A 57,488-nucleotide genomic window follows, 5' to 3' on the forward strand; every position below is an offset into this window, starting at 1 on the left:
CACGAACTCAAGGAGCGCATCATGGCCGGTATCGACGACGTCAATCGCCATCCGGTCATCCACACGTGGTCCTACAAACTCGCCGAGGTCGCCTGATATGATTCGAACCAAGAAAACGCTAATCTAGCTGCAGCTCTCCGCTCTACTACGGAAGTAACCGGAAAGCAGATCACCAATCTCCCAGCTTAATATGTAGCGCGCAAAGGGCTTGCTTCAAGACCCGCCTCATCCCGTAGAACGGCCGACCGAAGCCACAACCTACGGGGTCACGAAATGAGTGAATTGTTGTCGACGAGCGGTTCGCGCGCGGCCGAGTTGGCTGCTGCGGAAACGACTGGAGTGGCGATGGCCGACCATGCGGTGGTTATCGCCGGAGGAGGTCCGACCGGGCTGATGTTGGCGGGCGAGTTGGCGTTGGCGGGCGTCGATGTCGCCATTGTCGAACGGCGCGCCAACCAGGACCTCGTAGGCTCGCGCGCAGGCGGTCTGCACTCGCGCGCCATCGAGGTCCTCGATCAGCGCGGTATAGCCGACCGGTTCCTCTCGCAGGGAAAGCTGTTTCAGGTCGTGCACTTCCACATACCGTTGGACATCAGCGACTTTCCTACCCGACACAACTACGTTCTCGGGCTGTGGCAGAACCATATCGAGCGCATCCTGGCCGAGTGGGTCGGCGAGCTGGCGGTGACGATCTATCGCGGACGTGAGGTGACTGATATCGCGCAGGACGACACCGGCGTCGACGTCGCGCTGTCCGACGGTCAGTCGCTCCGGGCGGAGTATCTCGTCGGGTGCGACGGCGGCCGCAGCCTGGTTCGCAAGGCGGCCGGCATCGCGTTCCCCGGGTGGGATGCAACGACGAGCTGGCTGATCGCCGAAGTCGAGACGGCCGAGGAGCCGAAGTGGGGGTTTCACCAGGATGCGCTCGGTAGCCACGGAATCGGCAAGGTGGAGAATGGCGGGTCGGCCCGAATGGTGCTGACCGAGCAGCCGCTGCGACCAGGCAGCGAGCCCACACTGCGCGATGTCAGCGAGGCGCTCGTCGCGGTTTACGGGACCGATTACGGGATCCACAGTCCCACCTGGATCTCCAGGTTCACCGACATGACTCGCCAGGCCGCGGCCTACCGCGACAGACGGGTCCTGCTGGCCGGCGACGCCGCTCACGTGCATCCGCCGGTGGGGGGACAGGGCCTCAACACCGGCGTGCAGGATGCAGTGAATCTGGGATGGAAGCTGGCCCAGGTGGTCAAGCAGGCATCGCCGGAAAGCCTCCTCGATACCTACCATGCCGAGCGCCACCCGGTCGCTGCCCGCGTGCTGCACAACACGATGGCGCAGGTCGCGCTTCGCCGCCCGGACGACCGCACGAAGGCCCTGGGCGAAACCATGTCCGAGCTCCTTGGCATGGACGAGCCGCGCAGACGAATAGCCGCAATGATGTCTGGACATCCACTACGATCTCGGCGAGGGACACAAGCTGCTCGGACGACGCATGCCCGATCTGGATCTGCTCACCGCCAACGGCCCGCTGCGGGTCTTTACCCTGCTGCATGATGCCCGGCCGGTGCTGCTCAATCTCGGTGAGCCCGGCGGCTTCGACATCACGCCATGGGCGGACCGGGTCAAGCTGGTCGACGCCAGATGTGTCGGTACGTGGGAGCTTCCGGTACTTGGCGCGGTCCCCGCGCCCACTGCCGTGTTGATCAGGCCCGACGGATATGTGGCCTGGGTGGGCGACTCAACTCAGTTGGGGCTCGCTGACGCGCTAACCACCTGGTTCGGACCGCCTGGTGCGCGAGGCGGGTTGTGACCGAGCGTCACCATTCGACGACCCGGGTGGGCTATCTCGGGGTCGATGGCATGGCCGAGGAATGGTGATCGACGATCAGCCAACGCTCGCCGTTCTTGACGTAGGTGAAGCTGTAGCGCGCGGGCAGGCTCTTCGTCTCGCCGTCCTTGACATAGGAGAACGTATAGTAGCCGGTATTGACCGCCGCATTCCCGTACACGCGGATCAGCTGATCGCCGAAGGCGACCTTCAGGCCGGGCAGAACCTTGAAGGCGGCCACGAAATAGTCTCGTAGCGCCGCCCGGTCAGAGCGCACGGTCGGCGACAGCGTGCCCCAGAGCACGGCATCGTCCGAATAGAACGGCAACACCTTTTCGGGATCGCCTTCGCCAAGAGCCTGCCCCCATGCCGAAGTCGCCGCTGCCACCTCCGTTTTCGGCTCGACCAAAGCGCTGGAGCCAAACGACGATAGCACTATGCACAGGGCAAGTGCTGCGCTCGCTAAATTTAGAGAAGAACGCATGACATCCTCCCTTGCGAATACCGGACAGACAAGCGCCCGCTTGAGGCGGCCTTTTGCAATGCGAACGGCTACCGTTTGCGCGGATCGTCAGCCGGATTGATGTAATCGATGCCACCTGGGCCGATAAATTGAACTTGAAGTATCCCTTCCTCGCTTCCGGTCCACGCGTAATGCGCGTGTTTTGCGGGGTACACCCATAACGAGCCTGGCTTTAGGAGATCACCCTTCTTTTCGAATTTTTCCCCATGGCTGCTGCCGATGTCACCACTTATGACTGTGACAACTTCGGAATAGGGATGAGTATGCGGAGGCATTTGGAAGTTAGGTGGAAACTTGATGCGTAAGACGACAACCTCACCCGCTTTCGTGGGATCACCGACCAAGGTGGCAATCTGAACGCCCTTCGGAAAGGCTGGATTGTCCTTCCATATGAGCGCATCGGGCATCACCCGAACCGCAGCATTTTGCGCCATTGCCGGAATCGAGAGTGCAATCAAACCGGTCGCCGTTAGCAGCAATTTTTTCATGCGAGTTCCTCCCAAGCTGTAAGCAGCAAGAGACGCAAATCGCAATGCGCGGTCAGTGTAGAAACTGGATTGGGGCTGCGCACCACAATGTTGCGTGCGTCAACACGGGTCAAACTACATCATCAGCGACGGGCAAACCATAAGTCAGAGACGTTGACTTAATAGGTTGCCAAAAAGGTCCGTGTCCGCAGATCCGCGTGGCCATTTCTCTGGGATTGCGGCCATCACATTAATTCCGGCTGCCGCTTCGGTTTGATCCTGATCAAATTCAGCAGCGTTGCGGCCGCGACCATCACCAGGGTACCAGCGAGGCTGAGCGCGATCTGCATCGCAAGCCCATCCGAGATGTTGACCAGCGCCATGTGGCTGGCGAGCGCCAGTAGAACACCGAGGCAATAGATTGCCAGCGAGTTCTCGCCACAGCGGATCGCGCCGCGCATCACCGGCGTCGTCAGCCCTCGCCAATCGCGGGGCACAAGCCATACCGCCAAAATCGCAAGGGCAAAAAAATGCAACAGTCGCAAAGGATCGAGATTCGATTTGTCCAGCGGATAGATCAGCTTTGTCAGCGTCAGCGGGACCAGCGCTTCCAGTGGTTTGATGTTGCAACTCAATGCGACGATCAGGCTGAAAACCAGATAGAGAACGGCAAGCACAAGCGCCGTGCGCGAGGTCACCCACGGCCAGAATCTCCTGCCCTCCGTGATCCACCACGCGCCGAGCACAACCAGCAACTGCCACGCCAGCGGATTGAAGTACCAGTGATTGTTCGGCCATGCCGGGACAGTCCAGCCGAAGACGTGCACCAGCGCATAAAGCAGCAACGAGGTGCCGAGCGCCAGATTCGGCACTCGTAGCAGCAGCCACAGCAGCAGCGCGAACGAAAAGTGATAGACCACGAAGATCGGCAAGACGTCGGTGTTGACGGGACGGTATTGCAGGATCGCCGCATGCGCGAGCGTCGCGCCGGGATGTTCCAACAGAATGCGCGTATTGCTCGCGTCGGCAAACCGGCCGTCGCCTGCGAGGTGAACCATAATGGCGCAAGCGACCGTGAGCAGCAGAAATGCGACATAGATGTCCCAGCTCCGCCACAGTGTACGGCTGATCACGCCGCTCCAGCCCTCGCACCAACGAGCCTTGCCGTAGGCCAGCGCGCAGGTCACACCCGAGACGAACATGAATACTTCCGCGGTATCGCAGAAGCCGTAGTTCCGCAGCGTCAGCCAGCTTCCGATGTTGTTGGGGACATGGTCAAGAAAGATGCACCATAGCGCGATGCCGCGGCAGGCATCGAGGCGCAGGTCGCGGCCAACGCCTTTCAGCTCCGCGGGCTCGCCCACCGATGGCTTCAGAGTGACGGTTCGATCATGCATCCGCTTGCCCCGTCCCGTGTGTAAGCACGCCTTAAGAGGGACTGCATATGACCAGGAAGCATCACCGCCGCACGGCCGGATCGTGACAACGCCAGGGACGCTCATCCCCGATGGGTTGTGACAACATGCCTGTCACGCGAGCGAACGTGTTCGTGGCGCGCTGAGCGTAAACGGTGATTACTCGGCAACCCTATTGCGGCTGCCGGACAGCTCATGTGATCTATTTCTCATCAGCGGGATCAACTTCCTTTGAAAGCACTTGCCTTTATTCGCCGGTGGCATCCGCGCTCAATTTGATTTTGTGAACGTCGCCTACCCCAACGCCATCCTAGCAGTGCGAGCGCTCCGGCTGGGTATGTCGCGCGCACAAGTAGTTGCACAAGAGAATGCAGCTGCTTTTGCAGAATGTCCGAGCTACTCACTGTGCAAGGCGTGACGGTCAGCGGAAGCAGATCGGACCATTGAGCGCCCCATCGGTTCGTGCACCACAGCAATAGTACACGCAGTCGCTTAGTCCGTTGGCGCGTCGATCCGCGTTACGGATCGATGAGCACTCCCGGGTTGAGCATGCCTTGTGGATCGAGTTCTCTTTTTGCTGCCCGAAGCGCGGCCGCGAAAAGACCTGGGCGCTGGCGATCATACCAAGGCCGATGATCACGGCCAACAGCGTGATGATGCGTAATCGTACCACCCGCCTCAATGAGCGCGTCGCTGGCCGCACTCTTGATCGCCTGCCACTGTTCCAGAAGCGCACCGTGGCGGCCGAGTGCGTGGAAAGAAAAGTAGGGCGCGGGCCCGTCAGGATAGACATGAGTGAAGCGGCATGTGACCTCGCCGTTCAGGCCCGTCGCTTCGAGGATCGCACGCTCCGTCGCCGCCTTCACTTTGTCGTGGAAACTTTCGAACCGATCCCAGGTGATAGCGGTCTCAAACGTGTCGTTGATGAGACCGGCCGGTGTCAAAAGCTCGCGCGCATATGGCATACGAATAAATGCGTTCCGCCAGATTCCTGCTGCGCCTTCGAGATGTGCATCGCCGGCTTTTGCGGCTTCCGGCGTCCCTCCATGGTCGGCGCAGCATTCGAGCGCACGTGCCATCCAGGCATCCGGCGAATGGTCGCCGGATTCAAAGCCGAGCACCATAATCGCGACACTGCCATCGGCCGCACCGGTGTTGAACGCTTCTTGCGCATCAAGGATGCGGCAGTTCGATGGATAGAGGCCGGCCTGTGCGATGGCGCGCACTGCGCGCGCCGCACCGAAGAACGAATGGAAACGAACCGATGCGCCGGCACGGAATTTCGGACGTGGCTGCAATCGCATCCAGGCGCGCGAAATCACGCCGAGCGTGCCTTCCGAGCCTATGAACATGCGGTCGGGGCTCGGTCCAGCGCCCGATCCCGGCAATCGACGCGTTTCCAGTATGCCGCGCGGCGTCACGACGCGCAGGCTTTCGACGAAATCGTCTATGTGCGTGTAGAGGCTGGCGAAATGACCGCCCGAACGTGTCGCGATCCATCCGCCGAGGGTTGAATATTCGAAACTCTGCGGAAAATGCCGCAACGTGACGCCGTGCGGCTTAAGCTGGTTCTCCAACGATGGACCATAGGTACCGCCTTCGATCAGTGCGGCGCGCGATATCTGATCTATTTCGACAATCTTACCGAGATTGCGTAGGTCAAGCGTGACGGCCGCCTTGTAGCGAAGCCCATCGACTCGCGGCTCGACGCCGCCGCAGACGCTCGATCCGCCCCCGAAAGGCGTCAGCGAGGCGCTGACACCACCGGCCCAGTCCATCACAGCGGAAATCTCTGCTTCGTTGCGTGGATATGCGACCACGTCGGGCGCGCTATCGTAGTCGCCGAGCATGGCTCGCACGTAGTCTGGATAGGATTTGCCGTAGGTGTGCGCGACCCGGTCGTAGCGTTCGCTCGTACAGAAAGCGGCAAGTGAGGCCGGCGGCGCTACGCGCGGCGCCCGCAGTGTCAGGTCCTCGAGACGCGGCACGGCTTTTGTCTCGAACGTATCGCGCGCGAACTTCGCATGGTAGCGGCCGAGCACAAAAGCCTGCTCCTCGGCAGTCATGCCTTCGTCTTCGCGCCCCCAACCGTAATGTTTTAGCCTTGCACCGCTCATGGCTTCCTCCCTGCTTTTTTTGGCTGTGATTTCCGAGATAACCGCGTAATCCAGCATGCCGCTGCAGTTCTGAGCGTTACCTCAATCTGCGCTAAAGGTGAGACCGGCGCGCTCCTTCAGACGCTTGCGCAACGCCGTCCCCATCAGCGCGCCCGTGGTCATCCGCGACCCAAATTGAACCTGATGGCAATCGTTCCGGCAAGCCTGCGCCGCCCTATACAATTGCGGCATGGCTGCTGTAGCCAGATGAGAATGCAGGGCTGCACGGTTTTGCTCTAAGCCAGTGCGCAGGCCCTCACATCGGCTCAGGCGAGCCTGATGTCCCAGAGGCCCTCTTCGCGGCAGGCGACAAGTTCGCTGCGAAGCAGCTCGCTTACAAGCGTGATCGCAGTCGAGCCGGGATGGTCGATGGGAGAAGCAAGGGTCAGTTCGCGCATCGGCGATGGTTTGGCGATCGCGGCCGTTTCCAGCCGGCCGCTGGCCACTTCGTGGCGCACCGAGGAAGGCGGCAACAGCGTATATCCCAAGCCCTCCTCGACGAGGCTGGTCAGCACCCGGAAGGAATCGGCTTCCAGCTTGACGTCGAGCTTGATTTTCTTCTTCGCCGCCGCCTGCTCGATCAGCGCCCGGAGCCCGTGCGAATGACTGGGCAGCACGAGGCGCTGGCGCAGCAGCCAGCCGATATCGACCTGTTTCCTCTGCGACAGCCCGCTGCCGCGCGGCCCCACCGCAACGATCGGGTCGCGGCCGAGGCTCTGCGCAGTCAGATGCAGGTCGCTCGACGGCCCGTAGATCAGCGCCAGATCCATTTCGCCGCGGTGCAGCCATTCCATCAGATGGCCGCTGTAGCTTTCGACGATGCAGAGCGAAATGCCCGGATATTTGTCGACGGTGCGCCGGGCGAGCCGCGCCGAAATCACGCAGCTCACGGTCGGCACAAGCCCGAGCACCACCCGGCCCGACGGCGGTCCGCCCGACGACTGGATCTCGTCGCGCACCTGGTCGATCTGCCGGACGATGCCGGCGGTTCGCGCGAGCAGAAGGCGGCCGGCGTCGGTCAGCACCATGCCGCGGCCGTTCCGCGTAAAGAGTTCGGCCCGCAATTCATGCTCGAGCAGCTTGATCTGGCGGCTAAGCGCCGGCTGCGCCACCCGCAGCGTGTCGGAAGCTTTGCTGAGGCTGCCGAGCTCCGCCACGCAACTGAAAGTCCTGAGCTGCCTTATATCCATCGCTTGCCATTCTTCGAAGGCAGGTTCATACGCTATAACAATTCAGCATAGGAGACCGGCTGTGGTTTCACAACAGCCCGCCATCCGGCAATTGACATCACCCACCATCCATCGCCAGAAAATCAAATGACCGCACAAGAACAACAAGACGAATTCCACGACATCCGCGACGCCGTCGCAAAACTCTGCGCCCAGTTCCCCGGCGAATACTGGCGCAAGCTCGACCGCCAGATGGCGTATCCGAAGGAGTTCGTCGACGCACTGACGGAGGCCGGCTACCTCTCGGTGCTGATCCCTGAGGAATATGGCGGCTCCGGCCTGAAGCTGTCGGCTGCGGCCGCGATCCTGGAAGAGATCCAGCGCGCAGGCTGCAACGGCGGCGGCTGCCACGCCCAGATGTACACGATGGGTACCGTGCTGCGGCACGGCAGCGACGCCCAGAAAGCGAAATACCTGCCCGGGATCGCCAGCGGCAAATTGCGGCTGCAGGCGTTCGGCGTTACCGAGCCGACCAGCGGCACCGACACCTCCTCGCTGAAGACCGTCGCCAAGCGTGACGGCGACCACTACATCGTCAACGGCCAGAAGATCTGGACCAGCCGCGCCGAACATTCCGACCTGATGATCCTGCTCGCGCGCACCACGCCGAAGGAACACGCGAAGAAGCGCACCGATGGCCTGTCGGTGTTCATCGTCGACATGCGCGAGGTCAAGGGCAAGGGCCTCGAGATCCGCCCGATCCGCACCATGATGAACCACGCCACCACCGAAGTGTTCTTCACGGACATGCGGGTACCGGCCGAAAACCTGATCGGCGACGAAGGCAAGGGCTTTCGTTACATCCTCTCCGGCATGAATGCCGAGCGCATCCTGATCGCTGCCGAATGCATCGGCGACGCCAAATGGTTCATTGCCAAAGCTACCGCCTACGCCAAGGAACGCGCCGTGTTCGGCCGCCCGATCGGCCAAAACCAAGGCATCCAGTTCCCGATCGCAAAGGCCTACGCCGCGATGCGCGCCGCCGAGCTGATGGTGAAGGAAGCTACCCGCAAGTATGAGGCCGGGCTCGATTGCGGCGCGGAGGCCAACATGGCCAAGATGCTGGCGGCGGATGCATCCTGGGAAGCGGCGAATGCCTGTGTGCAGACCCATGGCGGCTTCGGCTTTGCGGAAGAATACGACGTCGAGCGCAAGTTCCGCGAAACGCGGCTCTATCAAGTCGCGCCGATCTCGACCAATCTGATCCTGTCCTACGTCGCCGAGCATGTGCTCGGCCTGCCCCGCTCCTACTGAGAACATCAGATGTTGCCTTTGGAAGGATTAATCGTCGTCTCCGTCGAACAGGCCGTTGCTGCGCCGTTCTGCAGCTCGCGGCTGGCGGATGCCGGCGCGCATGTCGTCAAGGTCGAACGCCCCGAGGGCGACTTTGCTCGCGGCTACGACGCCGCGGCCAAGGGCCAGAGCAGTTATTTCGTCTGGCTCAACCGCGGCAAGAATTCCGTGGTGATCGACCTCGCGACCAGGGAAGGCCGCGCGGCGCTCGAAGAGCTGATCGCGAGCGCCGACGTGCTGCTGCAAAACCTGAAGCCCGGCTCGATGGACAAGCTCGGCTTCTCGCTGGAGCGTCTGCGAAAAGATTATCCGGCGCTGATCTGCTGCACCATTTCGGGCTATGGCGACGAGGGCCCCTATGCCGACCGCAAGGCCTACGATCTCCTGATCCAGGCCGAGAGCGGCCTTGCCTCGATCACCGGCGGTCCCGAAGGCCCGTCCCGCGTTGGCATCTCCGTCGTCGATATCGCGACCGGGGCCACCGCGCACGCCGCCATCCTCGAGGCGCTGATTGCGCGCGGCCGCAGCGGCAAGGGCGCCGACATCCGCATCTCGATGTTCGACGTAATGGCCGACTGGATGGCGGTGCCGCTGATCAATTCGGAAGCCGGCAATCCACCAAAGCGGATGGCGCTGGCCCATCCCTCGATCGCGCCCTATGGCGTGTTCAATTCCAAGGACGGCAAGGGCATCTTGATCTCGATCCAGAGCGAGCGCGAATGGAAGAAGCTCTGCGCCGAGGTGCTGGATCAGCCCGACCTGCCGAACGATCCACGCTTTGCCAACATGGTCGAGCGTGTGCGCAACCGCCAGCTCACCGACAAGACCGTTGCCGATAGCTTTGCGATGATGACGCGCGTCGATCTATTGAAGCGCTTAGCGGGCGCAGATATCGCCTTCGCCGAGGTGAACACCATGGCCGATCTCGCCGTGCATCCGCATCTGCGTCGCATCGAAGTCGATACGCCGAACGGCAAGGTGAGCTACGCTGCGCCCGCCGCGATCTTCGTCGGCGAGGACAGGCACTATGGCGCCGTGCCCGGCATCGGCGACCATGTCGAATTGCCAAAAGCTCCCCGTATCAGGAGCCGCCAGTCATGACCGAAAAACTCGATCTCGATCATCTGCGGCAATGGATCGGCCGCGATACGGAAGATTCGGACATCGTCACCGCGCAACTGGTCAAGGGCCTGCGTGCAACGCTGTTCCAGGACATCGGCCAGCCCAAGACGGGGGACGCCGCGCCGTGGACCACGCATTGGTGCCTGGCGCAGCCGGTGTTTCCGATGTCGCAGCTCGGCCCCGACGGCCACCCGACCCGCGGCGGCTTCCTGCCGCCGGTACCATTGCCGCGCCGGATGTGGGCCGGCGGCGAAATCGAATTCCTCGCGCCCTTGCGTGTCGGCGATGAAGCAAAACGCACCTCGCGCATTGCCGATGTGACGTTGAAAACCGGCTCGACCGGCCCACTGTGCTTCGTCTCCGTCGAGCACACCGTCACGACACCGCGCGGCACCGCGATCCGCGAGCGGCAGGACATCGTCTATCGCGACATGGGCGGCCCAGCGCCTGCGTCACCGCCCAAGACGCCGCCGCCCGTTGCAAAACATCGCGAAAGCCATGTGAGTGATCCCGTGCTGCTGTTTCGCTATTCGGCGCTGACCTTCAACGGCCACCGCATCCACTACGACCGCGACTACGTCACCAAGGTCGAGGGCTATCCGGGCCTGATTTTCCACGGTCCGCTGCAGGCGGCGCTGCTCGTCGAGTTCGCCGCAAAACTTCATGGCGACTCGGCGCCGCAAAAGTTCAGCTATCGCGGCGTACAGCCCCTGTTCGAAGGCGGCGAGTTCTCGATCAACGCCAACGAGACCCACGCCGGCATGGAACTGTGGATCGCGAATGCCGAGGGACAGCCGACCATGAAGGGTACGGCGACGTGGTAAGGACTGCAATGCCCGCGGCGATGATGTGTCGCAGCAGCTATCCGGCGTTAACGTATTTCCGCCAGTTGTGCTCTTCCCGAAAGCCCAGCACCTCGCGCGCCTTCTTGTTCGACAGCGGCGCCTCGTACTCGCCGAGTTCGCGGGTGATCCGGACACTGGGACAATAGCGGCTCAGCACCTCGCGGGTCGGAATGTTGGCGGTGACGGTGTCGTTGACGGCGTTGAAGACCTGGAAGCCGAGCCCGTCCTTCTGGATCGCCAGATGCACGATCTCGCCGAGGTCGCGAGCGTCGATATAGCCCCAGGCATTGCGCTTTCGCGACGGCAGATCGGCCAGGAAGCCGGGAAACATGTCGTATTCATGCGGCTCGATGACGTTCGCGATCCGCAGCGCATAGACGTCGATTCCGTAGCGCATGGCAAAGGCGCGCGCGGTCTTTTCATTGACGACCTTGGAAAGCCCGTACGAGTCCATGGGATCGGTGTCGTAGTCCTCCTCGAGCGGGAAGCTCCTGAAATCCTTCTCGCCTTCGGCAAAACAGACGCCGTAGGTGGTTTCGCTGGAGGCGATCACGATCTTGCGGACGCCGAGTTTCGCCGCGGCTTCGATCACATTATAGGTGCTGATCGTGTTGACGCGGAACGTCTCGTTATCCGGCTCGATCAGCACCCGCGGTATCGCGGCAAAATGCACGACGGCGTCCGGCGCTGCCGGCGGCCTGCCGCCTTCGAAACGGTCGAAGCCGAAATGCGTGGTCATGGCGTTGAAGGCCTGGCCGCTGTGCGTCAGATCGGCGATCAGGGTACTGATGCCGGGATAATCGAATGGCTTGAGATCGACATTGAGAAGGTCGTAGCCCTTGCTCTTCAGATGCGGCAGGACGTGCCTGCCGGCCTTGCCGGTCCCCCCGGTGAATACCACGCGCTTGCCTGTCATTTTCCTTTTCCGTCCGTCGTTGATCGAATGGTGGAGACGTGATCCCCGGCCGCGCTCATTCCGGCGACCGGAAATTCCGGATCCGGTCGAAGGCCACGGCAATGATAATGAACGAGCCGACGAAGGTGCCCTGCCAGAACGCGCTGATGCCCAATAGCCCGAGACTGTTGCGAATTACCTCGATCAGCGCCGAACCGATCAGGGCGCCGAAGGCGGTGCCAATTCCACCGGCGAGATTGGCGCCGCCGATCACCGCGGCGGCGATCACCTGCAGTTCCATGCCCGAGCCAAGATTGGTAGTGACGGCGCCGAGCCAACCGGTTTCGATCACACCGGCAATGCCGGCCGAGAGCGCGGAAATCATGTAGACGGCCACCTTGGTGCGTCGCACCGGCACACCCGTCACGATCGCGGCATGCTCGTTGCCGCCGATCGCGAAGACGTAACGGCCAAACCGGGTGAAGTGCAGCACAAAACCGGTCAGCAGCGTCAGCGCGAGCATGTAGATCACGGGGTTGGCGATCCCGAACAGCAAGGCGCCGCCACCAAGAAACAAGAGCTTGTCGTGATCCGGACCGAACTGGAACACCACGGTGTTGTTGGACGCGACCATCGCGAGGCTCCGCGCGATCGACAGCATGCCCAGCGTGACTACAAACGGCGGGATACCCAGATAAGCGATCAGCACGCCGTTGATCGCGCCGATCAGCAACGCCGTTCCGAGCGAGGCGGCGATGCCGACCTCGATGCTGTAACCGGCATGCATTACGACCGCGAGAATCATGCTGCACAGGCACAGCACCGAGCCGACCGACAGGTCGATGCCGCCGGTGATGATCACGATCGTCATCCCGAGCGCAACGATCGCGACGAAGGTGAAGTTGCGGGCGACGTTGTAGATGTTGTTGGAGGTCGCGAACGAGTTGGTCGCAAACGACAGGAAGATGCAGGCCAGGATGACCGCAACCAGGACCCAGAACGCCTGTCGCGAGGTCAGCCAGGTGAGCAGCGGGAATCTTGCGCGCTTGATGTTGTCGTCGAACTGAATATCCATCCATGAAACTTTCGGTTACCAGCAAGCTCCAGACGTCTCACTATGCGTATTCGATCGCCCCGGTGATCAGTCCCGTCACTTCCTCCGGCGAACTGGCGGCGACATCCTTGTCGGCGACCTTGCGGCCGCGGCGCAATACCACGACGCGATCGGCAATGCTGAACACATCCGGCATGCGATGGCTGATGAATACGATCGCGATGCCGCGATCGCGCAGCCGTCGCATCAGGTTAAGGACCTCGGCGACCTGCCGCACCGAAATGGCCGCGGTCGGTTCGTCCATCAGAACGATCTTGGCGTCGGCGATCCGGGTTCGGGCAATGGCTACCGCCTGTCGCTGTCCGCCGGACATCTGCCTGACCAGATCGCGCGGGCGCGTCTCGGATCGCAGCTCGGCGAAGATCTGTCCGGCCCGGCGATACATCGCGGCATAGTCGAGAATTTTGAACGGGCCGACGCCTTTGCGGATTTCGCGGCCGAGGAAAACGTTGGCGGCTGCGCTGAGATTGTCGCACAGCGCGAGATCCTGATGCACGATCTCGATACCATGTCGGCGGGCTTCGATCGGCCGGTGCATGGACAAATCCTGGCCTTCCATCTGCATCGTCCCATGCGTGGGACGAAAATTTCCGGCCACGATCTTGACGAGGGTGGACTTGCCGGCCCCGTTGTCGCCCATCAGTCCCACGATCCGGCCGGGCTCGAGCGACAGTGAAACGTCGTTGAGGGCATGAATGGCGCCGAAATGCTTCGAAACATTTTTCAGTTCGAGGAGGGCCATTCCGGATTCACCTTGCGCGGAACCGTCGCCGCTGCGCGTCCTGTTCTTGGCCGCTGCGCGTCCTGTTCCTGATTGAATTACACGGGCTGTAGTCAGTCAATGATCTCGGCGGGAATCAACACCGCGTCCTCGCGAAAAAATCATTTCGCATGTGGTGCAACGCACCAAACGAAGCTTCATTGTATTTCTTCGAACATATCCGTTGACTCATCAGGCGTCCGAATTATCCTTATCAATCGCTGATTGTGGCTATCGTAATCGGACTCTGTCGTCACTGCGGATCACATTCGAGGACAAGCTCGGAATAGTGCGGATGCTAGGGACCTGATAGCCGCCCCCTCACATCAAGCGGTTTCCTTGCCCTCGTGAAATCTTGAATCAGACGAGCTTCGGCAAAACGGGCGAATAAACGTCCGCTGCAACACGTGGGAGGGACAAATGAACAAGGCACTATTGGCGCTGGTTGCTGCGGCGATGAGCCTGTCGGCCGGATCGGCCATGGCTCAGAAGAAGCAGCTCGTCATCGTCGTCAAAGGCCTCGACAATCCGTTCTTCGAGGCCATTCATCAGGGCTGCGAGAAGTGGAACAAGGAGAACGCCAGTTCTCCCTATCACTGCTTCTACACGGGACCTGCTTCGACCTCGGACGAGGCGGGCGAGGCCCAGATCGTCCAGGACATGCTTGGCAAATCCGACACCGTGGCGATTGCGATCTCGCCTTCGAACGCGCCGTTGATCGCCAACGCGATCAAGGCCGCCAAGCCCAAGGTGCCCGTCATGACGCTCGACGCCGACCTCAGAAAGGAAGACGCAGCGCTTCGCAAGACCTATCTCGGCACCGACAATTACCTGATGGGCTTTCGGCTCGGCGAATATCTCAAAAAGGCAAAGCCGAACGGCGGCACGGTCTGCCTGATCGAGGGCAATGCCGCTGCCGACAACATTCTGCGTCGCGCCTCCGGAACGCGCGATGCCTTGTCCGGCCAGAAAGGTCTGGACAGACTGAAGGGCGAAGGCGGCTGGACCGAGATCGCAGGTTGCCCGGTCTTCACCAATGACGACGGGCCGAGGGGTGTGCAGGCCATGTCGGACATCCTCACCGCCAATCCGAAACTCGATGCGTTCGTGATCGAGGGCGGATGGCCGCTGTTCGGCGCGCCGCAACCCTATCGTCAGCTCACGGATCAGTATAAGGCGCAGATCGCCAGCAAGTCGCTGGTGATTGTCGCCGCCGATACCATCGGCGAGGAAGTCGCGATCGCCAAGGAAGGTCGCGTCGAAGCGCTGGTCGGTCAGCGGCCATTCGAGATGGGTTACAAGGCGCCTTCGGTCATGATCGATCTGATCGAGGGCAAGAAGGTGGATGACCCGGTATTTACCGGCCTCGACGAATGCACCAGGGAGACCGCGGATACCTGCATTCAGAAATAGCCGCAAATCCCGTGCAGGGATCGAGCGCGGTCACGGGTTCGCAGGAAGGAAAGAGGGAGGCGCGTGACGCCTCCCTCTTTGTTTTCGCGGGCCAGCTTGACTTCGTAAAGCAATCCATCGAGAGGTGGATCGCTTCCGCCTTCGCTCAAGCGCCATGGCGGAACATAAGAAAATCCTGATGGGAGCCGCCGCCCGATGTCGTCCCGCAACCGAGCCAAAGCCGCCAACGCCTCCACCACCGTGAAGGACGCCACCTTCGGCCTGCTCCGCGCGTTCGGCATCAAGCGCGTGTTCGGCAATCCCGGCTCGACTGAACTGCCGTTCCTCAGCGACTGGCCCGACGACATCGATTACGTGCTGGGCCTGCAGGAAGCCTCCGTCGTCGGCATGGCCGACGGTTATGCGCAAGCCACCCGCAACGCCGGCTTCGTCAACCTGCATTCCGGCGCCGGCGTCGGCAATGCGCTCGGCAATATCTATACCGCCCATCGCAACCAGACCCCGCTGGTGATATCAGCGGGCCAGCAGGCGCGCTCGATCCTGCCGCTGCAGGCCTTTCTCTATGCCGAGCGCGCCTCGGAATTTCCGCGGCCTTACGTCAAGTACAGCGTCGAGCCGGCGCGCGCCGAGGATGTGCCGGCGGCAATCGCGCGGGCCTATTACGTCGCGATGCAGCCGCCCTGCGGGCCGACCTTCGTCTCGATCCCGATCGACGACTGGACGCGGCCCACGCAGTCAGTTCAAGCCCGCCAGGTAAGCCGCGAAATCGGGCCCGACGCGGCGGCGATGAAGGCGCTGGTCGCCGCACTTTCGGCGAGCAAACGCCCCGCCCTCGTCGTCGGCTCCGCCGTCGACCGCGCCGAGGCTGTCGAACTGATGGTGCGGGTCGCGGAGAAGACGAAGGCCGCCGTCTGGGTCAGCCCGTTCTCGGCGCGCTGCTCGTTTCCGGAACGGCATCCGCAGTTTTCCGGCTTCCTGCATGCCTCGCCGGGACAGCTATCGGACACGCTGCGCGACCATGACCTCGTGGTGGTGATCGGCGCGCCGGTGTTCACCTTCCATGTCGAGGGCCATGCCTCGATCTTCGACGGCGCGACCACGATCTTCCAGATCACCGACGATCCGGACGCTGCCGCCATCACGCCGTCGGGCGCCAGCATCATCGCGACCATGAAGCCGGCGCTTTCGATGCTGCTGGACCTCTTGCCCGAAACGACGCGCGCCGTGCCTTCGCCCCGCACGCTGCCGCCCGCCCCAGTGGCCGCCGACCCGCTTCCGGTCGAATTCCTGCTGCACTCGCTGTCTGAAGCCATGCCCGCCAATGCGGTGCTGGTGGAGGAAGCCCCCTCGCACCGCCCGGCGATGCAAAAGTTCATGCCGATGCGCGGCCAGGACAGTTTCTACACCATGGCAAGCGGCGGCCTCGGCTACAGCCTGCCCGCCGCCGTCGGCATGGCGCTCGGACGCCCCGGCATCCGCACCGTCTGCCTGATCGGCGACGGCTCGGCGATGTACTCGATCCAGGCGCTGTGGACCGCGGCCCAGCGCAAGCTGCCGCTCACGGTCGTCGTCATCAACAACGCCGGCTATGGCGCGATGCGCTCGTTCAGCCAGGTGATGCAGGTGCGCAATGTGCCTGGGCTGGAATTGCCCGGCATCGATTTCGTCAAGCTCGCCGAAGGCATGGGCTGCCACGCCGTGCGGGTGACGAAGTCATCCGAGCTTGCGGGCGCGCTCAGCTACGGACTTTCGCATGCCGGCACCAGCCTGATCGAGGTGATGGTGGATTCCGCCGTCCCGCTGCTCTACGCGCAGAAGGGTTGAGGCGAGTCTCTCTCCACGTCATTGCGAGGAGCGAAGCGACGAAGCAATCCATTCTTTCTTTGCGCGGTGAGATGGATTGCTTCGCGGAGCCTGTCATCGGGCGCGCATTCGCGCGACCCGTTGGCTCGCAATGACGCGGAGAGACCGAGCTCACGCCCGCGCCGCCGCGATTTCGCCCGCAAGGCGGCCATAGTCGGCCCACACCAGATTCAGGAACAGCGGCGGCTCCTGCTGCGCCTGAAGCATCTGCGCGCAGCGCGCCTTGGCGCCCTCCATCCCCCACCATTTCTGTGCCGACACCGCGAGCTTGCGAAAGTGATTGAGCGTGCTTGAAAATTTTCGGCGGTCGGCGCCGGCAAGGCCGGCGCAATGGTTGAGCCAGTTGAATCCGGCGACGACGGCGCTCGCCAGATCGTTCGTGGTGTCGCCGGTGAATTCGATCACCGTTTCCTCGTGCGGCCGGTGCCGAAGGTAGCCGTCCAGTATCGCCGCTTGCGAATCCGGCTCGGCGAGCAGCTTGAATTCACCCCTCGGCACCATCACGAGATAGCGGGCCGCTTCCAGCCGCGTGTGGTCGCAGACCGTCTGCCTGTCGGCGCCGGCATTCGATGCCGCCCGCTTGCAGGCCGGATAGACCCATTTCCCGCCATCGGCGGCGTCGAGATATTGCCTGCCCTGCTTCTCGATATCCAACAGCAGCGCATGCGGAGCATCCGGCGTCGCCGGCGCCTTTCCGAACGGCCATGCACGCCAGCTCATGAGACCTCATTTGACTCAAAGCCTCGACAATTCACCCGCGAGTTCCGTACGCGGCAATACTTGACGTTGCTCTACGTTCGCACGAGAATTCAGCATGGGGCAACCATGGAGTGAATGCCATGAAAAAACCAAGCCTCGGAAAAGCTGCCCTCGCGGTCTCCGTCTTCACATGCGCGACCATGCTCTCGTTTGACTGGAGCGAACAAAGGGGCGCTTCGCTATCCATCGAGCGCGCGCTGGCACAGATGGTTGATCCATCGACCCCGGCGCCGGGCGTCACCCGGCGGCAGGCGCGGCGGGCCGCGGCCGGTGCTGCCGCCGTGGGCGCCGGTGCTGTCGCAGCCGGAGCGACTGCCGCCTACTACGCCGGCGGCGGCCCTTATGCCTACGGCGGTAACGGTCCCTACGCCTACTACGGCGGCAACGATCCCAACGCCAGTTACGGCGGCGGCAGCGGTCCCAATGCCTATTACGGTGGCCCGGGCATATGGAGTCAGGACTACGCGGCGCGCAATGGCATCATCTGCCAGCCCGGCACAATGGTCCGCCTTGACGACGGCCGCATGCACCGCTGCCAGTAAGCGATTGTCGAGAACGGCGGCCGAGGGGCCGCCGTTGTCGTTCGCATTGAGAAAATTCGTAGCCCGGATGGAGCGCAGCGCAATCCGGGATCAGTTCCATCTGCGGATAGACCTATCCCGGATTTCGCTTCGCTCCATCCGGGCTACGTTCTCACTTCCCGTAGGCTTCCCGCATCTTCGCCTGGATCTTCGCCATGCCTGATATCCAGCGGTCGTAATTCTCGGTCTTCTTGCGCATGTAGCCGAGCACCTGCGGGTGCGGCAGGATCACGAAGGTTTCCTCTTCCAGCCCCTTCAGCACGTCCTGCGCCACCTGCTCCGGTGAAAGGTCGCCGTCGCCGGATTGCGGGCCCTTGGGGATCGCGCGCAGCATGTTGGTGTCGACGCCCTGCGGGCACAGGATAGAAACCCTGATGTTGTCCGCCTTGTGCGAGATCGCCAGATTCTCGGCAAAGCCGACGGCGGCATGCTTGGTGGTCGAATAGGCCGGGCTGCCGACCTGCGACAGCAGGCCTGCCGCCGAAATCGTATTGAGGAAATAACCGCCGCCGCGCGCCTTCATGCGCGGGATCAGGTGCCGCGCCGCATAGACATGGGCCATGACATGAACGGCCCAGCTTCGCTGCCACGGTTCGTCGGAGTTTCCGCCGGCATTCACCGATAGTGGATCGAAACCGCCGCCGATGCCAGCATTGGAGCAGAACAGCGCAATCGGGCCGAATTGATGCTCGGTCTCCTCGATGACGTGATGGATGTCCTTCTCCTTTCCGACATCGCATTTGAAGGCCGCGCCACCGATCGGAGTGGCGACGGCTCGCGCGCCGTCGGGATCGATATCGGCGACAACGACTTTGGCGGCGCCTTCGCGGTGAAAGGCCTCGCACATCGCCTTCCCGATACCGTTGGCGCCACCGGTGACAACCACGACTTTGCCGGTCACCTGCATGGCCGTTCCCCCGTTTTCTAAAAGCTTACGTCAGGATCATCATATCGAGAATAGCGGTATAGTGGCACGCGGCGCCGAGCAAGACGAAGCCATGCCAGATCGCATTCTGGAAACGCAGCCGCTGCCAGGCGTGGAAGATCACGCCAAGGCTATAGAGCACGCCGCCGGCTACGACGAAGCCCAGCGCCAGCGGCGGCACCGCTTTTACCACCGCGTCGTAAATCATGACGCCGCTCCAGCCCAACGCCAGATAGAGTCCCACAGCCAGACGATCATACCGTCCCGGGCGCGCCAGCTTCAGCACGACACCGAGGATCGCGGCGCACCACACCCCAGCCAGCAGCGCGATCGCGAGATAGCTCTCCCTCAGTTGCACGATGAAGGGCGTATAGGTGGCGGCGATCAGCAGATAGATCGCAGAATGATCGAAGCGGCGCAGCACCCATTTGGCGCGCGACACCGGCCAGAGATTATAGATCGCCGACAACGTCAGCATCGCCAGCAGGCCCGCGACATAAATCGATACAACGGCAATTTCGATCGCGCTGGCATAAATCGCTGTCAGCACGATCAGGGCGGTGGCGGCGACAAGCCCCAGGCAGACACCGACGATATGCACGACGCCGTCGGCGATCAGCTCCGCACGATCATAGTTCCAGTGCATGGCGTCGGCCGCCGCATGGATGGATGTCGAGGCGAGTTGTTTCAGTCTGAAGATGGTCATGCAGGTCCACAGAAGCTGGTCAGGGAGCGATTAAGACATGGGTGTTCCGAGGTCAACGAACCGTTCAAAGCCGCCGGCCTGGAGGCCGTCATCATGCGGAAAAGCAGGTGGTCTCGTACTCCACAGCCGTGGCATTTTCGTGCTGCCGGTGACAAGCCGATATCCGTAGAAGCCCGTGGTCAGCCCATCACGAGAGCTTGATTTTGGGTCGGCAATCGCCACTTTTCTGGCATCGCCCACCAATGCGTCTCTTACATCGAGCCTTCCGCGCCCGTATGCCCCCCAGTTTTTCAGACATCGTCGAGGAAGCGCGTTTGTCGGCGCGGGCACTTCTGGATTACGGCGACAGCTTCTTCAATCCCACCGTGCGGCTCGGCGTCACCGGCCTGTCGCGCGCCGGCAAGACCGTGTTCATCACGGCGCTGATCCACGGCCTGACCCGCGGCGGAAGGTTTCCGGTCTTCGAGCCCTATGCCACCGGCCGGATCGCCCGCGCCCGGCTCGAGCCGCAGCCGGATGATGCCGTGCCGCGCTTCGACTATGAGAACCACGTCCGCACGCTGATCGAGGAGCGGCGCTGGCCGAACTCCACCGTCGACATCAGCGAACTGCGCCTGGTCATCGACTACCAGCGGCAGAACGGCGCCGATCGCACGCTCACCATCGACATTGTGGATTACCCCGGCGAATGGCTGCTCGACCTGCCGCTGCTCAGCAAGAGTTATGAGCAATGGTCGGTCGAGAGCCTTGCGTTGTCGTGCGAGGGCCCGCGCGCAAAGCTCGCCGCGCCGTGGCACGAGCACCTGAAGACGCTTCATCCCGAAGGCCGCGAGAACGAACAGGCGGCGCTCGCGGCCGCCAAGCTGTTCACGGATTACCTGCGCGCCTGCCGCGATGAACGTTTTGCGATGAGCCTGCTGCCTCCAGGACGCTTCCTGATGCCGGGCAACCTCGCAGGCTCGCCGGCGCTGACCTTTGCGCCGCTGGAAGTGGCCAGCGACGGCAGCGCGCCCGACGGTTCGCTGTGGGCAATGATGCGGCGGCGCTATGAGGCCTACAAGGACGTCGTGGTGCGCCCGTTCTTCCGCGATCATTTTGCGCGGCTCGACCGGCAGATCGTGCTGGTCGATGCCCTTGCCGCCTTCAACGCCGGCCCCGAGGCGCTGCACGATCTCGAAGCCGCGCTGTCGGGCATTCTCGATTGCTTCCGCATCGGCCGCAGCACGATCCTCAGCAGCCTGTTTCGTCCCCGGATCGACCGCATCCTGTTTGCCGCCACCAAGGCCGATCACCTGCACCGTCAGAGCCATGACCGTCTGGAAGCGGTGCTGCGGCGCGCGGTCGCCAAGGCGGCCGACCGCGCCGAATATGCGGGAGCTGCGATCGACGTGGTCGCGCTGGCCGCGGTGCGCGCCACGCGCGAGGCGATGGTGGCGCGCGGCCGGGACAAACTGCCGTCCATCCTTGGTACGCCCGCGCCCGGCGAGAGCGCCAATGGCGAGGCCTTCGATGGCGAGACCGAAGTCGCGACCTTTCCGGGCGACCTGCCCGCCGATCCCGAGGAGCTGTTCAACGGCGGCTTTCGCGGCCTTTCCAGCACGCCGTCCGAAACGGCCGACTTCCGCTTCCTGCGCTTCCGGCCGCCGCTCCTGGAACGCGCGGCCAACGAAGAGCCCGCGCTGCCTCACATCCGCCTTGACCGCGCCCTCCAGTTCCTGATCGGAGACCGACTGCAATGAGCGAGAAGACGCCCCATCGGCGGCCGGCGACGTTCAAGCTCGGCGATCCCGGCGTGATCGTGATGGATCCGGACGAGACCGGGCGCCCTGCCCGCGGCACGGTGCATGTCACGCCGGAGGCAGATCCCGCCCTGTTGCCCGTTCCGATTGATGCGCCGCTGGTTCCGGTGCGCCGCGGCTTTCGCTGGGGCGCGCTGTTCTGGTCGGCCGTCGGCGGGCTGGTGCTGCTCGGCACAGGGCTTGGCATCGTCAACATGGTCGAGGATCTGTTCGCGCGCAGCCAGACGCTGGGCTATGTCGCGCTGGCATTTGCGGTCGCAGCCGCGCTGGCGCTATCCGTCGTGATCGCGCGCGAAGCGTTCGGGCTGGCGCGGCTGGCGGCGATCGAAAAGCTGCATTTGCGCGCCGCCGAGGTGCTGCGCAGCGACGACCGCGCCGAGAGCCGCGCCGTCGTCAACGAGCTGCTCAGGCTGGCGCATCAGAACCCGCAACTGGCCCGCGCCCGCGCCACGCTGGTGAGCCATGCCGACGACATCATCGACGGCGCTGACATGATCAAGCTGGCCGAGCGCGAATTGATGGCGCCGCTGGATGAAGAGGCGCGGCGTCTGGTCTCGCAAGCCGCCCAGCGCGTCTCGGTCGTGACGGCGGTAAGCCCGCGCGCGCTGATCGACGTGCTGTTCGTGTTCGTCGCCGCGATGCGGCTGATCCGGCAATTGGCGCGGCTCTATGGCGGCCGGCCCGGCACGCTCGGCATGATCAGCCTGCTTCGCCACGTCATCGGCCATCTCGCGATCACCGGCGGCATGGCGGTCGGCGACAGCCTGGTGCAACAAATGCTGGGCCATGGCATCGCCGCAAAACTCTCGCAGCGGCTTGGCGAAGGCGTGCTGAACGGCCTGCTCACGGCAAGGCTGGGCCTTGCCGCGATCGACGTGACGCGCCCATTGCCGTTCACCGCGCTGCCGCGGCCAGCGCTGGCCGATCTCGCCAAGGATTTGCTGCGCAAACGCGATGGAGAGGCGTGAGGTTTCGATCCCGCCAAGCTGGCGAGTTCCAACTCTCTCTCAACGGCGTTCGATAGGAACAATTCATCCTTGCCGATCTTCTCCTCAGCGACCGATGCGGAGAGCTTCGACGATGAAAGGATTGGCACCGCACGACAAGAAGCCGTGACCTCATGGCGCGGGTCCTGATCGGCACGTCCGGCTGGCACTACGATTCCTGGCGTGGCCCGTTCTTCCCCAAGGGCCTGCCCCTCAAAGAGCAGTTGCCCTACTACAGCAGCCAGTTTTCGACGACTGAACTCAACGGCGTGTTTTACAGAACGCCCACGCCGGAAGCGGTCACAAGCTGGCGGGATCAGACCGGGCGCGACTTCATCTTTGCCTGGAAGGCATCCAAATTCATCACCCATTGGAAGCGGCTCTCAGGCAATTCGGTCAACAGCCTCGAACTGCTGGAGGATCGCCTGTCCCTGCTCGGCAGGAAGGCCGGGCCGATCCTGTTTCAACTACCGCCGAACTTTGAGGTAGATGCCGACCGGCTCGCCTCCTTCTTGAAGCTGCTGCCGAAGAAACGGCGCTACAGTTTTGAATTCCGCCATCCAAGCTGGTATGCACCAGAGATATTGCGCCTGCTTCGGGCACAAAACATCTCGCTATGCATATCCGACCATCACGATGCACCCGCCCCGTGGACGCGTACCGCCGACTTCGTCTACGTGCGCGGACACGGACCCACAGGCCGCTACAAAGGCCACTACAGTCAGCGCACCCTCTCGGAATGGGCACGCCGTATCAGGTCATGGAAAAAGCAAGGCTGTGACGTGTTCGTCTATTTCGACAACGACCAGAAAAGCGCAGCACCTGCCGACGCCAGATCCCTGCGTGAAATCGTAGGGGCGGCAAAGGAGCGTTAGCGACGTGCCCACCATCTATCACCGATTGCGCAGCCCAGCAAACCTCGGGTAATTCATATCGCGAGATGCGCAAGCTCGTACAGCCGTCATCCTACAGTCCGTCGTCACCCGCCTTGTGCGCAATTGCGCACTGGGGCGGGTGATCCTGTATTCCAGAGACGTCAATGATTGAACCGATAAGCGCGCGGCGTACTGGTTTTGTGGCAGCGCCCCGCGGGCTACGAAGCGTACGCCTCGAACCTGAAAACCCCCGCCAGCACGCGCCAGCGGAACAGCGGCGAATCCGGTGGCGGGGAAAGCTCGGGCGTCCAGCCGGTGAGTTTTTCCAGCGCGTAGGTATCCATCACAACCCCGCGCCAGATGCGCTCGACCCGCTCCAGCGGCTGCCGCTTTGCCGTGGTGAGATCCCACAGCGGCAGGCGATGGTCGGGTTCGCGCGCGACGTAGAGGCCGGGATGATCCTTGATCGCCTTCATGCCGGGATCGCGGAAGTCCTGGAATCTGCCGCGCTCGTTGATCTGGATGACGGGTACGCGCCCGTTGAAATACCAGCGCAGCATCGCATAGGTGCGATAGTCCGACGTCGCGATCCAGGTCGCGCCGGTCTTCTGCAATTGCTCTTGCGCGCGCGCCACCACCTGCTCATAGCCGGCCTCGCCGCCGACGGGATCGGTCCTGCCGATCAAATTCCAGGGCGCCGCGACGTAATAGAAGAACACGCCGACCACGAACGCGATGCCCGAGATGACAGCCACCCTCGCCCACCAGAATGTCGATTTGACGATCCATTCCGGCCAGCCCTCGCGCGGCAGCATCACGAGATTGATGGCGGTCGCGGCAAAGCCGGCGGGCCACAGGAACATCGGCCAGGTGTCGCCGACACGCAGGGTCAGCGACTTCCAGAGGAAATAGAGGAAAGGCACCAGCACGGCGGTCGACAGCAGGATCGCGACCGGCTCGCGGGCGCGATAGCCGCGCCAGGCCGTCAGCGTCACGCCGGACAGCACCACCGGCAACAGCACGAAGCCGACGAGACCGAACTGCAGGCCGATGAATTCGCCGACGGTGCGGAGCGACAGTTGATGGGTCGCAACCGCACGCACGAACTGGAAGCGGAGCGACGCCCAATCATGCTGCGCGTTCCAGACCAGCACCGGCATAAACACGACCACCGCAATCAGCGCCGCCAGCCATGGCCAGGGACTGAGCAGCCAGCGCCGACGCCAGTCCGGCACCAGCGCAAACGCTGCGACCGCCGGCAGCAGCATGATCGCGGTGAATTTCGACAGCAGCGCCAGCCCTGCGAACAGACCGGCGGCCAGCCACCAGCGCGGATTGCCGCTCTCGTGCAGCCGCACCAACGACCACAGCATCGCGACCGCACAGGGGATCATCGCCGTGTCGGGCGCGACCTTCGCCATCAACAGTCCGTAATACAGCGCCGCTTCCGGCAACAGCACCGCAAAGATGACGGCGCGAACATCATGTGTCACACGCCGGACGATGTCGGCGAGCAGAAGCTGCGTGACCAGCATCGCGACGATGCCGCCGAACCGCACGCCGAGATTGGTGTCGCCGAAGATCGCGGTGCCGAACCGGATCAGCCAGGCGATGCCGGGCGGATGATCGAGAAAGGCGAGCGCGCTCTCCTTCGACCAGGTCCAGTAATAGGCCTCGTCGGTACGCAGATCGAGCACGCCGGCGTAGACCAGCCGCATCGCCGTCATCGCCGCAATCAGCAGCGCAACGGCAAGCCAGGGCGCTGCAAACCATGGCGGCGCGGCGGGACTGGCTTGGCTCTTATGGGGCTTGGCAATCGTCACGGCGCTTTCTCCTCGACTGCGCCGGGAGTGTCAACGCGGCCGTGGCGGAAAAAGGTTTATCGTCGCCCCTGCGAACGCAGGGGCCCATAGCCACCGATGGTGATAAGGGAAATAGCTTTTGGCCGCGGAGAGCTTATTGAAAGGCCACGGCGTATGGGTCCCTGCGTTCGCAGGGACGACGGAGGATGGTATTCACCGCTGGAATTAGGCATTAGTATCGCCAATATTGACCCCGTGGATCGCATGCCCGCTCTATCCAGAGAACAACTGACGACCTTCGTTCGCGGCATCAGTCTGCGGCAGGTCCGCCTCGTCAGCGGCGTCGTGCTGTTCGCCTATCTGGTCAGCCATTTCCTCAACCATGCGCTCGGCAACATCTCGCTGGAGGCATTGGCGAGCGGCGTCTATCTCCACACCGCATTCTGGCAATTCCTCCCCGTCACGATCCTGTTCTATACCGCGTGCCTGGTGCATACCGCGCTCGGCATCTGGGCGCTCTATGAGCGCAGACAATTCCGCTGGAAGGCGATCGAGCCGCTACAGCTTGCGCTCGGCCTCAGCATACCGATGCTGATCATCGCCCATATCATCGGCGTCCGGCTCGGCCAGACGCTGTTCGGACACGAAAAACTCTATCCGCAGATACTGTTCCTGTACTGGATCTGGGCGCCGTGGCGGATACCGATGATGCTCGCGGTGATGACGATCGCCTGGGTCCATGGCTGCATCGGGCTGTATCTCTGGCTGCGGATGCGCTCGTTCTATAAACGCGCCGCGCCGTTCCTGCTCGCCGCGGCCGTGCTGGTTCCGACGCTCTCCATGCTGGGCTTCTACCAGAGCGGGCGCATGGTCATCGACAGTGACAGCGAGGAATGGCGCGCGGAGACCCAGTCGACGCGCCAGATCGGCACCCGCGCCGAAGCACAAGCGCTCGACCGCATCACGGACTATTTCCTGTTCGGTTATTTCGGCCTGATCGGCATCGCGCTGCTGGCCCGGGGCGCCCGCGCCATCAACGAGCGCCGCCGCGGCATGATCAATCTCTCCTACGGCAACGGCCGTACCGTGCGCGTCCCCAAGGGCCTCAGCGTGCTCGAAGCGAGCCTGCGCAACAACGTGCCGCACGCCAGCGTCTGCGGCGGCCGCGCGCGCTGTTCGACCTGCCGCATCCGCATCATCGGCGACTACAGCGACCTGCCCAAGCCCTCGCAGCGCGAGGCGTTCGTGCTTGGCCGGGTCGGCACATCAGACCCTTCGATCCGCCTGGCCTGCCAGTTGCGGCCGCCGTCGGATCTCTCGTTCTTCCAGCTGTTCCTGCCGCACACCTCCGCGGACGGCCACGAATCGAACCCGACGCGCGTCGGTCAGGAGCGCTATCTCGTCAGCCTGTTCGTGGATATGCGCGGCTCGACCCAATTGGCCGAAAAGCGCCTGCCGTTCGACACGGTGTTCATCGTCAACCGTTTCCTCGGCGCGGTATCGCAGGCGGTGATCGAGAGCGGCGGCCGACCGAACCAGTTCATCGGCGACGGCATGCTGGCGCTGTTCGGGCTCGCCTGCAGCCGACAGGAGGCGTGCCGCCAGGCGTTGAGGGCCGCAGCCCTGATCGCCGTCAATGTCGACGAGCTGAACAAGTTTCTCGAACACGATCTGCGCGAACCGATCCGCTTCGGCATCGGCATCAATGGCGGCGAAGTCATCGTCGGCGACATCGGCTATCGCGACCACATGGTGTTCACCGCGCTCGGCGATCCCGTCAATGTCGCGGCGCGACTGCAGGATATGACCAAGATTCTTGCATGCGAGGTTGTCGTCTCGGACGAGGTTCGTGCAACGGCAGGACTGGCAGGAGATGCGCTGCCGGAGCAGCAAGTGACGATCCGCGGACGCAACGAGCCGATGATCGTGCGTACTGTGGCGGACGCGCGGATGCTGCCGGCGCTGGTTAACGATGAACAAAGCGCGGCAGCCTGAAATCGCTTCGGTGATAGCGGTTCGAAGCCTGTGTGATGCTTTTCACATCTGAATAATCGTTCAGAAAATTCTCGGCGAACGAGGCGCAGATTGCTCGAACCCGCTCTGTGAGGGACGCGACAGATTGGCGATGGGTAAGACGGAAACTGAAACCCGCGCCAAGACAAAAACGTCGAACGCGCACACTCAAGGAGAACGACCATGTTTCGCAAAGTGTCTCTCGCTGCTGTTGCCGCTGCTTCGCTGAGCGTGATGGCGCTGGCGCCCACCTCCGCTTCGGCGGGCGGGTTCTGGCCGCATCACCATCATCATCACCACTGGGGTCATGGCCATCACTGGGGTCATGGCCATGGCTTCAGGGTCGGCTTCATCGGTGGCGGCTACAACGGCTGCTATGTAACCCGCCGCGTGCTGACGCCGTATGGCTTCCGCTGGCGGACGGTGAACGTCTGCTACTGATCGAGGTGCAGACGCTCGGTCTCGAAAGCCCCGGTCGCGCACGCGGCCGGGGTTTTCCGTTCGCAAGACGCCATGCCGGAGGCCCGCCCCCACCTCCCTGCAAGCGGAGGAATGACGTCAACCCGCAGCCGATCGAACCATTTGCCCAATTTCGGAATCGCCGCCGCCCGGCCGCCTCAAATGAGCGCGAAACCGGCAAAACGGCGAAAATCGGTGGCGAATGGGCGGTTTTTTGCCGAAACGGGCATTCCGTTTGCGCTACCCAGCCTGCCCCAACCCGCGTATCCTCTTGTCTCGGGCATGCCGGTTAGTGCGGGGACCGGCGGCTCGATTACTTTTTTTGATTCCGCGGAGACGACGTGAATGGCTAAAGGTACGGTGAAGTGGTTCAATCCAACGAAGGGTTACGGGTTCATCCAGCCCTCGAGCGGCGGCAAGGACGTGTTCGTTCATATTTCGGCAGTTGAGAAAGCTGGTCTTTCGACGCTCAATGAAGGGCAGACCGTCGAGTACGAAGAAATCGCCAACCGCGGCAAGACTTCGGCCGAGAACCTCAAGGTTTAGCGCTAACGCGTAATCGGCAACGGCACGCTCTCGGACTAAAAATCCGGGAGTAAGGCTTAAAAAACTTCTCAAAAACTGTGAGCGTTCGGCGGAGCGGGCACCGCTTCTGCACGCACGATAGCTAAATCATGCGCGAGAACCGGCCGCTCAATCTTCCGTGACCCATTTCTGAACCGTCATCACGTCCGGTGGCTGCAGGTAGCCACGCGGCCAGAGATCGACGACCCATTCGACCTTGGTGGCGCGATCGACCAGCACCGCGGTGTTGTGCGGCGTCTGCAACACCAGCGTATTGCCGCGATAACGCGGATCGCCGATCGCGTGATGCTTCAGCAGGCCCCATTCCTGCAGCACCAGCAACAGGCTGGTGGTGTTGCGCGTCGTGTCCCAGCAATCGTAATTGTGCTTGTCGTCGAAGTAGCGGAAATCAGCTTTCGCCACGCGCTTGTTGGTGCCGAGGACCGGCCCCATGCGGCGGTCGAACCACACCACGGCCTTCTGCACCGCGGCGCGTTCGGCCGCGGCCGACGCGCGCCCCGCGGCCATGATCTGGGTCAACGCCTTGCGATCGGCGTCGGTGAAATCGAGGATCTCGCGCCGCCGGCAGACGAAGCCGTAGCAGACGGTCATGGATTTGGCTGACGGTGGATAGATCGAAACCGAACTGTAGAGGTTGGCGACCGCAGCACTCATCTCGACGGCCTTCGCCGCGGAAACGCCAAGCAACGCCGCAAGGAAAGCGCCGAATACGGCCGCCACTCCTGCGCAGATCTGCCTTCCCAGTATGGGCTGTCCGGCGTCTCTCATGATCCCTGCTGTTCCATGCGACGAGCCTGACGATTAGCGCGGCTCCTTCACGCTGCCAACCAGCAAGCCGGCAATCTGTGGATCACGCCGCGGAAATTCCGGCTGCTGTGTTTTCCGTGCGCCAGTTGGTTCCGCTCGCACCCCATTCCAGCCTTGGCGATCCGGCCATCCCCTGGAAAATTGGGAGGATTTTGTGCCCTGTTCTGTCAATCCCGGCCCCGGTAAGCTGGCTGGAGCCAAGAGAATCCTATGCTGATTCCGCAATCGCCCCTTCCGCCCTTCAGCGCGCCCTACGCGCCCGACGATCGTGCCATGGCCACCCGCCTGCTGCAGGCCGCGCGGCTTGAGCCGGTGCAGGAGAAACGCATCGATCGCATGGCGACGCGGCTGATCAAGGCCATCAGGGCCAATGACGATCCACTCGGCGGCGTCGAGGACATGCTGCGGGAGTTCGCGCTGTCGACCAAGGAAGGGCTGGCGCTGATGGTGCTGGCGGAAGCGCTGCTGCGCGTGCCGGACGCCCGCACCGCGGACCAGTTCATCGAGGACAAGCTCGGTCAGGGCGATTTCGTCCACCACGAGACGCGATCAAGCGCCTTCCTCGTCAACGCCTCGGCGTGGGCGCTCGGCATGTCGGCCCGCGTGATCCAGCCCGGGGAGACGCCGCAGGGGACCATCGGACGGCTGACCAAACGGCTGGGCGCACCGGCGGTGCGGGCGGCGACGCGGCAGGCGATGCGGCTGATGGGCAATCATTTCGTACTCGGCGAGACCATCGAAGCCGCGCTGTCGCGCGCGCAGCCGCATTCCTCGCGCCATCAACGTTACTCCTTCGACATGCTCGGCGAAGGCGCGCGCACGGCCGATGATGCCGCGCGCTATTTCAATTCCTATTCAAGCGCGATCGACGCGATCGGCCGCACCGCCGACGATCATCCCCTGCCCGACCGGCCCGGCATCTCGGTCAAGCTCTCGGCACTGCATCCGCGCTTTGAGGCGGTGAGCCACGCACGGGTGATGAGCGAACTGGTCCCGCGCCTGATCGATCTTGCCAGGCAAGCCAAATCCTATGACCTCAATTTCACCGTCGATGCCGAGGAAGCGGATCGGCTGGAACTGTCGCTCGACGTGATAGCGGCAGCGCTCGGCGATCCCTCGCTGGCAGGCTGGGACGGCTTTGGCCTGGCGATCCAGGCCTACCAGAAGCGCGCCTCCGACATGATCGATTACGTCGATCGTCTCGCACGCAGCCTCGATCGCAAAATGATGGTGCGGCTGGTCAAGGGCGCCTACTGGGACACCGAAATCAAGCGCGCGCAGGAACGCGGGCTCGACGGCTACCCCGTGTTTACCCGCAAGGCGATGACGGATTTGAATTACCTTGCCTGCGCGCAGCAATTGCTGGCGCTGCGGCCGCGGCTCTTTCCGCAATTCGCCACCCACAACGCGCTGACGGTCGCGACCATCCTCGAACTGGCAACCGACCAGAGCGGATTCGAATTCCAGCGCCTGCACGGCATGGGCGAGGCGCTCTATGCGAAGCTCAGCGAGGATCGCCCCGACATCGCCCATCGCACCTATGCGCCCGTCGGCAGCCACCGCGACCTGCTGGCCTATCTGGTGCGGCGACTATTGGAGAACGGCGCCAATTCGTCCTTTGTCGCGCTCGCCGCCGACGAGGCGGTGCCAGTGTCGCAATTGCTGCGGCGTCCGACCGACATTATCGGCAGCGCCGAAAACGCCGCGCATCCCAACATCCCGTCGCCCCGCGATCTCTACGGACCCAACCGAAGAAATTCCCGCGGGATTGAATTCGGCGAGCGCGCGGCGCTGGAGCAACTCGTCTCTGCCATCGCAGCCGCACCATTGCCCGCGCCGGGCAGCGTCGCCGACGCAACCGAGAGCGAGGCCAATGCGGCGATACTGGCTGCGCGCGACGGCTTCAAGCACTGGGCCAGGACGCCGGCCGAGACGCGCGCGGCGGCGCTGGAGAAGGCCGCCGATCTGCTGGAGCGGCGCACAGCGCATTTCATTGCGCTGCTGCAGCGCGAAGGCGGCAAGACATTGGACGATTCGATATCGGAAGTCCGCGAGGCCGTCGACTTCTGCCGTTACTATGCTGCACAGGGGCGCGAACTGTTCGGCGAAGGCGAGCCGATGCCGGGGCCAACGGGCGAAAGCAACATGCTGTGCCTGCGCGGCCGCGGCGTTTTCATCGCGATCTCGCCGTGGAATTTTCCGCTGGCGATCTTCCTGGGTCAGGTCACCGCAGCATTGATGGCAGGCAACGCGGTCGTTGCGAAGCCCGCCGAGCAGACGCCGCTGATTGCGGCTGAAGCCGTCAGGCTGTTGCATGAAGCCGGTGTGCCGACGTCAGCGCTGCATCTGGCCGCCGGCGATGGCCGGATCGGCGGCGCGCTGGTGGCGCATCCTGACATCGCCGGCGTTGTTTTCACCGGCTCGACCGAAGTTGCGCGGACGATCAACCGCGCGCTCGCCGCCAAGGATGGACCGATCGTGCCGCTGATCGCCGAGACCGGTGGCATCAATGCGATGATCGTCGATGCCACCGCCCTGCCCGAGCAGGTTTCCGACGACGTCGTGACCTCGGCCTTCCGCTCCGCCGGCCAGCGTTGCTCGGCACTGCGGTTGTTGTTCCTGCAGGACGACGTCGCCGACCGCATGATCGAGATGATAGCTGGTGCGGCGCGCGAACTTGTTATCGGCGATCCCTCCGACCCCGCCACGCATATCGGCCCGGTGATCGATGCCGAGGCCAAGCAGCGGCTGGACGCGCATATCGAACGCATGAAGAAGGAAGCCCGGGTGCACTTTGCGGGTAACACACCACAAGGCAATTATGTCGCGCCACATATCTTCGAACTGTTCGATGCGAGCGAGCTAACGGAAGAGGTGTTCGGCCCGGTGCTGCATGTGGTGCGCTACCGCGTCGACCGGTTCGACCAGGTGCTGCAATCGGTCGAACGCTCCGGCTACGGGCTGACGCTCGGCATCCATTCCCGGATCGACGATACGGTGGAGGACACGATCGACCGGCTCCAGGTCGGCAACATCTATGTTAACCGCAACATGATCGGCGCGGTCGTCGGCGTGCAGCCGTTCGGCGGCCACGGGTTATCCGGCACCGGACCCAAGGCCGGCGGGCCGCATTATCTCGCGCGCTTTGCAACCGAGCAGACGGTGACGATCAATACGGCGGCGGCCGGCGGAAATGCAGCGCTGATGTCTGATGGGGAGTAGTTGCATCACCTTCCAAGATGGGCCAAATGACGTTTGAACCTGATCGCTCATAGCGATAATTCAACAGGAACGACGAATGTCACGGAGCGGCGCCACGATGGAAAAGGGTATTTTCGAAGGCCTCAAGGTTCTGGACTGCGCGAGTTTTATCGCAGCGCCTGCGGCCGCAACCGTGCTGTCGGATTTCGGCGCCGACGTGATCAAGATCGAGCCGCCCGGCTCCGGCGATCCCTACCGCAATCTGCCGAATTTGCCGGGCTACCCGCATAGCGAGCATAATTTCGCGTGGATGCTCGAAGGCCGCAACAAGAAGAGTCTTGCGCTCGATCTCTCGAAGCCCGAGGGCCAGGCCGTGCTGCATCGGCTGGCCGCCCAGGCCGATATCTTCATCACCAACTATCCGCCGCAGGTACGCGAGCGGCTCGGCATCACCCACGAGCATCTAGCGCCCCGCAACGACCGGCTGATCTACGCGTCCTTTACCGGCTACGGCGAAAAGGGTGAGGAAGCCAACAAGCCCGGCTTCGACTCCAACGCCTATTGGGCGCGCTCCGGCCTGATGGACCTGGTCCGCGCGGACGAACACACCACGCCGGCGCGATCGATCGCCGGCATGGGCGATCACCCCTGCGCAATGGCATTTTACGGCGCAATCGTCACCGCACTCTACAAGCGCGAACGCACCGGCAAGGGCTCGCATGTCAGCTCCAACCTGATGGCCAACGGCGTCTGGGCGGCTTCAGTGCTGGCGCAGGCCAAGCTGGTGGGCGCGAAATTCGGCGAACGCCGGCCGCGCGAGCGCGCGCTCAACGCGGTCACCAATCACTACCAGTGCAAGGACGGACGCTGGCTGATCCTCTCCTTGCTCAACGAAGACCGGCAATGGCCGATCCTGGCGCGCTGCCTCGGCCGCGAAGACCTCATCAGCGATTCCCGGTTTGAGACGAAGAAGGACCGCCACGCGCGGTCGGTTGAACTGATCAAGATCTTCGACGAGGTCTTTGCGACCAAGGACCTTTCCGAATGGCGCAAGATCCTCGACGGCAACGGCCTCGTGTTCGGCGTCGTCGGCATTCTCGACGATATTCCAAACGACAAGCAGATGATCGAGAACGAGGTGCTGGTGCCGTTCGAGAACGACACCATGCTGACGATCTCCAGCCCGATCTGGGTGGACGGCAGCAGGAAGGTTCAGCCGCGAAAGCCGCCGGGCATCGGCGAGCACAGCGACGAGATTCTCCGCAACGCGGGCTATGACGAAGCCGCAATCGGCAAGCTGCGCGCGGCTGGCGCGGTGGCGTGAGCAAGCAAGCCATGCCCAGCTACCGATTGCATTACTTTCCAGAGTCGGGAAACAGCTACAAGCTGGCGCTGATGCTCACGTTGTGCGGCGAGCGCTTCGAGCCGGTCTGGACCGATTTCGGCGGCGGCGTGACGCGGACAGCGGAATGGCGGCGCGACGTCAACGAGATGGGCGAAATACCGGTGCTCGAGGTGGACGGCGAACGCCTCACCCAGACCGCGCCGATCCTGCTGAAGCTCGCCCGGCAATTCGGCCGGTTCGGCGGCGAGACCGAGCAAGAGCAGTTCGAACTGCTGCGCTGGCTGTTCTGGGACAACCACAAGCTCACCGGCTACATGGCGACCTATCGCTATTACCGCGCGTTCACGCCGTCACCGGACGAGCACGTGTTGAAGCATTTCCGCAGGCGTCTCGATGATTTCCTTTCGATTCTCGAACAGCACATGCAAAAAAATGCATTCGCCATCGGCGAACGGCCGACGGTGGCTGACATCTCGATGATGGCCTATCTGCATTATCCCGCCGATGAGACCGGGTATGATCTGGCGGCAACTCACCCCGCGATCAACGCCTGGCTTAAACGCATGGCGCAATTGCCGGGCTGGAAATCAGCCTATGATCTATTGCCCGGCAAGCGCCTGACGCACTACGCCAAGTGATGGTTTGTAACGCTAAGGCATGATGAGTTTAGGTCGAAGCAAACGCGCCGGCGCTATTCCCGTCATCTCAGGAATAAGCGCACTTGCGCTTATTCCGAAGGTGCGAGCCTTGCGGTGCACTTGCACCGCTGGGCGAGCCTCGAAGGATGAACGGCCCGTGGCCGTCGCCCTTCGAGGGCCGTGCTGCGCACGGCCACCTCAGGGTGACGGATCACGATGATGCAGCTTGCTTCATCATGCGCTAGCGGCTTTTGACGAAGCACATGCCGATGCGCGAGATCTTGCCGGCGGCCTGACAGGTCAGGCCTTCGGCGCAAGTCCAGTCGCGAAAACTAGCGTCATTGTTAGCGGACGGCTTGCCCTGCGCATAGCAATGCGCGCCCCAGCCGTCGTAATAGTTGGTGCCGGCGAGTTCGGTGCTGCCGCGCAACTGCGGACGGCTGGCGAACCCGCGCGAGTAATCCGGCGACTTGCCGTCGCGCAGGCTTACGAGAATATCGCGACGGCGGATCTGGTCGCCGAAGAAATGCGGCGACGCCGGCACGACGGTAGAATTCGACGGTTTATCCGCCATCCAGTCGACGCCTGGGAAATGAAAACCGCCGATGCCCCGGGTCTGGTGGCAGCCGGAGCAGGTCACGTCGTTGAGCCGCCGTTCGAACCCGGCGAGCGAGCGGATGTTCTGCAGCTTCACGCCACCTGCCACAGCCTTCCTGAGCGCCGCCACGACGTCGGCCTCGCTGAACACGGCACCCTCGCCTTGCACCAGTCCGAATTCGGGCTCCAGGTCCGATGGATCGAATCCTACCGGCGTTGGCGCAATCGCGCCGCTCGCAAGGAATTTTTCCGGGATCAGCACAGTGCCGCGATCGAACGCGACGAGATTGGCGGGATCGAGCAGCCATGCCCTGAACTCGCGCTTGAGGCCATCGTCCGCCAGAAGGCGCGCGCGGTCGATCTGGTTTTCCATCGGCGATTCCGCGAACGCGCGCGCGTCACGATCGTAGCGAAATACCTTCAACAGATAGTCGGTGCGGAAATCTCGAACCGAAGATTTCGGCGCGTGCGCGATCTGCAGATTGGTCTCGATGCGGTCGATATTCTCGTGGGTGATCAGGTCGAGCGGGCCATCCCTTACCGACAGCATTCCTCGGAGCGACGCGGCAAGCCAGCGACCCGCGATCTCAGAACAGTTGATCGCCGCCCCCTCGCCTTTCGCCTTCAGCACGAGGTTCAGCGTCATCGGCAGCCGCGGCGGCGAAGCGTCGTCGCCGGCCGCCTTGTTCGCCCGCGTCAGGCGGTAGATCAGGCGGATCTCGCCGCAGCTCGCTTCCGCGGCGTAAGTGCGGTCCATGCGGTTGACGATGCCGGCCAGCACGAACCGTGTCTCGGCCGAGTAAAGCTGCGTGCGGTCGAACAATTGGAAATCAAAACCCTCGCCGACGCCGATGGTCTCCTTCGGCAGGCTCGCTCGGCGCCGCGCGATGTAGCGCTCGAACTCGCCGTCGATCGCCCGCCGGACCGGCGCCATCGACGGCACGGCGAACAACTCGCTGTTGGCAAGCGGGATGTCAGCCGACCGCTCCGGCAACAGCAAGCGATCGAGGCGAAATTTTCCGGCGTCGAGTTCGCGCAGCGTCGCGAGATCGGTGACGGCTGTGCCGCGCTCCAGCGCCGCATCCTGTGCCGCATGCGCCGGCAAAGCGCCGTACAGCAGAGCAAAAACGATGGCGAGAAATCGTGGCACGCGGCTCATGTCCCACCTAACACCGCGCAAAGAGGTCTATTCAAGGAAAAAGGCGCTTCACGTCGCCGTGAAACGCCTTCCTGTTCGTATGTCATCCCGTCAGCGCGCGACGATCAGGCCCTTGCTGGTCACGACCACCCAGCGACCGTCCTGCTTGCGAATGGCGTCGACGCGGCCAACGCCGGGCACGGGATCGCCGGCATAGACCTCATACATGCCGCGACGACCCTCGATCAGGGCGCTGCCATTGGAGACGTCGCGCAGTACCCAGCCTTCGACGGTCGGCAGCCGGGCAACTTCGGGCTTGGGCGGCGCCGCTGGCACGGGCGCCGGTGCCGGCGCAGCGGCCTGCTGCGGTATGGTGCCCGTCACGTCCCTCTCCTTCGCAGGCGCCGGCGCCGCGGCAGCGGTCGTCACAGACGCCTGGGCGGAGCGGAGCTTGTCCACGGCCTCGCTGAGCTTGGCGAGCTTCGCGGCGGGCTCGGCCTGCGCCTTCTCGACCTTGTCGAGGCGGTCGCTGGTCTTGTTGAACTGCGTCGTACCGGCCTTGGCGGTCTGCTCGAGGCTCGCCTTCAGCGCGACGATGTCGGCATCGATCCGCGCCACGGTGGCTTCGAGCGCGCTATCCTTCGTCGACGCCTGGGTGGCCGAATCTCCGGCCATCAACTTTCCAATCCCTGCGGTTGCCAGCGCGCCGCCCAGCGCGCCCGCCACCGTCGCCAGCGCCACTACGGCGGCCATCGCCCCGATCCGTCGTTTGCCGGACGATCCTTCCGCCGGCGCAGCCTTCGCATCGGCGCCGGCGCGGTCGCCGGGCGACATGATCATCACATTGGCGGGAAAGCGTGGTGCTTCCGGCTTTACGGCGTCGATCCTGGGAGCGTCGGTCTTGAGAGCATCGGCCTTGGGAGCGTCGGTCTTGGGAGCGTCGGTCTTGGGAACTTCAACCTTTGACGCCTCGGCCTTTGGCGCTTCCATCTTGACGGCCTCCACCTTGGGCGCGTCAGGCTTCGGCGAGGTCTGCTCCTGCTCGGGCGCCAGTCTCGCCGCCTCGACCTCAGCCGCGGCCGTTACCGGCTCGCTCGGTGCCGGCACATCGGGAGCTGCGGGCCCGGAGCCAAGGGTTCCGGTTTCACCGCTGGTGGGCTGGGGTTGCTGATCGCTCACGTTGCATTCTCCAGAATTGATTGACCATTTGGTAACTTTTATTGCTTGCCAAATCGTTACCGGCCGCAGCCTTACCGAAATTTTAGGAACTCATCCGGCCGGATTTTTGCCGCCAAAGGCAGGCCATCCGGTCCCAAGCTCCCTATGCTGCCCTGCGGCATCCCTGCCGGTTCCGTTTGCGCCGGTCTGTTTCCCGATTAACATGGACCGACCGACCAGCCAGAAAGGCAGGTGGCCGTCATGACCATCGAGAAATGCATCAACGAGTTTGATGTAGATGACGTCATTTTTGAGGAAGGCTCGACCGGGCGGGAACTGTTCGTGGTGCTCGATGGCCAGGTCGAGATTGCCAAGATGAACGGCGCCAGCAAGACGGTGATCGTCACGCTCGGCAAGGGTGAATTCTTCGGTGAGATGGCCGTCATTGACGGCTCCTCCCGCTCGGCAACGGCCATCGCCGCGGCGCCCAAAACCCGCGTGATGCGGATCAATCACGCCCGCTTCGTCTACCTGGTCAGCCAGCAGCCGGCCTTTGCGCTGATGATCATGGATGCGCTCAGCAAGCGCTTGCGGGCCTCCAACACGGTCGCCTTCAAAGCCGCGGCCGGTTCATGAGCGAGCGCAGACCGAGCCCATTCAAGACGCTGCGCGACAGCGAGGTCTGTACGCTGATCGAGGCGGCCGAGAACGTCTATCAGATACGCTTCAAGAACCGCGGGGCGAACGCCTATCTGGTGCGTGGCAGCTCGCGCACCATCCTGATCGATGTCGGGCTGTCGTCAAACTATCCGCACCTGCTGGCGTCCCTCGACCATATCGGCGTGAAGCCCGACGACATCGACATGGTGGTGCTGAGCCACGAGCATCTCGACCACATCGGCGCTGCCTATCATTTCCACGGCCGCGCCTTTATCGCCGCACATCGCCTGGCCGCCAACAAGATCATGCTGCGCGACGACTTCTCGATGCTACGCAAGATGTTCAACGAGCCGAACGTGCCGATCAATATCGATCTCTGGCTGGAAGAAGGCAATCTGATCGACCTCGGCAATTTCCGCCTCAACGTGATGTACACGCCCGGCCACACCTCGGCCTGTATCACTTTGTTCGATCAGGACAAGGGGCTGTTGTTCGCCTCCGACACGCTGATGCCCGGCGGGGTGATGGGCGGGGTGTTCGGCTCCGGCAGCATCGCCGATTACATCCAGTCACTGGAACGGCTGAAGGGCCTGGACTCGAAGATCCTGCTGTCGGGGCATGGGCGGCTATCCGACACACCGCAAGAGGACGTGCGCATCGCGATCCAGCGTTCGCACGGATTGCTGTCGGACACCGCGCAATTGTTCGACGCGCTCGATGCACGAGCGAACTTCGAGCCGATCATGCAGTCGGTACGCGACCTCAACAAGCTCGACGACTGACCGTCATTGCGAGCGCCAGCGCAGCAATCCATCGTCCCGCACGGTAAGAATGGATTGCTTCGTCGCCATCGCTCCCTTGCACAAACGCTTCGCGTTTGTCGCAGGCAATGACGCGGAGAGAAAAGCCCATCGCCCATTTGACAAATGACATGGCGGCCTGTTCAACGGTTCCCCAACAACACTGCATAAAAAACATCGGGAGAGACAGCACCATGAAGTTCTACGATTCGGTCGGACCGAACCCGCGCATCGTCCGCATGTTTATGGCGGAGAAGGGCATCGAGATGCCGAAGCAGACCGTCGACCTGCGCAAAGGCGAGAATCGCGAGGCCGAGCATCTGAAGCGCAATCCGCATGGGCAGATGCCGACCCTCGAACTCGACGACGGCAACTACCTCTCCGAAATCACCGCGATCTGCGAATATCTCGAAGAGAAGCATCCGAACCCTCCGCTGATCGGAGCGACGCCGGAAGAGCGCGCCGAATGCCGGATGTGGACGCGCCGCGTCGATCTCAACATCTGCGAGCATATGGGGAACGGCTTCCGCTTCGGCGAAGGGCTGAAGTTTTTCGAGAAGCGGATTCCCTGCGCGCCCGAGGCCTCGCCCGGCCTCAAGATGATCGCCGCCAATCGGCTGCAATGGCTCAATGGCCAGATGGCTGACGGCCGCGACTATCTGTGCGGTAAGCGCTTCACGCTGGCGGACATCCTGCTCTATGGCTGGCTCGATTTCGGCGGCCAGGTCGGCCAGCCGCTGGACACCGCCAACGCCAACATCGTCGCCTGGATGGCCCGGGTAGCCGAGCGGCCTTCTGCGAAGGCGTGAACCCATTACTGTCCGGTTGTAGAACCGGCGACGTAATATCGAGAAGTTCAGCTCGCCGGTCGATCAAGAGAAAGGCCGGCGGGCGTTACGCCGCCGACCTTGTCTTGCAACTGCCGGCTCGTGAGTCCGGTTCCGTTGCTTTGCATTACGGTTGCTAGAACTATTTTGATAGGTAGCACCCGGTGCCGGCTGACGCCATTGCGCGCACGTATTGCCGAACTGTACCGAGGTAGGCTCACACCATGGAAACGGATGAGCCTACCATCCTTTGGTTTGGGGTGCTGGTGAGCTAGATCACCACCGGCGTATCCGGCAGTTCATTCGACCCGTCACCGCTCCTCGGAAAATGTGCGGCCAATTCGCGCGACACAGCCTCGACGCCCCTGATCACACCACGCTCGAAATTTCCTGCCCTGAAATCGATCTCCATCTCCTTGCAGATTTTTTCCCAACCTTCTGTGCCGACCTTGGCGTTGATGCCGCGGTCGGCGACGATCTCGACGTCGTGATCGGCGAGCAGAAGGTAGATCAGCACGCCGTTATTGTGCGCGGTGTCCCAGATGCGGAGCTGGGAAAAGACATCCAGTGCCCGTTCCCGCGCCGGCTGGTTATGAAACAGTGGGGCGCCGTCGAGCGCGCCTTCGACCACGAAGCGAAGCTGTCCCGAATGCGTAGTCTCGCCCGCTTTGATGGCGCTCTCGATCCGCGCCAACACGTCCGGCGGGAATGCGACGCGGCGCCGCCAGTGGTGCTGCAGAAGATGTCTGGTAATGCGTCGGATGCTCATGTCTACCAGCTCCCCGAGGCGCCGCCGCCGCCAAAGTTGCCGCCGCCACCGCTGAACCCGCCACTATCGCTACCCCTGGAGCCGCTGCCGCCCGACCAGGACCCGCCGCTGCCGCCCATGACCCATCCGCCATTGTCCCGGTCATATCGGCGCCGCCCCACGCTTGGGCCGGTCGAACCCAAATTCTGGAAGAGGAAGGTGACGACGAAAGCGATAAAGCCCACCAGCATTGCGGCCGCGAGCGATCCCGCGACAAACCAGGCGACAACGCCAACGATGCCGCCGGTCGCCAGCGCGCCGATGAATCTGCCAAGAAAACTGCGCAGCGCCGCCGCGAGGATGATAAGCCCAAAGATGACAAACGGATTGCCCGGGTTGAGGTAATTGAGCAGTTCAGACGTCTCCCAATGCGGCGGTGCCGGTTCCGGCAGCTTCTCGCCCTCGGCGACCTGGACCATTCGGTTGACGCCCGCCGAGACGCCACCGGCGAAATCGCCGGCCTTGAATTTGGGCGTGATGTCTTCGTCGATGATGCGCTTGGTGGTGACGTCGGTGAGCGCGCCCTCGAGGCCGTAACCAACCTCGATCCGCAAGCGGCGATCGTTCTTGGCGATGACGAGCAGCGCGCCGTCGTCGACCTTCTTGCGGCCGATCTTCCAGGCTTCCGCGACCCGGAGCGCGAACTGTTCGATCGCCTCGCCGTCCGTCGTCGGCACGATCAGCACCGCGATCTGGCTGCCCTTGCGCGTCTCCAGATCCTTCAGCGTCTGCGTCTGCGCGGCGATATCGCCGGCTGCGAGCGTCCCAGTCTGGTCGACCACCCGTCCGCTCAAGGCTGGCACCGCGACGAGCGCCAGCGCCGAACAAGCCCAGCACAGCAGCAGCGCAAGAATGCAAGCTCTTGCAGCGTTCATCGCGGATCGTCCGCTCACCCCCGCTACTTCGCGGGCGCCGGCGTCGGGTTGAAATCCACCTTCGGCGCCGTCGAGATCGCCTTCTCGTTCTCGACCGTGAAGGCCGGCTTCTCCTTGTAGCCGAACGCCATCGCCGTCAGGTTGTTCGGGAAGGTGCGGATGCCCACGTTATAGTCCTGCACCGCGTTGATGTAGCGGTTTCGCGCCACGGTGATGCGGTTCTCGGTGCCTTCGAGCTGCGCCATCAGGTCGCGAAACAGCGCGTCCGATTTGAGCTGCGGATAGTTTTCGGTCACGACCAACAGCCGCGACAGCGCGCTCGTGAGCTCGCTCTGGGCAGCCTGGAATTTCTGGAACGCGGCGGGATCGTTCAACACTTCCGGCGTCGCCTGGACGCTGCCTACCTTGGCACGCGCGTTGGTGACCCCGAGCAGCACGTCCTTTTCCTGCTGCGCAAAGCCCTTCACGGAATTGACGAGGTTGGGCACCAGATCGGCGCGGCGCTGATACTGGTTGACCACTTCCGACCAGCCCGACTTGACCTGCTCGTCATTGGTCTGGATCGCGTTGTAGCCGCAATTGGTCAGGCTCAGGCACGACAGCGCCGCCAGCACGGTCCATAATCTGCGCATCGAGCTCTCCCAAAGAGAGCTAAACGCCAACCCGTCGGATTGGTTGCGTCAGGTATGCAAGGCGTAAGCCGTCTCAGGTCTATTTCGCAGCCGACGGCCCTTGCCTATCGTTCGCTGAAATAACAACATGGCCGGATAACAATAGAGGGAGGGCGCATGACCGCGTTCGAGACCATCGTCGTGGAGCGGCCGGAGCCGCGCATCGCGCGGATCGTGATGAACCGGCCGGAGGCGCGCAACGCTCAGAACCTGCAGATGACCTACGACCTCAACGCTGCCTTCGACCAGGCGGTGCAGGACGATGCGGTCAAGGTCATCATCCTTGCCGGCAACGGCCCGCATTTTTCGTCAGGGCATGACCTGCGCCCCGGAGCCAAGAACACCACCGGCGTAGATTTTCCGCCGGTCGGAAATTGGGGCGGGTTCGCCGAACCCAACGCGCACGGCCGCTTTGCGCGCGAGCAGGAAATCTATCTGCAGATCACACGGCGCTGGCGCAATCTGGCAAAGCCTACGATCGCGGAAGTGCACGGAAAATGCATTGCCGGCGGCCTGATGCTGGCCTGGGCCTGCGACCTCATCGTCGCAAGCCATGATGCGGAGTTCCGTGATCCCGTCGTCACCATGGGCGTCTGCGGCGTCGAATGGTTCGTGCATCCCTGGGAGCTCGGTCCGCGCAAGGCCAAGGAATTGCTGTTCACAGCAGACGTCTGGAGCGCGGAGGAAGCGCATCGGCTCGGCATGGTCAATCGCGTGGTGCCGCGCGACGAACTATCCTCGTTCGTGATGAAGCTCGCTGAAAGGATCGCTGCAAAACCTTCGTTCGCGCTGAAGCTGACAAAGGAAGCCGTCAATCGCTCGGTCGACGTGATGGGACAACCCGCGGCGATCGAGCAGGCGTTCGCGCTGCATCAGCTCTGCCACGCGCATAACCTGCAGGAATTCGGAATGATCGTGGATCCCGCAGGATTGCACCCCTCCGTCCAGAAGCCGGCACAGGCAAAATAGAACAAGCAAAGAAAATCAGATGGACCTCACCCTAAGTGAAGAGCAGCGATTGCTGCGCGAAAGTGCCGACCGCTTCGTCAGCGAGACCTACACCGCCGATCACCGCCGCCAGATCGCCAACGATCCGCTCGGCTTCAGCGCCGATATCTGGAAGCAGTTCGCCGATCTCGGCTGGCTGGCGCTGCCGATCGCCGAGGCTCATGGCGGGCTTGGTGGCGGCGCGGTCGAGGTCGGAATCCTGATGGAAGCGTTCGGGCGCGGCCTCGTCTCCGAGCCGTATCTTTCCACCGTCGTGATCGGCGCGTCGCTGATATCGGAATGCGGCACGGACGCGCAGAAGAGGGCACTGCTGCCTGATATCGCCGACGGTTCGCTTTACCTGGCATTCGCGCATTCTGAACGTCAGGCGCGCTTCGATCTGTCGAAGGTCGCGACGTCAGCAAAGAGGACGCCTGACGGTTGGCGCCTCGACGGACAAAAGACCGCCGTGCTCGACGGCAACTCCGCCAGCCAGATCATCGTTTCGGCTCGCGTCGATGACGGCTCCGGCAAACCGGACAAGCTCTGCCTGTTCCTGATGCCCAAAGGCACGCGCGGCCTCGCCTTGCGCGACTTTCCGCGGCTTGGCGGCGGCCGGGCCTGCAATCTCGAGCTGAGCGGCGTGCAGCTTCCTGCCGACGCACTGCTCGGCGACGGCCGCGACGCGTTGCCTGTGATCGAAGCCGTGATCGACCGCGCGATGGCCGCGCTCGGCGCGGAGGCCGTCGGCATCATGCAGACCCTGCTGGACCAGACGCTGGAATACACCAAGATTCGAAAGCAGTTCGGGCGGCCGCTGTCTGCCAATCAGGTGATCCGCCATCGCCTCGCCGACATGGCGATGCAATGCGACGAGGCGCGATCGATGGCGCTGCGCGCTGCGTTGATGGCCGACGCCGAACCCATCGCACGCAGCCGCGCCGCCTCGGGCGCAAAAGCCAAGATCGGCAAATGTGCGCGCTTCGTCGCCGAACAGGCGGTCCAGCTTCACGGCGCGATGGGTGTCACCGAAGAGCTCGACATCGGCTCCTATTTCAAACGGCTGCTCGCCTTCGATACGCTGTTCGGCGGCAGCGCCCATCATTATCGCCGCCATGCCGCCCTCGGCGGCCGTGCCGTTCAGGCCTGATAGGAGCGCATCATGGATCTTGCTTTCAACGCCGAGGAGCGCGCCTTCGAGAAGGAGGTCCGCGAATTCATCGCGGCAAATCTCACGCCGGAAATGAAACGCGCCACCGCGCTGACGCCGTCGGTGTTCTCCGATCCTGACATTGGGATGGCCTGGCAGCGCGCGTTACACAGGAAGGGTTGGGGCGCGCCGGGCTGGCCGGTGGAACATGGCGGGCCGGACTGGACCCCGGCGCAGCGCTGGATCTTTGAGACCGAATGCGCCCGCGCCGGCGCGCCGAATGTGAACGTGATGGGCGTCAAGATGGTCGGCCCGGTCATCATCGGCTTCGGCTCGCCCGAGCAGAAGAATTTTTACCTGCCGCGGATCCTCTCCGGCGAGGATTACTGGTGCCAGGGCTATTCCGAACCCGGCTCCGGCTCCGACCTCTCCTCGCTGAAAACCCGCGCGGTGCGCGACGGTGACGACTACATCATCAACGGTACCAAGATCTGGACCACGCACGCCCATCACGCCAACCGGATGTTCGCACTGGTGCGCACCAACGAGACCGAACGGCAGCAGGACGGTATTTCGTTCATCCTGATCGACATGAAGAGCCCGGGCATTACGACGCGGCCGATCCTGACCATCGGCGGCGACCATGAGGTCAACCAAGTGTTCTTCGACGATGTGCGCGTGCCCGTCGCCAACCGCGTCGGCGAGGAAGGCAAGGGCTGGACCTACGGCAAATACCTGCTCGAGTTCGAGCGCGGCTCCGGCATCGCCTCGGCCAAGCTGCGCGACGCGCTGAAGACGGTCTCTAGCCTTGCCGCATCCGACCTAACCGGCCGCGCGATCGACGATCCCGATATCGCAATGCGGATGTCTGAGATCGAAGTCGATATCGATACGCTGGAGATGACCGAACTGCGCGTGCTCTCTGCGCTGCAGACGGGACAAAATCCCGGCGCGGTGTCATCGCTGCTAAAGCTTCGCGTCAGCGAAATCCGCCAGGCGGTGACGCGGCTCGGAGTCGACGTGATCGGCAATGATGGCCTTTATGTCGAGCCGGTGCGGCCGTTGTACCGGCTCAACGAAGCGCCGGGAATCCCGGAGGAGATGCTCCCCGTCGTGCCGGAATATCTCAACGGCCGGGCGTACACGATCTTCGGCGGCTCGTCGGAGATCCAGCGGGATATCGTGGCGAAGATGGTGTTGGGACTTTGAACGCAGTCGTTCCGGGGCGATGCACAGCATCGAACCCGGAACCTCGAGATTCCGGGTTCGCGTCTTCGACGCGCCCCGGAATGACGGAGCCCTATCCCCCCGCCTTCGCGTCCCTGATCGCCTGCCACACCTTGGCCGGGGTCAACGGCGTATTGAGCTGCTTGATGCCGAGTTCGCTCAAGGCGTCCATCACGCCGTTGGTGACGCAGGGCGGGCCGCCGATGGCACCGGATTCGCCGCAGCCCTTGGCGCCCAACGGATTGGTGCGGCAGGGCGCGGAATCATCGAGGGTCACGCCGATCGGCGGGATGTCGTCGGCGCGCGGCACGCAGTAATCCTGATAGCTCGCGGTCAATAGCTGGCCTTCCTCGCTGTAGGCCACGCCCTCATAGAGCGCCTGCCCGATGCCTTGGGCAACACCGCCATGGACCTGGCCGGTGACCAGCATTGGATTGACGGCGACGCCGACGTCATCGACCGTGGTGTAGCGCACCACCTTGCTGACGCCGGTTTCAGGATCGATCTCGACCTCGCAGATATGGGTGCCGTTCGGCCAGCTCGGGCCGTCGACCTCGCCTTCGGAATCAACGGAAAGCCGCGCGCCGTCCTCCTTCTTCGCGATCTCGAACAGGCTGATGCGCTTGTCGGTGCCGACCACCGTCAGCCAGCCGTCGCGATACTCGATATCCTCGATGGACGTTTCCAGCACGTTCGAGGCCTTCTCGCGCGCCTTTTGAATCATGTCGTTGGTCGAGACCGCGACCGCCGTGCCGCCGACGAACAGCGAGCGTGAGCCGACGCTGCCGAAACCAGTGGCGAGATCGGTGTCGCCCTGCACGACGTCCATCTTGTCCATGGGAATGCCGAGCGTATCCGCCACCATCTGGGTGTAGGTGGTCTGCAGTCCCTGCCCCATCGCCATGGTGCCGGAATGCAGGATGATGCGGCCCTCCGCGGTCGCGTGCAGGCTGACCTTTTCGGTGTGCGCGCGCCCGCCGGTCCATTCGATATAACTGGTGAGGCCGCGGCCATACAGCAGGCCCTTCTTCTTCGCCGCCTTCTTGCGCGCGGCAAAGCCGTCCCAATCCGAAAGCTCCGAAGCCCGCGATAGCATGTGCGCGAAGGCGCCGGAATCGTACACCTGGCCGACCGCGTTGGTGTAGGGCAGTTGCGCGGGCTTGATGTAGTTCACCTTGCGGATGGTGCGCGGATCTATTCCGATCTGCCGCGCGGCGGCATCCATCAGCCGCTCGACGATGAACACCGCCTCGGGCCGCCCCGCCCCGCGATAGGCGCCGACCGGCGCGGTGTTGGTCATCACCGACTTCACCTCGAAATGCACCAGCGGCAGGTCGTAGACGCCGGTCTGCACGAACGGGCCGAGCACCAGCGGAATGATGTTCGCGGTCCCCGACGAGTACGCTCCGGTACCGCCGATCGAGCGCACGCGATAGGCGAGCACGCGACCTTTGGCGTCGAGCGCGAACTCGCCGGTTGAGGTGAGATCTCGGCCATGGGTGCCGCCGACGAACTCGTCGGTGCGGTCGCCGCGCCAGCGGATCTTGTTGTTCAGCTTGGTCGCGGCGTAGGCAACGATGCCGTCTTCGGGATAGAGGCTCGTCTTCTGGCCAAAGCCGCCGCCGATATCGCCGACCAGCACGCGCACGCTGTCCTTCGGCCGCTTCAGAATGGATTCCGCGAGCAGATCACGAGTCGAGCCGGGGGTTTGCGACTGCACGTGCAGGATCAGCCGCCCGGTCTTCTTCTCGATCTCGGCAATCGTCGAACGTGGCTCCATCGCCGAGGGCACAAGCCGCTGGCTGACCAGATCGAGCGAGACCGTGTGCGCAGCCTTGGCAAAGGCTTCCTCGACCCTGACGGCGTCGCCATAGCTCATGGCGGCCACGATGTTGTCGGGCGCCTCGGGCCACACCACCGGTGCGCCGGGCTTCACTGCTTCGACGGGATCGACCACCGAGGGCAACACTTCGTAGTCGATTTCGATCGCCTCGGCCGCGGTTTGCGCCAGCACCCGCGACGTCGCCACCACGGCGGCCACGGCCTCGCCGGCATACCGGACGATTTCATGGGCGAGCAGGCGCCGCGGCGGCACCGTCATCGGTGAACCGTCCGGCCGTTTGAAGATCGCGAGCGTGGGAATGGAGCCGATATCGTCCTTGATCAGGTCGGCGCCGGTATAGATCGCTTGGACGCCGGGCATCCCGGCCGCCGCTGCGGTGTCGATCGAGACGATCTTGGCGTGGGCATGCGGCGAACGCAGCACGTAAAGCCACAGCGCGCCCTCCTCGGCCTTGTCGTCGATGAACTGTCCCTTCCCGGTGAGCAGTCTCTGATCTTCTAAACGCTTGACCGGCTGGCCCGCACCAAAACGCATATTGCCGGGAAGAATGTTCATCAGTTTGTCCTTCGAGCCTCTTGTCGGATTGGGCGGGGTTTTAGCGGTTTTTCCGCCCGAGACAACTCATTCAATTCCCTGCGATAAATGCGTGCAATAAACGCGCCAGCGCACGCAGGTGCGGCCGCGGCAAACGGGTACGATCTGCCGTCAAAAGGAGGATCAGCTACGGCCGATGTCCACGATGTTGATATCGATATCGCGCGTCTGCGACCCGCGTTTCAGGCTGATGCGGATGCTCTTGCCGGCGCCGATCTGCTCGATCTGGTCGGTCAGATCGGAAAGCCGGTGAACCGGCTTGCCGTCGGCCTGGACAATGACATCGCCGAGCGCGCCCGAGTTGAAATCGACGCCGCGGATGCCGGCGCGCTCGGCCGGGCTTCCGGGCGCCGTGCGCACGATGATCACACCTTCAATGCCGAGCCTTGTCGAAACGGCCTCGCTTGCGGCGACAATGCCGATCCCGGGCGTCGGCACGCGACCGTTTTTAATGAGTTCGGGCACCACGCGATTGACGATGTCGACGGGGATCGCAAAGCCGATGCCGGCGCTCGAGCCGGAAGGCGAAATGATCGCCGTATTGACGCCGATCAACCGTCCCGCCGAATCCAACAGCGGCCCGCCTGAATTGCCGGGATTGATCGCGGTGTCGGTCTGGATCACGTTGGCGATTTCGCGGCCGCTGCTGGTCGGCAGCCGGCGCTTGAGCGCGCTGATGATGCCGCTGGTCAGCGATTGATCGAGCCCGAAAGGATTGCCGATCGCAAACGCCGATTGACCGACCTTGAGTTCGCTTGAACTGCCCAGCGCCACCGGCGACGGCAACTGACGGGTATTCCTGATCCGCAACACCGCGAGGTCATAATTGGGCGCGACGCCGACGACTTCGGCCTGCGCCACCGCGCCAGAGGCGAAGCGAACCGCGACCTCGCGGCCATTCTGCACGACGTGATTGTTCGTGACGAGATGGCCGTTATTGTCCCAGACAAAACCGGTGCCCGAGGCTGCCGCGCCGGCTTCCGCGCCTTCGTCCTCAGCGAATGGACTGGCGGCGGCGGACCGCGCGGCGACCTGCACGACCGACGGTGACACGCGCTCGAACAGTTCGATGTTGGCCCGCTCGCCCTCGGACAGCGGCCCGCGCTGGTCGACGGTCCGTGCGACCGTGTTGGTCCAGGGGCTGTAGCGGACATTGGAGACGGTCAGCGCCACCAAGACGCCTGCGACAATGGCTGCAAGAAGCACGAAGCGACGGTTCATCGATCACTCACCTGGCAATGCCGCTCGCGTGCGAACGGCAATGGGAAGCAACGGGCTGTTCAGCCATTGAAGTGTCAGCACATCAAACGCCCACACCGGCCGAAAGTTTCCAGTTTCCAGCGACTTGCTGGAGCGCTGAAATCGGCTTTCCCGCAATGATTTAGGTAGCGCGATTCGTCCCGCAAGCCGCGTCCATTGAAACCAAACCTCCCCGTTCCCATTGTCATGGAGGCGCAATTCATGCTCGCCGCAGGTCCCTTTGGATCAGGCGAATGCCCCGACCCAGCTTCCCGTGAGGGTGTGCGCCCGGAGTTCAATTATGAACAAGACGCGTTTCAACGTCGGATACGCGATCGCCGCGATCTTTACCGTCTTCGTGATCCAGTACTTCATCTCGACGGCGAGCCAGATCGCCATCATTCCCTACAGCGAATATCAGCAATTGCTGAAGCAGGGGAAGGTCGCGACCGTCGGCATCTCAGACCGCACGGTGCAGGGCACCTTGAAGGAGCCGCTGTCCGGCGGACAAAAGCAGTTCGTCACCACGCGGGTCGACCAGGAGACGGCGCAAGAACTCGAGAAATATAACGTAAAATTCACCGGCCAGATCGAGAGCACTTTTGTGCGCGACCTGTTGTCATGGGTCATGCCGGTGCTGTTGTTCTTCGGCCTGTGGTGGTACATCGGCAAACGCGCCGCGGAAGGTGGCGGCCTTGGTGGCGGCCTGATGGCGATCGGCAAGAGCAAAGCCAAGATCTATGTCGAGGCCGATACCGGCGTGAACTTTTCCGACGTCGCTGGCGTGGATGAAGCCAAGGACGAACTGCGCGAGGTCGTCGACTTCCTGAAAAGCCCGACTGATTACGGACGGCTCGGCGGACGCATGCCCAAGGGCGTGTTGCTTGTCGGTCCGCCCGGCACCGGCAAGACCCTGCTGGCCAAGGCCGTCGCCGGTGAAGCCAAGGTGCCATTCTTCTCGATATCCGGTTCGGAGTTCGTCGAGATGTTTGTCGGTGTCGGCGCTGCGCGGGTACGCGACCTGTTTCAGCAGGCGCACCAGAAGGCCCCAGCGATCATCTTTATCGACGAACTTGACGCGCTGGGCCGCGCCCGCGGCATCGGGCCCTTTGCAGGCGGGCACGACGAAAAGGAGCAGACGCTCAACCAGTTGCTGGTCGAACTCGACGGCTTCGATTCGCGCTCGGGCCTCGTCATTCTGGCCGCGACCAACCGGCCGGAAATCCTCGATCCAGCGCTGCTGCGCGCGGGCCGCTTCGATCGCCAGGTGCTGGTCGATCGCCCCGACAAGAAAGGCCGCGTAGAAATTCTCAAGGTGCATATGAAAAAAGTGCAGCTTGATCCTGGTGTCGATGTCGAGGCGGTGGCCGCGCTCACGCCGGGATTCACCGGTGCGGATCTCGCCAATCTGGTCAACGAAGCCGCGTTGCTCGCAACACGCCGCGGCGCCAGCGCGGTCGCGATGACCGACTTCAACAATGCCGTCGAGCGCATGGTGGCGGGATTGGAAAAGCGAAACCGGCTTCTCAATCCGAAGGAGCGCGAGATCGTCGCCTATCACGAAATGGGACATGCCTTGATCGCGCTGTCGCTGCCCGGCGTCGACACCGTGCATAAGGTATCGATCATTCCCAGGGGCGTCGGCGCGCTCGGCTACACCATCCAGCGTCCGATCGAAGACCGTTTCCTGATGACCAAGGAGGAGCTGGAAAACAAGATGGCGGTACTGCTTGGCGGACGCGCGGCGGAGTGGATCGTGTTCAATCACCTGTCCACCGGCGCCGCCGACGACCTGCGCCGCGTCACTGACATCGCCCGCAGCATGGTGACGCGCTACGGCATGTCGGAAAAGCTCGGCAGCGTCGCCTATGAGCGCGACCCCGGCAATTTCCTCGCAGGCGCCGACCGGCCCTTCCCGGTGCGCGAGCGCGAATATGCCGACGAGACCGCCGCTGCCGTCGACGAAGAGGTCCGCGCCATCGTCGACGGTGTATTCGAACGCGCGCAGGGCATCCTGAAAGCCCGACGCGCAATATTGGATCGGGCGGCGAAAAAGCTGCTACAGAAAGAGACCCTGGAGCAGAGCGATCTCGAGGCGTTGATACGCGAGACGCCGAAAGAGGCGCTGCGAGCGGTTTAAGGCTACGCCAAGAATGGTAGGTGGGCAAAGCGAAGCGTGCCCACCATCTCGAGCGACATTGCCGGAAGCCACGGTGGGCACGCTGCGCTTTGCCCACCCTACGGAATCTGCGCAAGCACCCCCCTATCCGAGATCGCGCAGCGCCGCCTCGACGACCTTGCGCTGCTCGACTGTCAGCGCCGCCTGCGGCGGGACCGGGTCGCCGACCGCGTAACCCTGAATGTCGAGCCCGGCCTTGATGCAGGCGGCGAGGTTGAAGCGCGCAAAGGCTTCATTGATGCGCCACAGCTTGCGCTGCAGCGCCATCGCGTCATCCCAGCGCGCCGCCCGGCAGAGATTGTAGAGCTCGACGCTTTGCCGCGGGATGATGCAGGCAGGGCCCGCCATCCACCCCAATCCACCGATCAGCATCACCGCCGTCGGAATATGGGCGGAGGCGGAGAAGACTTTGATGCTGTCGCCGCAACGGTTCATGATCGACAGCAGCCGGCCGGTATTGGCGGAGGCATCCTTGATGTAGCCGATGCGCGGATGGGTCGCGAGCCGCGCGATCACATCGAGCGTCAGATCGGATCGCTGGAATTGCGGATTGGTGTAGATCACGACGGGAATGTCGACGGCGTCGGCAATGGCGCGAAAATAGGATTCGACCTGTGCATCGGCGACCGGGAAATACGCCTCCATGATTGCGAGAATGCCGTCGGCGCCGCGCTTTTGATACGCTCTTGCCTGCGCCACCGCGTCCGCCGTCGACGTCGAGGCAACACCGGCAACCACCGGCACGCGTCCGTCAGCGGCCTCGATCGTGGTCTGCACCACGGTCGCGCGCTGTGCCTGGTTGAGATAGGCGAACTCGCCGGTCGATCCCAGCGGCGTCAGCCCATGCACGCCCGCCTTGACGAGGTCGTCGCACAACCGGCCCAGCACTTCTGTGCGAATTTCGCCGGAAGCATCGACGGGTGACACCAGATAGGGAAAGACGCCGTGGAAATCAGCCATGAAAGGAAATGCCTCAAGCGGGAAAGTCGTTACTGCGCCGCGTTGCGCAGCATCCGGCTGCTGCACTTTGGCCAAAAGATGTCCACAGATGTTCACAGGTTCTAACGATTTAACTCACGATAATTTCACGACTTTCTTCGCAATCTCTGCGCCCCGGCCAAGCGCGCGAGTGGTTTTATGGCTCTGCAGAAAGTCGCTGACGCACCCTCTTTCCGAACTTCCGAGTTCGATACGCGCGACTCTGCTCACGCCGCAACGCCGCCCGGCTTTCGTCACTTCCTCGGCGCGCCGGCTCCTTCGCAGCGCTTCCGCGCCTTCGGTGTCGATCCGCTCGGTTCGCCGTCGCACCATACAGCGCTCCGCGGGCTGATGCATCGCCTGTCGCGCCGAATGGATGCTGCAATCAAATGGCCGCCCCACCAGGTTCAATCGGCGGAACACTGGGAAAATCCCTTCATCCCCTCAGGCTATACCTATCTGCTGCAGTTCGTTGCGCATGATCTGGTGCATTCGGCGATTCCGCTATCAGTTGCGGGAGGGCTCGGCCGAGGAACAACCAACGCCCGCCGTACGCCGCTTCGGCTGGAGACGCTGTACGGCAGCGGTCCTGTCGGATCGCCGCACATCTACGCGCTCGATGCGCCGAATGACGACCGCCGCACCAAGCTGCGGCTCGGGCGAATGCGCTGGAAAGAGAACGAGCCGGCGACCGGCTGCCCGTTCCGCGACATCGCGCGGACCCCGGCCGAGAACGTGACGGGGATCGACCGCAGCATTGCAGGCGTCCGCGTTGCCCTCACCGAGGCGCTGGTCGCCGATCCGCGCAATGACGATCACGCGGTGATGTCACAACTAACGGCGCTGTTCGCGCTGCTGCACAACGGGCTCATCGATATCATTCGCCGCCATGAAGGCAACGCGGGACCAAACGGTCAGTTCGGCGCCGCCTACAAGCGCTTCCTGTGCGCCCGCGAGTCGCTGATCGCGATCTATCACAATATCCTGCGCAAGGACCTGATGCGGCGGGTGATCCATCCGGCGATCTACGCCGACTATGACGGACCGAGCCCCGATTTCATCGATCGCCCCCATTCCGCGGAAGGCCTTCAGACCGGCGACTGGGAAATTCCGCTCGAGTTCTCGCACGGCGCATTCCGCTTCGGTCACGCCATGGTGCGCCCCGAATACCAGATCAATGACCTGTCTCTCCACGACCTCAACAACACGCTCGAAAAGAGCTCGGTAAACGACCCCGCAAATATGCCGCTCGACGAGACGTGGATGGTGCAATGGTCGCGTTTTTTCGAGATCAACGGGTCGAGGCCGAATTTCAGCCGCCGCATCGGACCACATCTCAGCGACGGGCTGGGCAACGACCAGATCTTTCCTGCGTTCGACGAAACGGAACGGGTTGGCCTGCTCTATCGCGACCTGCTCGGCGCGGGGCTGGCCGGCATGTGGTCGGTTGACGCATTGATTGCCGAGATCGGTAGCAGACGGCCGCGTTTCGTCGCCATGTCTCGCCTGCTTGCCGACCGCGCCTATCGCGCAGATCAACTTCGCGAATGGCTGGCGGCCGCGCCTGCGTATGGCGCGTTGACGGCCGAGGACATCGAAACCCTTTCGAACGAGCCGCCGCTGCCCTTCTTCATCCTGTTCGAAGCGATGCGGCAACCGCAGGCGGAGGGCCTGCACCTCGGCCCGCTCGGCTCAATCATCGTCTCGGAAGTCATCTTTGGCGCGCTCGCCGGCGACCCGCGTTGCGCGGACGGCAACTCGCTTGCCGGGCAACTGGCGGCAGTTTCCCGCGAATTTTATCCGGCAAACGTACTTCAGGACATTCCCGATATCTCAAACATGGCGCAGCTAGTGGAGTTCACCACCGAAATTGCCGAGCTGCGGCATGCCGTGCCTGCATTTTTGTGAGGCGGAATCCTCCGCTTCACGCAACCCGGAGAGTGAAGCTATGGCAATCGAAAGAATGCAAGTAACCAACCATGAGCGCTGGGGCAACCTGGTGAAGACCTGGTCAACCGGCAAGAACTATCTCGACGACGACAACGAATACCCGATCCCGACCACTGTCGACGAATTCAAGGAGCAACTCGCCAAGGCGCAGGTGTTCATGACGGTTCCGGAGCGCTTCAAGAAGGTAAAGTTCGTCGAACAGGAGATGGACACGATCGTGGTGCGCCTGCCGCCCGCCGTGATGATCGCGGATTCCGAAGAAAGCCTCAAAAAGCCGGGCGCGACCTATCCGCTTCCGCCGTTCTACAAGCGCCTGTTCAACGGCCTGGATCCGGTAATTCCGGAGAGCGACAAGTTCCGCGTGCATGCCGAACGTGTCGGCGACTACACCATCAGCTACTGCGCCTGATGATCTAGTTCCGCGTTAGGTGAGTGATGCCATCGACAGGAAGCCCTCCGCCACGCAAGCTTTGGCGCAGGGCTTCCCACCGCTCCCTCACGCTGATTGGATGCGCTTGCATGACCCAGCGCGCCGCTGCCTCGTCCGTCGGCGTGGACGATCCGACCCAGAATGAACGCAGACCGTTCACGAAGCGCTGGATTTCCTGCTGCGCCTGCATGCGCTCCCCAAGCTGGAACAGCGCGGCCGCGCGCCATGCCGGCAGGACCTTGTTGATGCCCTGCGCGCGATCACACGCCTCGATGGTGCCTTCATAGTCTCCGCAAAAGAACCGCACAGTGCCGTGATACGCCCATTCGAGATAGGACGGCGCAGGTGAGAGCGCGAGCGACCGCTCGGCGCGAACCCGGGCGTCCTCGATCGATCCGCAGATCGCCGAGTAGTGAGCGCTGGACAGCAGCGTCCATGGGTCATTGTCGTTGAGCTCACATGCCAGTTCCATGTGCGGCGCTGCTTCCGACTCGCGGAGCGCCATCACGTAGGACCAGCCGCAGCACAGATGCGCCCTGGAATCGACCGGGTCCAGTTGAACGGCGGTCTTCGCCAGTTCGAGGGTGGCCTTGGCCTTGTCGAGATCGCGAAAGATCCCGGGATGCACCAGATGCTCGATGTTATTCATCTGCACGAGGCTGCTGTAGCAGGGCGAGAAGCCCGGATTGTCACGGATCGCATCGCGGAAGATGGTGACCGCCCGCCGCCAGCTTTCGGGATCGAATTTCGACATGAGATTCTGCCCGCGCAGCCAGCGGTCGTGCAGTTCGAGCGATACGTCTGGCTCGCCCGCCAGCCGCATCAGCCGCTCGGTCGACAATTGAACGTTCAGCGCGGTCGCGATCCGGCGGATGATACGCTGCTGCGTTTCGAACCAGTTGCCGAGGCCGAGCCGGAAGCTCTCGCTCCAGACGTAAATCCCGGTGGTATCGTCCCGCAGCACCATCACGATATTGATTTCGGCGCCTGCCTGGTAAGCGGTGGTTTCGATGCAGTACTGCGGCGCCGTGTCCGGCGCGGGAAGCACGACGGCCGCGGGGGGACGATCGACCACGCTCCATTCGCGGAAGCGCACGAGACAGGCGGCGAGATGCTGGGAGAATCCCTGCACCAGATGGCTGTGGTCCTCATCAACGCCGTGCATCGCAAAGGGCCGCAGCACCAGGCGCGTCTTGGCAGGGGCATTGGCCGGTGGCGACATCGGGGCCGCCGGCTGAAGAACGGCCCCCCTGACCATCCTGACGGCGAATTCGTCATTCGCTGCCGATGCGGCCCGATCGGCGGGTGCGCGCTCCAGAATACCGAGCTTGATGTTCGCGACGAGTTCTTCGGTGGCCGATGACGGCTCCATGGCGTAGTCGCGATCCAAAAGATCCCACAGTGCCTTGTAGATGCGCAGCGCGCCGGCGACATCGCCTTCTTCCGCATGCGCCCGCATCAGATAGCGGCAGGCATATTCATGGGTCGGATCAAGATTGACGATCGCGGCCGCGATCCTCTTTTTGGCGTCGGCAGCAACGCTCGCGGAGGTCAGGCCTTCGTCGAGATTTCGCATCAGCCGTTCATGGATGGTCTGCCGCTTGGCCAGCACCCAGACCCGGAACGACGGGTCGAGATCGTCCATTCCTTCGAGCAACCGCCCGTCGAGTTGCGGCGTATCGAGCAGCAGCGGGTGAACGCGTCCGCCTTCGGCGAGTTTAATCACGCTTTCGATGTCAACTTCTATACGTCCGACGTCGATGCCGATCATCAGTCGTTCCGCGACGAAGCCGTCATATCCGGCCTCCTCGAGCATCGATCGCAGTTCGCGAACGACCTGGCGCAGCGAGGCGCGCGCCTTTTCCTCGTCCGACCGGCTCCAGAGCAGGCCGACCAGCCGCTCGCGGCTCTCCTGCTTCGAGTCCAATAACGCCAGATAACTCAGAACCGCGCCGGCCTTGCGGGTTCGCAGTTCGATCGGCCGGCCGTTGAACCGCACGCCGAGCCGCCCAACCAGCGATACCGACAGGCGCGGGGCGCTTTCGGGCGCCACCGTAGCCTTGTCTGCTGTCATGGCGTTTGCGCTGACCGGCATGCAACGGTTTCCGGAACCGGTTGGTTAATTCCCACCAGTCTATATCAAAGAGACACCCCCGGTATAGGTTGCGCCGCCGCCGGTTCGCGCAATCGCATCCTGCAGCCTTGCCGTGACGATTTCGGATGGTTCGAGTTGCAGGCCCGGGGCAATCACGCGAACCACCGGAACGGCGAAGCGCTGGCGTGTGAGATCGAGGCAGAACGTCTCGATTCCAAATTGTTCCAAACGCTGTACGATCAATCCAAATATGACGCTCGCTTCAGTTGCGTGAACGGGCAGATGGGCCGCGTACTCTGCGACCGGCTGCAGCAGCCTGCACTGACCGGCATCGATCGCCGCGCGCTGCAGGTGGATGCGATCCTGTGCGTTGAGCGCGTCATCGCCGCGCTCAACGCGTTTGGTGGCGACGACCGCGTCGGCCAGCTCGAGCTGACACATTTCCAGAATCGCGGAGCGGACGGCGGTCTCGAGCACCGGCCGCGCGGCGAGGCCGAAGGCAAAACCCGAACCGTCTGCGCGGCAGGAGACGGCCGCGACGCAGGGCACGCCGATATCCGTCGTGATATCCAGTAGCCATGTCCGGCGCGGCACCGATGCGCCGTGCCGGAGCTGCCGCAACAAACCTTTAGCCGCGATGCCGGCTTCATGTTGCACCGGAATCGATCGGGCCAACTGACCGCCCCGCCACCACAGGCTGGCCGCATCGCGCTCGATCAATTCCAACAGGCCGTGCAATGCTGCGGCGTCCCGTGACGGACCGGCGGCCGATCCGATGCTCAGGGGGGATGGCGGCGCGAAGTCGCGTTGCGCCGGCGGACGCCGCAGGCAGATGTCCGCCGGAAGCCACACCTCGCCGCCGTCAGTCAGTCTCG

At 63.1% G+C, this 57,488-nt stretch carries 47 protein-coding genes and 1 pseudogene (1 of these 48 running past the window's edge); 25 read left to right on the forward strand and 23 right to left on the reverse strand.

All coding sequences use genetic code 11. From position 1 onward, the window contains the following. Window positions 1-345: 345 nt before the first annotated feature. A pseudogene (locus GWE18_RS10000) lies at window positions 346-1,813 on the forward strand (FAD-dependent monooxygenase). 31 nt (window positions 1,814-1,844) lie between these two features. Here the strand turns inward: GWE18_RS10000 and GWE18_RS10005 are convergent. The 5 genes from GWE18_RS10005 to GWE18_RS10025 form a co-directional block, all read right to left on the reverse strand. Continuing rightward, window positions 1,845-2,315, reverse strand: coding sequence for an SgcJ/EcaC family oxidoreductase (locus tag GWE18_RS10005; RefSeq protein WP_342804245.1), 471 nt, complete (start codon window positions 2,313-2,315; stop codon window positions 1,845-1,847). A gap of 68 nt (window positions 2,316-2,383) precedes the next feature. Continuing rightward, window positions 2,384-2,842, reverse strand: a complete 459-nt coding sequence (locus GWE18_RS10010) for a cupin domain-containing protein (protein WP_275185611.1) — start codon at window positions 2,840-2,842, stop codon at window positions 2,384-2,386. Window positions 2,843-3,066: 224 nt separating this feature from the next. Continuing rightward, window positions 3,067-4,218 (reverse strand): OpgC domain-containing protein, encoded by a 1,152-nt coding sequence (locus GWE18_RS10015; protein WP_275185612.1) that lies wholly within the window; start codon window positions 4,216-4,218, stop codon window positions 3,067-3,069. Window positions 4,219-4,754: 536 nt separating this feature from the next. Continuing rightward, complete coding sequence (locus GWE18_RS10020; protein WP_275185613.1) at window positions 4,755-6,353, reverse strand: FAD-binding oxidoreductase; 1,599 nt, start codon at window positions 6,351-6,353, stop codon at window positions 4,755-4,757. Between the two features lie 305 nt (window positions 6,354-6,658). Next, window positions 6,659-7,582, reverse strand: coding sequence for a LysR substrate-binding domain-containing protein (locus tag GWE18_RS10025; protein WP_275185614.1), 924 nt, complete (start codon window positions 7,580-7,582; stop codon window positions 6,659-6,661). A gap of 126 nt (window positions 7,583-7,708) precedes the next feature. Between GWE18_RS10025 and GWE18_RS10030 the strand changes: the two genes are divergently transcribed. From GWE18_RS10030 to GWE18_RS10040, 3 genes are read left to right on the forward strand one after another with little or no spacing between them, the layout of a single operon-like run. Further along, entirely contained in the window at window positions 7,709-8,875 is a 1,167-nt protein-coding gene (locus GWE18_RS10030) for an acyl-CoA dehydrogenase family protein (RefSeq protein WP_275185615.1), read from the forward strand. A gap of 9 nt (window positions 8,876-8,884) precedes the next feature. After that, on the forward strand, window positions 8,885-10,015 hold the full coding sequence (locus tag GWE18_RS10035; protein WP_275185616.1) for a CaiB/BaiF CoA-transferase family protein: 1,131 nt from the start codon (window positions 8,885-8,887) through the stop codon (window positions 10,013-10,015). Then, window positions 10,012-10,860 carry a MaoC family dehydratase N-terminal domain-containing protein gene (locus GWE18_RS10040; RefSeq protein WP_275185617.1) on the forward strand — a complete coding sequence of 283 codons (849 nt, stop codon included), beginning with the start codon at window positions 10,012-10,014 and terminating at the stop codon, window positions 10,858-10,860. Before GWE18_RS10035 ends, GWE18_RS10040 begins: the two co-directional genes overlap by 4 nt. A gap of 37 nt (window positions 10,861-10,897) precedes the next feature. On the opposite strand, the gene GWE18_RS10045 is transcribed toward GWE18_RS10040, so the two are convergent. The 3 genes from GWE18_RS10045 to GWE18_RS10055 are packed head-to-tail and all read right to left on the reverse strand — an operon-like array spanning window position 10,898 to window position 13,632. Then, window positions 10,898-11,797, reverse strand: a complete 900-nt coding sequence (locus GWE18_RS10045) for an NAD(P)-dependent oxidoreductase (protein WP_275185618.1) — start codon at window positions 11,795-11,797, stop codon at window positions 10,898-10,900. Window positions 11,798-11,852: 55 nt separating this feature from the next. After that, complete coding sequence (locus GWE18_RS10050) at window positions 11,853-12,851, reverse strand: ABC transporter permease (protein WP_275185619.1); 999 nt, start codon at window positions 12,849-12,851, stop codon at window positions 11,853-11,855. Between the two features lie 40 nt (window positions 12,852-12,891). Next, window positions 12,892-13,632 carry an ATP-binding cassette domain-containing protein gene (locus GWE18_RS10055; RefSeq protein WP_275185620.1) on the reverse strand — a complete coding sequence of 247 codons (741 nt, stop codon included), beginning with the start codon at window positions 13,630-13,632 and terminating at the stop codon, window positions 12,892-12,894. A gap of 438 nt (window positions 13,633-14,070) precedes the next feature. Between GWE18_RS10055 and GWE18_RS10060 the strand changes: the two genes are divergently transcribed. Both GWE18_RS10060 and mdlC read left to right on the forward strand, forming a co-directional pair. Next, window positions 14,071-15,063, forward strand: coding sequence for a sugar-binding protein (locus GWE18_RS10060; protein WP_275185621.1), 993 nt, complete (start codon window positions 14,071-14,073; stop codon window positions 15,061-15,063). Between the two features lie 195 nt (window positions 15,064-15,258). Beyond that, window positions 15,259-16,887 (forward strand): benzoylformate decarboxylase, encoded by a 1,629-nt coding sequence (gene mdlC / locus GWE18_RS10065; protein WP_275185622.1) that lies wholly within the window; start codon window positions 15,259-15,261, stop codon window positions 16,885-16,887. 150 nt (window positions 16,888-17,037) lie between these two features. Here the strand turns inward: mdlC and GWE18_RS10070 are convergent, their stop codons facing one another. Then, entirely contained in the window at window positions 17,038-17,646 is a 609-nt protein-coding gene (locus tag GWE18_RS10070; RefSeq protein WP_275185623.1) for a hypothetical protein, read from the reverse strand. A gap of 119 nt (window positions 17,647-17,765) precedes the next feature. Here GWE18_RS10070 and GWE18_RS10075 point away from each other — a divergent pair, with 119 nt between their 5' ends. Next, window positions 17,766-18,227, forward strand: a complete 462-nt coding sequence (locus tag GWE18_RS10075) for a hypothetical protein (RefSeq protein ID WP_275185624.1) — start codon at window positions 17,766-17,768, stop codon at window positions 18,225-18,227. Window positions 18,228-18,378: 151 nt separating this feature from the next. Here GWE18_RS10075 and GWE18_RS10080 read toward each other — a convergent pair whose 3' ends face one another. Both GWE18_RS10080 and GWE18_RS10085 read right to left on the reverse strand, forming a co-directional pair. Continuing rightward, window positions 18,379-19,173, reverse strand: a complete 795-nt coding sequence (locus GWE18_RS10080; RefSeq protein WP_275185625.1) for an SDR family oxidoreductase — start codon at window positions 19,171-19,173, stop codon at window positions 18,379-18,381. 25 nt (window positions 19,174-19,198) lie between these two features. After that, window positions 19,199-19,897, reverse strand: coding sequence for a hemolysin III family protein (locus tag GWE18_RS10085; RefSeq protein WP_275185626.1), 699 nt, complete (start codon window positions 19,895-19,897; stop codon window positions 19,199-19,201). A gap of 275 nt (window positions 19,898-20,172) precedes the next feature. Here GWE18_RS10085 and GWE18_RS10090 point away from each other — a divergent pair, with 275 nt between their 5' ends. The 3 genes from GWE18_RS10090 to GWE18_RS10100 all read left to right on the forward strand — a co-directional run bounded on the left by GWE18_RS10090 (window position 20,173) and on the right by GWE18_RS10100 (window position 23,557). After that, window positions 20,173-21,636, forward strand: a complete 1,464-nt coding sequence (locus tag GWE18_RS10090) for a YcjX family protein (RefSeq protein WP_275185627.1) — start codon at window positions 20,173-20,175, stop codon at window positions 21,634-21,636. Beyond that, a complete protein-coding gene (locus GWE18_RS10095) occupies window positions 21,633-22,664 on the forward strand; it encodes a TIGR01620 family protein (RefSeq protein WP_275185628.1) in 1,032 nt (343 codons plus the stop codon). The genes GWE18_RS10090 and GWE18_RS10095 overlap by 4 nt, the downstream gene beginning before the upstream one ends. A gap of 152 nt (window positions 22,665-22,816) precedes the next feature. After that, window positions 22,817-23,557 (forward strand): DUF72 domain-containing protein, encoded by a 741-nt coding sequence (locus GWE18_RS10100; protein WP_275185629.1) that lies wholly within the window; start codon window positions 22,817-22,819, stop codon window positions 23,555-23,557. A gap of 218 nt (window positions 23,558-23,775) precedes the next feature. Here GWE18_RS10100 and GWE18_RS10105 read toward each other — a convergent pair whose 3' ends face one another. Continuing rightward, a complete protein-coding gene (locus tag GWE18_RS10105; protein ID WP_275185981.1) occupies window positions 23,776-25,284 on the reverse strand; it encodes a glycosyltransferase family 39 protein in 1,509 nt (502 codons plus the stop codon). A 339-nt stretch (window positions 25,285-25,623) separates the two neighbouring features. On the opposite strand from GWE18_RS10105, the gene GWE18_RS10110 reads away from it, so the two are divergent. The 3 genes from GWE18_RS10110 to GWE18_RS10120 all read left to right on the forward strand — a co-directional run bounded on the left by GWE18_RS10110 (window position 25,624) and on the right by GWE18_RS10120 (window position 28,377). Next, on the forward strand, window positions 25,624-27,354 hold the full coding sequence (locus GWE18_RS10110) for an adenylate/guanylate cyclase domain-containing protein (protein WP_275185630.1): 1,731 nt from the start codon (window positions 25,624-25,626) through the stop codon (window positions 27,352-27,354). Window positions 27,355-27,555: 201 nt separating this feature from the next. Next, window positions 27,556-27,813 (forward strand): hypothetical protein, encoded by a 258-nt coding sequence (locus tag GWE18_RS10115; RefSeq protein WP_275185631.1) that lies wholly within the window; start codon window positions 27,556-27,558, stop codon window positions 27,811-27,813. A 363-nt stretch (window positions 27,814-28,176) separates the two neighbouring features. Next, complete coding sequence (locus GWE18_RS10120; protein ID WP_028351035.1) at window positions 28,177-28,377, forward strand: cold-shock protein; 201 nt, start codon at window positions 28,177-28,179, stop codon at window positions 28,375-28,377. 147 nt (window positions 28,378-28,524) lie between these two features. Here GWE18_RS10120 and GWE18_RS10125 read toward each other — a convergent pair whose 3' ends face one another. Continuing rightward, window positions 28,525-29,070: a hypothetical protein gene (locus GWE18_RS10125; protein WP_275185982.1), complete on the reverse strand. Its 546-nt coding sequence runs from the start codon at window positions 29,068-29,070 to the stop codon at window positions 28,525-28,527. 369 nt (window positions 29,071-29,439) lie between these two features. Between GWE18_RS10125 and putA the strand changes: the two genes are divergently transcribed. From putA to GWE18_RS10140, 3 genes are all read left to right on the forward strand, one after another. Next, window positions 29,440-32,445: a bifunctional proline dehydrogenase/L-glutamate gamma-semialdehyde dehydrogenase PutA gene (gene putA / locus GWE18_RS10130; RefSeq protein WP_275185983.1), complete on the forward strand. Its 3,006-nt coding sequence runs from the start codon at window positions 29,440-29,442 to the stop codon at window positions 32,443-32,445. 97 nt (window positions 32,446-32,542) lie between these two features. Further along, window positions 32,543-33,748, forward strand: coding sequence for a CoA transferase (locus tag GWE18_RS10135; protein ID WP_275185984.1), 1,206 nt, complete (start codon window positions 32,543-32,545; stop codon window positions 33,746-33,748). An 11-nt stretch (window positions 33,749-33,759) separates the two neighbouring features. Then, window positions 33,760-34,407, forward strand: coding sequence for a glutathione S-transferase family protein (locus tag GWE18_RS10140; RefSeq protein WP_275185986.1), 648 nt, complete (start codon window positions 33,760-33,762; stop codon window positions 34,405-34,407). 241 nt (window positions 34,408-34,648) lie between these two features. Here the strand turns inward: GWE18_RS10140 and GWE18_RS10145 are convergent, their stop codons facing one another. Beyond that, complete coding sequence (locus GWE18_RS10145; RefSeq protein ID WP_275185632.1) at window positions 34,649-36,163, reverse strand: hypothetical protein; 1,515 nt, start codon at window positions 36,161-36,163, stop codon at window positions 34,649-34,651. 90 nt (window positions 36,164-36,253) lie between these two features. Then, complete coding sequence (locus GWE18_RS10150) at window positions 36,254-37,321, reverse strand: hypothetical protein (protein ID WP_275185633.1); 1,068 nt, start codon at window positions 37,319-37,321, stop codon at window positions 36,254-36,256. Window positions 37,322-37,561: 240 nt separating this feature from the next. Here GWE18_RS10150 and GWE18_RS10155 point away from each other — a divergent pair, with 240 nt between their 5' ends. From GWE18_RS10155 to GWE18_RS10165, 3 genes are all read left to right on the forward strand, one after another. Continuing rightward, window positions 37,562-37,936, forward strand: a complete 375-nt coding sequence (locus GWE18_RS10155; protein ID WP_057855328.1) for a cyclic nucleotide-binding domain-containing protein — start codon at window positions 37,562-37,564, stop codon at window positions 37,934-37,936. Further along, a complete protein-coding gene (locus tag GWE18_RS10160) occupies window positions 37,933-38,742 on the forward strand; it encodes an MBL fold metallo-hydrolase (protein ID WP_057855327.1) in 810 nt (269 codons plus the stop codon). The genes GWE18_RS10155 and GWE18_RS10160 overlap by 4 nt, the downstream gene beginning before the upstream one ends. A gap of 212 nt (window positions 38,743-38,954) precedes the next feature. Beyond that, window positions 38,955-39,569, forward strand: coding sequence for a glutathione S-transferase family protein (locus GWE18_RS10165; protein WP_275185634.1), 615 nt, complete (start codon window positions 38,955-38,957; stop codon window positions 39,567-39,569). 289 nt (window positions 39,570-39,858) lie between these two features. Here GWE18_RS10165 and GWE18_RS10170 read toward each other — a convergent pair whose 3' ends face one another. The 3 genes from GWE18_RS10170 to GWE18_RS10180 are packed head-to-tail and all read right to left on the reverse strand — an operon-like array spanning window position 39,859 to window position 41,902. Then, window positions 39,859-40,356 (reverse strand): TPM domain-containing protein, encoded by a 498-nt coding sequence (locus GWE18_RS10170; protein WP_275185635.1) that lies wholly within the window; start codon window positions 40,354-40,356, stop codon window positions 39,859-39,861. A 2-nt stretch (window positions 40,357-40,358) separates the two neighbouring features. Then, window positions 40,359-41,270 carry a YgcG family protein gene (locus GWE18_RS10175; protein ID WP_275185636.1) on the reverse strand — a complete coding sequence of 304 codons (912 nt, stop codon included), beginning with the start codon at window positions 41,268-41,270 and terminating at the stop codon, window positions 40,359-40,361. A gap of 23 nt (window positions 41,271-41,293) precedes the next feature. Continuing rightward, window positions 41,294-41,902, reverse strand: coding sequence for a LemA family protein (locus GWE18_RS10180; RefSeq protein WP_275185637.1), 609 nt, complete (start codon window positions 41,900-41,902; stop codon window positions 41,294-41,296). Window positions 41,903-42,058: 156 nt separating this feature from the next. Between GWE18_RS10180 and GWE18_RS10185 the strand changes: the two genes are divergently transcribed. Genes GWE18_RS10185 through GWE18_RS10195 form a run of 3 tightly spaced genes read left to right on the forward strand, consistent with a single transcriptional unit; the run spans window position 42,059 to window position 45,287 of the window. Beyond that, complete coding sequence (locus GWE18_RS10185) at window positions 42,059-42,910, forward strand: enoyl-CoA hydratase (RefSeq protein ID WP_275185638.1); 852 nt, start codon at window positions 42,059-42,061, stop codon at window positions 42,908-42,910. Between the two features lie 19 nt (window positions 42,911-42,929). Next, on the forward strand, window positions 42,930-44,078 hold the full coding sequence (locus GWE18_RS10190) for an acyl-CoA dehydrogenase (protein ID WP_275185639.1): 1,149 nt from the start codon (window positions 42,930-42,932) through the stop codon (window positions 44,076-44,078). A gap of 12 nt (window positions 44,079-44,090) precedes the next feature. Then, entirely contained in the window at window positions 44,091-45,287 is a 1,197-nt protein-coding gene (locus GWE18_RS10195) for an acyl-CoA dehydrogenase family protein (RefSeq protein WP_275185640.1), read from the forward strand. A gap of 91 nt (window positions 45,288-45,378) precedes the next feature. On the opposite strand, the gene GWE18_RS10200 is transcribed toward GWE18_RS10195, so the two are convergent. Continuing rightward, a complete protein-coding gene (locus GWE18_RS10200; protein WP_275185641.1) occupies window positions 45,379-47,703 on the reverse strand; it encodes a xanthine dehydrogenase family protein molybdopterin-binding subunit in 2,325 nt (774 codons plus the stop codon). Window positions 47,704-47,865: 162 nt separating this feature from the next. Continuing rightward, the gene (locus GWE18_RS10205; RefSeq protein WP_275185642.1) at window positions 47,866-48,963 is read right to left on the reverse strand and encodes a trypsin-like peptidase domain-containing protein; all 1,098 of its coding nucleotides are present in this window, start codon (window positions 48,961-48,963) and stop codon (window positions 47,866-47,868) included. A 319-nt stretch (window positions 48,964-49,282) separates the two neighbouring features. Here GWE18_RS10205 and ftsH point away from each other — a divergent pair, with 319 nt between their 5' ends. Then, the gene (ftsH, locus tag GWE18_RS10210; protein WP_275185643.1) at window positions 49,283-51,121 is read left to right on the forward strand and encodes an ATP-dependent zinc metalloprotease FtsH; all 1,839 of its coding nucleotides are present in this window, start codon (window positions 49,283-49,285) and stop codon (window positions 51,119-51,121) included. A 123-nt stretch (window positions 51,122-51,244) separates the two neighbouring features. On the opposite strand, the gene GWE18_RS10215 is transcribed toward ftsH, so the two are convergent. Beyond that, window positions 51,245-52,120 (reverse strand): dihydrodipicolinate synthase family protein, encoded by an 876-nt coding sequence (locus tag GWE18_RS10215; RefSeq protein WP_275185644.1) that lies wholly within the window; start codon window positions 52,118-52,120, stop codon window positions 51,245-51,247. Between the two features lie 177 nt (window positions 52,121-52,297). On the opposite strand from GWE18_RS10215, the gene GWE18_RS10220 reads away from it, so the two are divergent. After that, the gene (locus tag GWE18_RS10220; protein WP_275185645.1) at window positions 52,298-54,046 is read left to right on the forward strand and encodes a peroxidase family protein; all 1,749 of its coding nucleotides are present in this window, start codon (window positions 52,298-52,300) and stop codon (window positions 54,044-54,046) included. Between the two features lie 40 nt (window positions 54,047-54,086). Further along, the gene (locus GWE18_RS10225; protein WP_057855314.1) at window positions 54,087-54,497 is read left to right on the forward strand and encodes a hypothetical protein; all 411 of its coding nucleotides are present in this window, start codon (window positions 54,087-54,089) and stop codon (window positions 54,495-54,497) included. A gap of 4 nt (window positions 54,498-54,501) precedes the next feature. Here GWE18_RS10225 and GWE18_RS10230 read toward each other — a convergent pair whose 3' ends face one another. Together GWE18_RS10230 and GWE18_RS10235 are read right to left on the reverse strand one after the other, a co-directional pair. Further along, window positions 54,502-56,613: a BTAD domain-containing putative transcriptional regulator gene (locus GWE18_RS10230; protein WP_275185646.1), complete on the reverse strand. Its 2,112-nt coding sequence runs from the start codon at window positions 56,611-56,613 to the stop codon at window positions 54,502-54,504. 39 nt (window positions 56,614-56,652) lie between these two features. Continuing rightward, on the reverse strand, window positions 56,653-57,488 hold the 3' portion of the coding sequence (locus tag GWE18_RS10235; RefSeq protein WP_275185647.1) for a YcaO-like family protein. Its footprint extends 526 nt past the window's final position; 836 of the gene's 1,362 nt are visible here — the last part of the coding sequence; its start codon lies off the right edge, out of view; the stop codon is at window positions 56,653-56,655.

The organism is Bradyrhizobium sp. CSA112, from assembly GCF_029051645.1.
Lineage (GTDB): Bacteria > Pseudomonadota > Alphaproteobacteria > Rhizobiales > Xanthobacteraceae > Bradyrhizobium.

What these genes read in the sequence shown, in the direction of transcription:
- GWE18_RS10165 (WP_275185634.1), top strand. Translation starts at nt 38,955, where the DNA reads ATGAAGTTCTACGATTCGGTCGGACCGAACCCGCGCATCGTCCGCATG.
- GWE18_RS10100 (WP_275185629.1), top strand. Translation starts at nt 22,817, where the DNA reads ATGGCGCGGGTCCTGATCGGCACGTCCGGCTGGCACTACGATTCCTGG.
- GWE18_RS10175 (WP_275185636.1), bottom strand. Translation starts at nt 41,270, where the DNA reads ATGAACGCTGCAAGAGCTTGCATTCTTGCGCTGCTGCTGTGCTGGGCT.
- GWE18_RS10010 (WP_275185611.1), bottom strand. Translation starts at nt 2,842, where the DNA reads ATGAAAAAATTGCTGCTAACGGCGACCGGTTTGATTGCACTCTCGATT.
- GWE18_RS10185 (WP_275185638.1), top strand. Translation starts at nt 42,059, where the DNA reads ATGACCGCGTTCGAGACCATCGTCGTGGAGCGGCCGGAGCCGCGCATC.
- mdlC (WP_275185622.1), top strand. Translation starts at nt 15,259, where the DNA reads ATGTCGTCCCGCAACCGAGCCAAAGCCGCCAACGCCTCCACCACCGTG.
- GWE18_RS10040 (WP_275185617.1), top strand. Translation starts at nt 10,012, where the DNA reads ATGACCGAAAAACTCGATCTCGATCATCTGCGGCAATGGATCGGCCGC.
- GWE18_RS10050 (WP_275185619.1), bottom strand. Translation starts at nt 12,851, where the DNA reads ATGGATATTCAGTTCGACGACAACATCAAGCGCGCAAGATTCCCGCTG.
- GWE18_RS10230 (WP_275185646.1), bottom strand. Translation starts at nt 56,613, where the DNA reads ATGCCGGTCAGCGCAAACGCCATGACAGCAGACAAGGCTACGGTGGCG.
- GWE18_RS10035 (WP_275185616.1), top strand. Translation starts at nt 8,885, where the DNA reads ATGTTGCCTTTGGAAGGATTAATCGTCGTCTCCGTCGAACAGGCCGTT.
- GWE18_RS10110 (WP_275185630.1), top strand. Translation starts at nt 25,624, where the DNA reads ATGCCCGCTCTATCCAGAGAACAACTGACGACCTTCGTTCGCGGCATC.
- GWE18_RS10085 (WP_275185626.1), bottom strand. Translation starts at nt 19,897, where the DNA reads ATGACCATCTTCAGACTGAAACAACTCGCCTCGACATCCATCCATGCG.
- GWE18_RS10215 (WP_275185644.1), bottom strand. Translation starts at nt 52,120, where the DNA reads ATGGCTGATTTCCACGGCGTCTTTCCCTATCTGGTGTCACCCGTCGAT.
- GWE18_RS10030 (WP_275185615.1), top strand. Translation starts at nt 7,709, where the DNA reads ATGACCGCACAAGAACAACAAGACGAATTCCACGACATCCGCGACGCC.
- GWE18_RS10195 (WP_275185640.1), top strand. Translation starts at nt 44,091, where the DNA reads ATGGATCTTGCTTTCAACGCCGAGGAGCGCGCCTTCGAGAAGGAGGTC.
- GWE18_RS10225 (WP_057855314.1), top strand. Translation starts at nt 54,087, where the DNA reads ATGGCAATCGAAAGAATGCAAGTAACCAACCATGAGCGCTGGGGCAAC.
- GWE18_RS10140 (WP_275185986.1), top strand. Translation starts at nt 33,760, where the DNA reads ATGCCCAGCTACCGATTGCATTACTTTCCAGAGTCGGGAAACAGCTAC.
- GWE18_RS10045 (WP_275185618.1), bottom strand. Translation starts at nt 11,797, where the DNA reads ATGACAGGCAAGCGCGTGGTATTCACCGGGGGGACCGGCAAGGCCGGC.
- GWE18_RS10075 (WP_275185624.1), top strand. Translation starts at nt 17,766, where the DNA reads ATGAAAAAACCAAGCCTCGGAAAAGCTGCCCTCGCGGTCTCCGTCTTC.
- GWE18_RS10095 (WP_275185628.1), top strand. Translation starts at nt 21,633, where the DNA reads ATGAGCGAGAAGACGCCCCATCGGCGGCCGGCGACGTTCAAGCTCGGC.
- GWE18_RS10025 (WP_275185614.1), bottom strand. Translation starts at nt 7,582, where the DNA reads ATGGATATAAGGCAGCTCAGGACTTTCAGTTGCGTGGCGGAGCTCGGC.
- GWE18_RS10070 (WP_275185623.1), bottom strand. Translation starts at nt 17,646, where the DNA reads ATGAGCTGGCGTGCATGGCCGTTCGGAAAGGCGCCGGCGACGCCGGAT.
- GWE18_RS10105 (WP_275185981.1), bottom strand. Translation starts at nt 25,284, where the DNA reads ATGACGGCGATGCGGCTGGTCTACGCCGGCGTGCTCGATCTGCGTACC.
- GWE18_RS10160 (WP_057855327.1), top strand. Translation starts at nt 37,933, where the DNA reads ATGAGCGAGCGCAGACCGAGCCCATTCAAGACGCTGCGCGACAGCGAG.
- GWE18_RS10220 (WP_275185645.1), top strand. Translation starts at nt 52,298, where the DNA reads ATGGCTCTGCAGAAAGTCGCTGACGCACCCTCTTTCCGAACTTCCGAG.
- GWE18_RS10145 (WP_275185632.1), bottom strand. Translation starts at nt 36,163, where the DNA reads ATGAGCCGCGTGCCACGATTTCTCGCCATCGTTTTTGCTCTGCTGTAC.
- GWE18_RS10005 (WP_342804245.1), bottom strand. Translation starts at nt 2,315, where the DNA reads ATGCGTTCTTCTCTAAATTTAGCGAGCGCAGCACTTGCCCTGTGCATA.
- GWE18_RS10080 (WP_275185625.1), bottom strand. Translation starts at nt 19,173, where the DNA reads ATGCAGGTGACCGGCAAAGTCGTGGTTGTCACCGGTGGCGCCAACGGT.
- GWE18_RS10060 (WP_275185621.1), top strand. Translation starts at nt 14,071, where the DNA reads ATGAACAAGGCACTATTGGCGCTGGTTGCTGCGGCGATGAGCCTGTCG.
- GWE18_RS10115 (WP_275185631.1), top strand. Translation starts at nt 27,556, where the DNA reads ATGTTTCGCAAAGTGTCTCTCGCTGCTGTTGCCGCTGCTTCGCTGAGC.
- ftsH (WP_275185643.1), top strand. Translation starts at nt 49,283, where the DNA reads ATGAACAAGACGCGTTTCAACGTCGGATACGCGATCGCCGCGATCTTT.
- GWE18_RS10120 (WP_028351035.1), top strand. Translation starts at nt 28,177, where the DNA reads ATGGCTAAAGGTACGGTGAAGTGGTTCAATCCAACGAAGGGTTACGGG.
- GWE18_RS10125 (WP_275185982.1), bottom strand. Translation starts at nt 29,070, where the DNA reads ATGAGTGCTGCGGTCGCCAACCTCTACAGTTCGGTTTCGATCTATCCA.
- GWE18_RS10090 (WP_275185627.1), top strand. Translation starts at nt 20,173, where the DNA reads ATGCCCCCCAGTTTTTCAGACATCGTCGAGGAAGCGCGTTTGTCGGCG.
- GWE18_RS10155 (WP_057855328.1), top strand. Translation starts at nt 37,562, where the DNA reads ATGACCATCGAGAAATGCATCAACGAGTTTGATGTAGATGACGTCATT.
- GWE18_RS10200 (WP_275185641.1), bottom strand. Translation starts at nt 47,703, where the DNA reads ATGAACATTCTTCCCGGCAATATGCGTTTTGGTGCGGGCCAGCCGGTC.
- GWE18_RS10180 (WP_275185637.1), bottom strand. Translation starts at nt 41,902, where the DNA reads ATGCGCAGATTATGGACCGTGCTGGCGGCGCTGTCGTGCCTGAGCCTG.
- GWE18_RS10135 (WP_275185984.1), top strand. Translation starts at nt 32,543, where the DNA reads ATGGAAAAGGGTATTTTCGAAGGCCTCAAGGTTCTGGACTGCGCGAGT.
- GWE18_RS10020 (WP_275185613.1), bottom strand. Translation starts at nt 6,353, where the DNA reads ATGAGCGGTGCAAGGCTAAAACATTACGGTTGGGGGCGCGAAGACGAA.
- GWE18_RS10190 (WP_275185639.1), top strand. Translation starts at nt 42,930, where the DNA reads ATGGACCTCACCCTAAGTGAAGAGCAGCGATTGCTGCGCGAAAGTGCC.
- GWE18_RS10170 (WP_275185635.1), bottom strand. Translation starts at nt 40,356, where the DNA reads ATGAGCATCCGACGCATTACCAGACATCTTCTGCAGCACCACTGGCGG.
- GWE18_RS10205 (WP_275185642.1), bottom strand. Translation starts at nt 48,963, where the DNA reads ATGAACCGTCGCTTCGTGCTTCTTGCAGCCATTGTCGCAGGCGTCTTG.
- GWE18_RS10055 (WP_275185620.1), bottom strand. Translation starts at nt 13,632, where the DNA reads ATGGCCCTCCTCGAACTGAAAAATGTTTCGAAGCATTTCGGCGCCATT.
- GWE18_RS10015 (WP_275185612.1), bottom strand. Translation starts at nt 4,218, where the DNA reads ATGCATGATCGAACCGTCACTCTGAAGCCATCGGTGGGCGAGCCCGCG.